Raw genomic sequence first — 57,671 nt, forward strand, 5'->3', positions numbered from 1 at the left:
TGTCGGTAATTTTGTTGCCACCAAGGTCTAACGACTGTAACTGAGGCAGCTCGGCCAACACCCCAATGTCGATAATCGTGTTAGACCTAAGGTTTAGCGACTGTAACTGAGACAGCTTGGCCAACACCCCAATGTCGGTAATAGTGTTAGACCTAAGGTTTAGCGACTGTAACTGAGGCAGCTTGGCTAACACCCCAATGTCGGTAATTTTGTTGCTGCTAAGGGTTAGCGACTGTAACTGAGGCAGCTCGGCCAACACCCCAATGTCGGTAATTTTGTTGCCACCAAGGTCTAACGACTGTAACTGAGGCAGCTCGGCCAACACCCCAATGTCGGTAACAGTGTTGGACCTAAGGTTTAGCGACTGTAATTGAGGCAACTGGGCCAACACCCTAATGTCTGTAATATCATTATTCCATAGATTTAACGACTGTAATTGAGGTAGTTTGGCTAGCGCCCCAATATCCGTGATTTTGTTGTCACTTAGAGTCAATGACTGTAATTGAGATAGTTTAACTAACAGCCCAATGTCATGGATTTTATTATTGCTAAATGTTAATGATCTTAAATAGGAGAGTTGGGTAATAAGAGTTAAGTTATCGGTTTCAAAGGTATTTTGACGACCGCTGTTTGACGATTTAATCCATTCTTCTTTGTCAAATGCATAATAATAATCACCAAAGCTCAATGCTTCCAGCCAAGGTAATTCAATGATCTCATTAGGTACACGAGTCAGGCCGCAGTTACCAAGGTCAAGGAAGGTTGCACGGCTTTCTTTTGCCTTCTGAATTTGTTGGAGAGCGAGGTATGACATCGTATGCAGGATTTTAGTAAGCTAACGATAAGCAAAAGTAAGACAGAGCGTTACTTTTCCATCTTCCTTACCACCCATTCGCCCACCTTCAGCCCCTGCGCCCGACCTTGCTCGATGGCGTCCATGAAGTGAATGCCGCCATAAAACCGCGACAAACCGGCTTCGAGGGCGGCTTCCCGGAAGGAACGGAACGAACGAGCTTTCAGACCGTAACGTTCCTCGACGGTATCGGTGTAGGCAAAATTATCGCCGAAGTAGTGCGTTAGAATCACCTCAGCCGCCGACGAGATGGTGGAGTGGCCGCTGAGGTATTCCGGAAACGGGGGCGTTTGCAGAAACGGTTTCCAGGCCGGATCGAGTAACTGGCGGATGGCCGTTTCGGGCCGGATGCGGTCGCTGCGGTATTTTTCGTCCCAGCACGCCAGAAAACCGTCCATGAGCCCAACGACCACCGCCGTGTGGATTTTCAGCGATTCGGCGAAGCTCTTTTTTGCTTTGGCGCAGGCCAGGCCGGTGATGCCCATCCAGTGCGCGCCCGGCGAGATTTTCTTCAGCCCGACCAGCATGTGGCCGTTGTTTTCGAGCGCAAATGGGTTGCAGTCCCAGAAAGCCGCAATCTGGCGATGTTCGTTGGTCAGGGCTGCACTGCTTTCGCGGTAATTCTGCTGCAACAACTGGTAGAACGGCGATTTCTTGTCCTTCGAAAACGCCACCGGCGGCTGAGGCTTGAACTGCGCGGCCGAGTCGAGCGTGAAGGGCCGGACGGTGTTGAAATACGGTTCGACGGGCGCAAAATAGCCCGGCGGGGTCGGGTACCAGGTGCCCGGCTTGCCAGAAGGCGTGTAGCGCGGGTAATTGCTGATCCGATTGTAACGGTCGGCTTTGGCATAGGCCAGGATCTGTTTGCTAATCTGCTGCGCGTACTGGGCGGAATGCTCAATCACCTCGTCGGAAAAGCCGATCGTGCGGCACGAATCGAGCAGTTGTTTCTCCAGCGACTCCAGCCGATTACCCGATGGCTGCATTTTCTGGGCGGTTTTCAGCATCGCCAGCACCGCGCTCAGGTCGGTGGAGTAGTCGCTGGCATCGGCCGGTTTTTCAAGGCCTGGGTACTCGTTTAGTACGCCGTGCATACTCCGGTACGTTTTGTCGTTCTGCGCAACCACCTCGTAACCCGCCAGGCAGGCATAGGCGAAAAACCGGGCGGCCAGGGGCGGATTGGTCACGTCGTGAATCATCACCTCGGTCATGCCGTCGATGACTTTGCTCACTTCCCGGCTGCTGAGTTCGGGCGTTTTCTCCGTTTTACAGCCGATGAAGAGGGTGAGAAAAAGTAGAAAAAGTCTTTTCATGGGTTTTGGGTTAAGTTGTTACACAGGCGGGGCCGCCCGGCGGTTTATCAGAGAACATCAGAGTTAATCGGAGAATTACCCTGATAACCTCTGATGTTCTCTGATTAACTCTGTATAACAACTCAACGATAACGATACGCTTTCACCCCCACCTGATTAATGCCAAACAACACGGTATTTCCAACCGGCAGCATACTCCGCACGTCGCCTTTGACCCGCAGGCCCGACACCCGCTGCGGAACGTACGTAAACTGCCCGTTACCGCTGCCTTTCAACAGAATTCCGTAGTTGGCGTCGGAGTTGCCGAACCGCAGCCGCGCCCGGTTGACGTTGCCGCCCAGGAGCAAATCCTTCCGGCCGTCGCGGTCGTAGTCCAACACCGTCAGCGCGTACACCGGCGACACCTGCACCTCCATTGGCAGCGGTTTTTCCCGGAACTGGCCTGTTGCCGTGCTTTCGAAATAGCTGGTTTGCAGGTGGTTGGCTTCCAGTCGTTTCGCGTCTTTTCGTTCTTCTTCCGTAAAAATTTCGTTCATCGTCGCGTCGGCATAGCTCTTGTAATCCGGGAAGCGGGTGCGCATGATGCTGAGCTGGTCGAGCAGTTCGTCGCGGGAAACGTACGGATGACTTTTGCCCTGGATATAAAAGCACAGCATCGGATCAACCGAGCCGTTGTCGTCGAAGTCCTTGTAAATCAGTTCGGCGGGCTCTTTGTCACTGGCTTTGCATTGGGTGTTCAGGCCCTGATTACCCACGACCAGGTCCGGTTTTCCGTCGCCGTTGAGGTCGTCGACCAGCAGTTTATTCCACCAGCCCCGGTACGGTTTTTCAAAATACGTCCCGGTCTGGTCGGTCCACTGGCTGTCGTTCTGGCCGAATACCGTGACGGGCATCCACTCGCCGACAACCACCAGTTCCGGTTTTTTATCCCCGTTCAAATCCGTCCAGGCCGCATCCGTCACCATGCCGAGTTGTTGCAGGGCCGGAGCCAGCGCAGCGGTTTGGTCGGTAAACTTCCCCTTGCCGTCGTTGATCAGCAGAAAACTCGGGGGCGTTTCGGGATACCGCCCCGGAATGACCCGTCCACCGACGAACAAATCCGGTTTTCCGTCGCCGTTGGCATCGGCCACCCGCACGCAGCTTTTACTGGTTCGCAGGGCAGGCAGTGCCGCCGGATTTTTGGTGAAATTGCCCTTGCCATCGTTCACATACAGCCGGTCCTGCAACTTCGGGTCGTCGGGCAGGAAATTGGCGTAGCCCCCGCTGCAAACGTACAAATCTTTGAACCCATCGCCGTTGGCATCGAAGAAAACCGCGTCGGCGTCGTCGCTGGCCCGGTCGGCTTCCAGCGCCGGTTGTGGTTTAGGCGAAAATTGCCCGTTGGCCTGCTGGAGATACAAGGCCCCGGCCTGGCCGCTGCCGCCCCCGACAAACACGTCGTCCAGCCCGTCGCCGTTGACATCGGCTTTCGTCAGACACGGCCCAACGAACGACTGTGGATTGACCAGCAACGGCTGCCGTTTGAAGTCGTTCAAGGTATTCCGAACGGCCTGGTAAGCGATGGGCGACGGCACTTCCGTGAATAGGCTAGGGGCAGAGGGCGTGGGGCGCGGGGCGGTTTTGGCGTTGGCTTCCGAAACCACCAGCGTCTGGCTGGACTTCACGTTCGTCAGCAACTGGCTTTTGCCACCGGGCCAGACCACCCGCAGCGAATCGACCACCGGTTCTTTGCCCAGCCCAAAATGCAACACCGGCGACACACTTGACTGAAAACCGCGTGCGGGCATCTGGTCCAGTACCTGCTGCTGGCCTTTCCGGTACACCGTCACGCGCGCGCCCAGGCCAAATCGATTGGCCCCCGATCCCTCCAGTTTGACGTTCAGATAGTGGTTTTTTAAATAACGGTCGGCATCGTTGCGGTAGATAAAAGCCGGTTTGCCGATGTTGTTGACCACTAAATCCAGATCGCCGTCGTTGTCGAGGTCGGCATAAGCCGCGCCGTTGCTGTTCGCGGGCGTGCTGACACCCCAGGCCTGGCTAACGTTGCTGAAGGTCAGATTGCCGTTGTTTCGGAAGATATAATTGCTCACATCCGAAGCCGGAATCTTAAACACCAGTTCCAGAATGTTCTGCCGACGAACGTTGCTCTGATTGTTTTGCAGGTAATCGTTCATGTACTTCATAAAGTCCATGTTCGTGTAGTCGCGCACGTAGCCGTTCGTAACGAACACGTCTTTCCAGCCATCGTTGTCGTAATCGGCCAGCAGGGGCGCCCAACTCCAGTCGGTATTCGAAAGCCCGGCGAGTTGCCCGACTTCACTGAAAAGCGGAGCGGTGGCAGAGGGCATAGGGCCAGGGGCAGAGGGCACGTTTGCATTTACCCCTCTGCCCTCTGCCCTTTGCTCTCTGCCCCAAGCCCACACACCCTGATTGAGTTGCAGCATGTTCCGCATGTACTGGTAGTGAAAACCGGTGCGGAGGTTCAGGTCAAATTTCTCGTAGTTGTCGGGTGCAAAAAGCAGTTTCTGACGGCGGTTGTCTTCCGGGAGCATGTCGAGCGTGAACACGTCCGTCCAGCCGTCGTTGTTGATGTCGGCGGCATCGTTGCCCATCGAGAAGTGGGAAATATGGCCCATGCTCGTTGGTAGCTGGTTCGTGAAGCGGGTGCCGTTGCCGGTATTGAGATAAAGGTAATCGGGAATGGTGTAGTCGTTGGAGATGTAAATGTCGGGCCAACCGTCGTTGTTGTAGTCGGCAATGCCAGCCCCGAGTCCGTAGGTCAGCGCCGAACTGCTCAGGCCCATTTGCGCCGTCACGTCGCGGAAAAACGGAGCGCCGTTCAGTTTGCGGTCGTTCCGAAACAGCCGGACGCCGACCGACGTATCGGGCTTTTTCAGGTAGTCGGCCGTGCTGGCTTCGTCCAGAACCGGCAGCGATTTGGGGTTGTGGTTGAGCAGGAACAGATCCAGGTCGCCATCGCGGTCGAAGTCGAAAAAGTAGCCCTGCGTGCCGTTGACCGGGTGGTCCAGTCCGTATTCGGCGGTTTTTTCGGTAAAGTGCGGAACCCCGCCGGTTTTAGCGCCTTCGTTAATGAATAGTTGGTTGATGCGTTTTTCGGGTGACAGATTGCCAGAATAGCAGACGTACAGATCGAGCCGCCCGTCGCCGTTGACATCGGCCATCGTGACGCCGGTTTTCCAGGGGCCTTCGCGCCCGGCTACCCCGGCGGAATCCGTCACGTCGGTAAATTTCAGGTTGCCCCGGTTCAGGTACAGCTTGTTGGGAATCATGTTCCCGGTAAAATACAGATCATCCAGTCCGTCGTTGTTGACATCACCGACGGCCACACCTCCGCCGTTGTAGAAATATTCGTACATCAACACGTTGGTATTCAGGCCTTCGGTGAGCGTGTTGGCAAAGCTGACGCCGGTTTCGCTATCCGACAGCAGGGTGAAAAGGGGTGGACCGGTGTTCTCAACGGCGGTTTTTTCCTCCCCCGAAGAAGAGTCCCGGCAACCTGCCAGGACGGTAAGCAAGGTAATCAGATTAAAAAAACGCAAGAGTAACTTCATGGAATGCGAGACGGTAATTCAATTTTTTACAGTAAAGTACTACAAAATTGGAGCAATTTCCGCAGATCGTCCTCCTTTTTGAAGTCGATGGATTCAGCTTTCAGGTACGCTTCGATGGCGGTTTTGTGTTTGGAAAACCGCTTCAGGATCGTGCTGCGGTTGATTTTATCAAAGCGGTTGTTCTGGTCGATCAGGCCGTACAGAACATCTTTTTCCAGCAGCAGATCACCTTCCTGTTCCAGGCGCGAGAGCTGGCCGCTGCTTCCAATAAACGATTTGTACTGGGCAATGGACGACGTGCCGGACGACTGGTTGTAGGCTCCGTTTTTCTCTGCCCGAACGGTTTTAAAAATCGGTTTAAACGCCAGCCGGATGGGATTATAGTCGGCCAGAATTTCGACAAAACCGATTTTAGGATCGTAATGAAACCGGCTTTCACCAACCTGGACCTGCCGGACGGTCTGTTCGTTGGCCAGCGAGAGCGTGTCGCCTTTTGGGTCGAGGAACTGCATTTCACCCAGCAGGACGTTGTAATTGAATCGCCCGCTGGCCGATTGCCCCGTGGTATAGGTGATGGTGCCGGTCTGAAACTGCGGAAACCGGTACCGATCCGACAGGGGGACGGAGCGTTGCCAGTTGGGGCCACCTTTGATCCGGATGATGGCGGTTTGCTGCGCCCACAGGCTGAGCGGCAGGAGCAAGGTTCCGAGGGTGCATAAAAGAGCTTTCATTCCGGAGCGTTTAAAATGAACCAAAAAATCGGTGCCAGCTCAAGCTGAGCCAGCACCGATTTTCGAAAACGCGATTGCGTTGGACACTGCTTAGTAACCGGGGTTCTGAACCAGCTTGTTGTTCCGGTTCATTTCATCGCGGTGAATCGGCAGGTAGTACATTTTATCGGCCCAGGTCCGGTTTTCCTTACCCGGATCGATCTCGGTTACTTTATACGTGTAATCGTAGTTCGTGGGGTCGTACTTGTAGAGCGAGACGGTTTTACCCGGTTTCAGCGTTCCCGTGATCGTGATGCCGTTGGCTTTGCGGCCCAGGGTCGTCGGAGCAATCATCCAGCGACGGGCATCGTGGTAGCGGTGTTCTTCAAACACCAGCTCGATCCGGCGCTCGTTGCGATACCGTTCGCGCAGGGCCGCGCCGGTTCCGGTGATCGCGGGCATCCCGGCCCGGAAGCGAATCCGGTTCAGCCAGAGTAAGGCTTCGGCATCCTGCCCCAGTTCGATACAGGCTTCGGCGTAATTCAAAGCAGCCTCCGTGTAGCGGAAGAACGGCCAGGGAATTTGTTGGTAGGTGTTCTGGTCGACGATAGCGGGGTTCGGGTCGATGAATTTCCGCATGTAGTAACCGGTGTAGCTACCGTTCCAGTCTTCTACTGAGCTTTTGCGGGTATCCAGACCGGGGATCACCGTCTTGGTTGATCCATTCATCACCTCGTAGCTTCCCGTCTGAATCTGGTTGGCCGGGTCTTTGGCGGCTACATCGGCGGTACGCGGTTTCCAGGGGGCACCATCGTACAGAATCGATGCGTAGAAACGCGGGTCGCGGTTGGCATACGGATTTGCTGCTTTGGCCGGATCGGTCCAGCTAAACTTGGTACCGTCCATCATTTCGTAGTCATCGACCAGCAACGATACCGGCGTATTCCCGGCCCAGTTGTGGTAACCATTCGGACCATTGTATAGGCCCTGCTGACCACCTGCTTCCTGTTTTTCGTTGATGAACGAGCGCGAGAAGATTACATCCCGTTCCCCACCATTGCGCGACATGGCAATGTTATTGTAGTTGGTGGATCCTTCTTCTTTTGAAACCGGTGCCGTCAGGTTAAGCATGTAGCCGTAGCTAGTCAGATCCAGAACCGCCTTGGCGGCATCGCGGGCTTTGGTCCAGCGTTCGGCCCGGGTGCCATTGACATAGCCGAGGAGTGCCGAGTTGGCATAGGCGGCATGGGTCGACGATTTGCTCTTTGCGGTTGCGGCATCGTACAGATCGCTGGCAGCGTAGAGCAGAATCCGGGATTTCAGGGCCAGCGCAGCGGCTTCGTTAGCCCGGCCTTTCGCCATTGATACGCCCTTCAGCGCGGCAGCGGCATCATCGCAGTCTTTCACGATAAAGTTAATGCACTCTTCCATCGTGTTGCGGGTTACCAGGTAATCGGCCTCGCCGAGTTCATACGGGCGGTCGATCAGGGGAACCCCGCCGTAATACCGCACCAACTGGTGGTAGTAATACGCCCGAAGAAACTTGGCTTCACCGATCAGCCGTTCCACGATTTTGTTGGTGTTCGGGAAGTTGGGCTTGGCCAGATTCGACAGGGCCAGGTTACAGGCCCGAATCCGCAGGTACATGTTGTTGAATTCGAGCGTTTCGTTGATCCAGCCCGGATCAGCCGGATTCGAGCGAGCTTCAGTGATCGTCGTGATGTTCCGGCCGGGGTGCGTGAAGATGGTTTCATCGGTCAACGAGGCCAGTTGTTGTTCGTTGAAACCGCCTTGTCCCAGACCCGCGTAGATACCGGTCACAAAGGCTTCGGCCAGAGCCGCATCCGACCAGACCGCCGTTCCGGAAACCTGATCCAGCGGCTGGGTATTCACAAAGTCATCGTTGCAACCCGTTACGGAAAAGGCCGCGATCCCGATGGCTAAACTTATGGTTTTAAATTTTCGTAACATAGTCAATAAAGAAAAGATTAGAAGCGAAGCGAAATCCCGGTGTTGATAATGCGTGCCTGCGGGTAATACTGGCCGGTTGCGTTATCCGCTTCCGGATCGAATGAACCCAGTTTGTTCAGCAGGGTGAACAGGTTCAACCCGTTGGCGTAAACGCGCAGGTTGCTCAGACCAACCTTCTTGCCAATGTTGTCGGGGAGGGTATAGCCGAGTTCAAAGTTTTTCAACCGGATGTAATCGGCTGAGCGCAACCAGTAGGTGTTGCCACCGGAATAGTACTGGTCGCTGCGGTTAGCGATCCGCGGGTGAACACTGCTCGGGTTTTCCACCGTCCAGCGATCCGTGTAGATCTCTTTCAGGTAGTTTCCGATGTTACCCGATTCACCCAGGCTGATGTACTGCTGCGCTCCGGCCGATCCCTGGAACAGAATCGTCAGGTCGAAGTTTTTGTAGGTCGCCGTGATGTTCATCCCACCCTGGAACAGCGGCAGGTTGGTACGTTTGTTCCGGACGCGGTCGTCGGGCGTAATTTTGCCGTCGCCGTTGTAGTCCTTGTACTTCATGTCGCCCGGCCGGATGTTTTTCACGATGGCCGAGTAGTCGAGTTTGTTGGCGTCGATGTCAGCCTGGTCTTTGAACACCCCATCGTACAGGTAGGCAAGGTAGCCGTTGATCGGCATACCGGTTGTCCGTTGCCACTCAGGCGCACCCGGTGCTTCGTCCCAGAAAATGATTTTGTTCTGGGCGTAACCACCGTTCACGCTGACCGTGAATTTCAGATCCCGTACCTGACCGTTGTAACCAATCTGGCCGTCGAAGCCCCGGTTGCGTACTTTTCCGATGTTTTCCGGAGGCAGTACCAGACCCGTCGTGCGCGGAATCGAAGCATTCCGTGGGTACAGAATGGAGGTCCGCAGGTTGTTGAAGTAGTCGAATTCGAAGTTGATCTTGCCGTTGAACAACTGGCCTTCCAGACCAATATCCATGTTGTTGGCAACTTCCCAGGTAATGGTCGGGTTCGGAATCCGGGCTTCGGTCAGCGTTTTCTGCTGGGTGTTATTGATGATGTATGTGTTGAAGCCGTAGGTGGCCAGGTACTGGTATGTCGCGAGGGTGCTGGTTCCGGGCAAGTAAATCTGATCGTTCCCCAACTGACCCCACGAACCCCGCAGTTTCAGGTAGTTGACCGCCGGCAGCGAATTTTTCAGGAAGTTTTCCTCCGAAATCACCCAGCCTGCCAGGAAGCCCGGGAAGAAACCATAGCGGGTTGCCTCCGGAAAAATGTCAGAACCATCGTACCGCCACAGGAACTCGGCCAGGTACTTCTCCTTGTAGTTATACGCTACCCGACCGAAGTAGTTGATCCGCGCCCGTTCGAAGGCACCTCCGTTGTTGTTTTTCTCCAGGTCACCCCCGGCGAAAAGCTGGTCGATGGAGGCCGAGATAAAATACCGCCGGAAGGCTTCAAAACCGTCCCCCGTAATCGTTTCGCGGTTTACCCCCGCCAGAACCGTCAAACCGTGATCGGTGCCGAACTTGCGTTCGTAGTTGACAATACCGCCCAGCAGAATGTTCAACTGGTTATCATTGTAAAGATTCAGTCGCGGTTCGGCCGGACCCCGGCGGCTCGGAATCAGATTCGGGTTGCCATTGGCGTCGACACCGGTGCCGCGCTCATACAGCGTCCAGGGCGTTTGCCACAGTTTCCGGTTCCGGATGTACTTATCGACAGCGGCCGTACCCGTGAATTTCAAGCCTTCGATTCCCGGAATTTTGATGTCCAACTGACCGTTGGTTTGGAAGTAATCCCGTTTTTCCTGGTCATAACCGGTGTCATTCGTCGTGATAACCACCGGGTTTTCGCCGTTCTCAATGTCCGGACCCGGCCGACCGTCGGGCCAGAAAGCGGGCTGGTTCGGTTTCCCGCGCATCTGCATCCGGAAAATGGCACCGGCTCCGCGCGTGGGGTAGAACCGGAATTCTTCCCGACCCAGCAAACCCACCGACAGGTGAACGTACTTGTTGATATTGGCATCCAGGTTCACGCGCAGGTCGTACTGCTTGTAGCCCGTGGCCGACCGTTTGTAATAAGCATCCTGGTTCTGATAACCCATCGAAGCCAGGTATTTGAAGTCTTCCGTACCACCCGTTACCTGGAGGTTGTGCTGTTGCTGCGGAGACCAGGTTTTCAGCGTCGATTTGTACCAGTCGGTGTTCGGGTGTGTCCAGGGGCTCGAACCGTCGTTGTATTTCTGGATGTCTTCCGGCGAATAGGGAGCCGTCCGAACCGTTCCGTCCGGGCGCGTGTAGCGACCCGTGGCCGTGTAGGCGGCTGTGGCGGCTGCCCATTCCGAAACCGGCAGTTCGTAGACGTTCAGGTCATTGAGCATTTTGGCATATTCGGCAGCATTGGCCAGTTCCGGCACGACCGTCGGCTGCGAGAAACCCTGGTTGAACGAGTACGACAACTGCGGTTTGCCGGATTTTCCGCGTTTGGTGGTAATCAGGATAACCCCGTTGGCCGCCCGCGAACCGTAAATAGCCGCCGAAGCATCTTTCAGAACCGAGATGTTTTCGATATCGGCCGGGTTGATCCGCTCCAGACCGCCCGAACGAGCCGGAACACCGTCGACAACGATCAGGGCGTTGTTGTTCCCCAGGGTGTTCGTTCCCCGAATCCGGATGGCCGAACCATCGTAGCCCGGTTCCCCACTGCGGTTGACCGCAACGACACCCGGAAGCCGACCCGCAATGGAGTTCGACAGGTTCGTGGTTGGCGACTTCACCAAGTCTGACCCTTTCACCGACACGACTGAACCCGTTACGGTTTCTTTCTTCTGAACACCGTACCCTACGACGACGACCTCGTTCAACTGGCTAACGTCATCGAGCAGTTTGACATCGATATTTGTCCGGCCATTTACGGCGATTTCCTGCGTCACGTAGCCGATGAAGGAGTACACCAGCGTAGCATTCCGATTCGGGACACTAAGCGAGTAAGTACCGTCCGCTGAGGTGGTAGTCCCCTGCGTGGTTCCTTTAACAACGATGCTGACACCGGGCAACACATCGCTCTGACCACCCGTTACTTTCCCTTTTACGGTCAAGCTCTGGGCCAGAACTCCGGTGGCCGAAATAAGCATCAGGTAGAGTACTAATAAGTACCTGTTTTTGGGAGGTACCCGATGAGTAGACTTTTTCATAGAGAAAAAAGGATTGGTTGAAATAAAAATTGAATTTGTACTATTTTAATAAATGTGTGATTGTTCGCTTCGCAGAAAAGTGATGAAGAAGTACAGATAGCCTTAACGAGCAGGCATCTCGTACTACCGATAATACAGCGTAAAAGAAGAATGAAGACTTACAAATGGGGGGGACACCAGAATTTGAGCGAAGTTGTTTGTCATTTCAGATAAAAAGGTTGGGTGTAAGAATAGTCAATATTGCAACTTTGGTGACATGGTTAACAACATAGGGTGACTGATTTTTCGTTATTAGCCTTCATCCAGATTTATTTATGCCTCTAATTCGAAAGTTACTAAATTGTACTTTTGTTAGAAAATTGCCATTAATTATTTGACCATTGCATCATTGCTATCTCTAAGTTAAATAGAGTCTATTAAATATTAAAATATTTAAACAATATTGGTCAAATCGGAGTCAAAACCGGTTAAAAAAAAGTCATGGCACGGTTAAAAAAAGATCGGCACCGCTGCACAATAAGCCGCTTGTAAATTAGGGTTCTCAAGCATCAGCTTTATGCATTGCTACAATTTGGACAGAACCAGCCTAGACTAACTTTACGGGATCCGGAGGTCTCTATCCGATTGCTGATAAGGTAGGACGTAATGACGTAGTGGCCCGGAAGCCACTACGCTAGTTCAAACAGTTAGTTGATAGATTTCCCGAAACTGTCGGGCGGAGAAGGACTTAGGAATCGACCGCATGGCCGCGAAGACGAGCGGTTTTAGCCAGCCCGGCGTGTTGACGGCAGTACCAATCTGGCGCGAGATCTGCACGACCCGGTCGGCTTTACGTTTTCGCAGAGCCTCGTACGTCGCAAAGGCCTGGGCTGGTTCATGGCGTGACAGACAATTGGCTACGACCCACGCATCTTCGATCGCCTGACAGGCTCCCTGACCGATGTTTGGAGTGGTGGCATGGGCTGCATCGCCGAGCAGCGTAATTTTTCCCTGCGACCAGCTAGTCAGTGTGGGAAGGTCGTACAGGTCAGCCCGGAAAATACGGGACTCATCGGCCTGAGCCAGAATCCGGTTGACGGCTGGCGTGAACTCCCGGCCAAGCACAAGCAAAGATGAAGCCCGGCCCGGCTGATCATGCTGCCCGGCGGCCGCCCTGGCCGTTACGTACGTGTAGATCTTGTCGGGGCCCAGCGGCACAAACCCAACCCGTAACCCGCTTGACTTTCCCCAGTACTCAACGGACGTTCTCTCGCTGTCGGTGGGCAAATGGCCGTCAATAATGGTGCGCCAGCAGGTTTGTCCGGAGTAACGAAGCGGTTTTTCACCCATCAACTGCCGCCTAACTACCGATCGGATGCCGTCGGCTCCGATTAGGAAATCGCCTTCTGCTGAGCTGCCGTCGGTGAACGTTGCCCGTACTTTTTGACCGGTATCCTGTAGATTACGGAGCTGTTTACCCGTTCTTACCCGACCGTCGGTCAGTGCTTCGAGCAGGGTTTTCTGAAGCGATCCCCGTTTGATGACCGTCATCCCGTAGCCGTACTGGCGGGTCATCGCATCGACATCGACCGTCTGCACTACGGTTCCATTCGGGTCGGCAATTATTCCTTTTTGCAACGACCACCCTTGCTGCCGGATGGTTTCGAGCAGGTTCAGGCGCTCCAACACTTGCAGTGCGTTGGGCGATAAAACCAGTCCCGCACCTACCTCACGGATTTCCGGTGTCTGTTCAAAAACCTGTACGTCAATTCCCTGTTGCCGAAGGGCAACGGCCGTGGCTAAACCGCCAATGCCCCCGCCAATGATGATGCCTTGCATAATTTTAAGTAGTTCATTAGTTTTAGAACAAATGTACTAGGTGATTTTTGGATTAGTACATTTGTTCTAAATATTTTATGACTACAAAGGAGCGAATTTTAGCGAGGGCTTTGCAGGTGTTCAATGAGCAGGGGGTGGATGCGGTTACTGTACGGACAATTGCCGCCGAACTGGGCATGAGTCACGGCAACCTCTGTTACCATTTTCCAAATACAGAAGTGATCATTGAACGGCTGTATGACGAACTGGTCGTCCGGCTGAACACGGGTATTGATGCCCTGGCGGTTTTGTCGACGGTTACGATGGAGTTGCTGGTGGCGCTGAGTCGGCAGAGTTTTGAGCTGTTGTACGACTACCGGTTTTTGCTGCGGGACTTTGCGGGCATCATGCGCCGGATACCGGTTTTGGCCGGTCGGCACCGGGAATTGATCGGTCGGCGGAAGACCGTCTTCCGGTTTTTCCTGGCCCAGATGCGGGCCAATGGCTGGTACCGGCCGGAACCATATCCCGGTTTTGACGAACACTTTCTGGAGCAGGTATTCATCATTGGCGATTTCTGGCTGTCGAGCGCCGACGTGTTGTACGAAGGGCCGGAAACCGGGAAGATCAATCATTATCTGGCCGTTTTTCAGGCTTCACTGGTCCCGATGTTTACTGAAAAAGGGCTGGAAGTATGGGCCGGAGCGAATGGTCTTGAACCTGGATTACGCGGATTCAGGGATTAACTGTCTTGAACTCGGATTACGCGGATTCAAGGATTAACTAGGATGGCTACCGCAATCATCTTTTTATATCCTAGTCAATCTTTTAATCCGTGTAATCCCGGTTCAGGACGGTTTAACATTTTTTAACGCCCTGCTTATCAGGCGGGGAGCGGTTCTGAAACCGAAGCGGAGTACCTTTGGCGAAACCAGTAGCCGACGGAAACCATGTTGCAGAACTACTTCAAAATAGCCTGGCGGAACTTAACCGCGCAACGAAGCTACACGCTGTTGAATATTCTGGGACTATCCGTCGGGATGGCGGGCGGGTTGTTGCTGTTTTTGTTCATCCGCTATCACCTCAGCACCGACCGGCACCACACCCAATTCGACCGGATTTTTCGGGTCGTGACGGACATGCACCTCGACGACGGTTCGGTCGAATATTATCCCGAAGCGCCGTTGCCGATGGCCCAGACGCTTCGGACGCAATATCCGCAGATCGAGCAGGCGGCTTTTCTGATCCTGAACCGGGAGTTGCTGGTCAGCTTTCAAAAACCGGGGCAACCGGTCCCCACTCGCTTTCAGGAACACACAGGAACCGGCCTGGCCGAGCCCGAATTGTTTGACATTCTGGATTATCAGTGGTTACGGGGTAATTCGAAAACCGCCCTTCGTGAGCCAAACAGCGCGGTGATTAGCGAATCCTGGGCCCGAAAATACTTTGGGGAAGCCGACCCGATCGGCCAGACGCTGAACCTGAATCATACAGTCAACATCAAAATCACCGGTCTGCTGGCCGATCCGCCCCGAACCACCGACGTGGATGTTCACCTGTTTATTTCCATGGCGACACTCAAGGAAATGGACCCGGAGTTCGACCTGACCTCCTGGTGGCAACTCAACAGCAACTACCGGCTTTTCTGCACGCTGAAAGATCCGGAACTGGTGACACAAATGGAAGCGGCTATGCCTGCTTTGTCGAAAAAACAGTTCGGGAAAGATGCCCGCTTCATTCAATTTCATTTTCAACCGCTTCAGAATGTCCACTTTGACGTTCGGCGGATTGCGACGGGGGCCACAGCCATCCGGCCTTCGCTGCTCTGGGCGCTGGGCTTGGTTGGGGTGTTTATGGTGCTGACGGCCTGCATCAATTTCATCAACCTGGCGACGGCCCAGGCATTACGGCGGAGCAAAGAAGTGGGTATTCGCAAAACACTCGGCAGCACCCGGGCACAACTGGTCCGGCAGTTTCTGCTCGAAACTGCGCTGATTGTGTTGACTGCCAGCGGTATGGCCCTTCTGATCGCCGGGTTGAGTCTGCCGGTTTTCAATCAATGGGTCAACATCAGCTTATCGCTGCGTCCGGACGGCCCGACGCTCGGCTTTATTACCTTGCTGATGGGGGTCGTCATTCTGTTGGCGGGTGGCTATCCGGCTGCGGTTTTATCCCGTTTCAGCCCCTGGGCGGCTTTGAAAGGAAAACTAACGACCCGATCAGGGAGTGGCTACACCGTTCGCCAGTCGTTGCTCATCATGCAGTTCGTGATTTGCCAGGCCCTGATTATCGGTTCGCTGGTCGTAGCGACGCAGGTTCGGTATATTCAAAACGCCGATGTGGGTTTCCGAAAAGACAATGTCGTGGTGGTGAATCTGCCCACTTCGCAAAAAGCGTCGCGGGAACTGTTAAAGAATGAACTGCTTCAGTATCCCGAAATCAAATCCGTCAGTGCCAGCCACCGTCCGCCCTCTGCCCTGATTATGAACGGAGGTTCATTCAAGCTGGGCGACAAAGCCGAGTGGGAGCCATTTCCGATCCGGGAGCGGCTGGCCGACGCCGATTATCTCAAGACCTATGGTTTACAGCTTGTTGCGGGACGGAATCTGTCCGAAAGCGACACCATTCGGGAATATTTAATTAACGAGGCTCTGATGCGGAAAATGAACATCCGTGATCCGCAGCAGGTACTGGGTCGCAAAATGCAGTATTATCTGTCACCGGTTGCGCTGCCGATTGTGGGGGTAGTCAAAGATTTTCATTTGCGGTCGTTGCGCGACGAAATAGCGCCTTGTTTCATTGCCAGTTATTTTACCATGTTTGAGCGAGTCGGTGTCCGGATTTCGGGTCCTAATCCCGTGCAGACCGTTCAGCGCATTCGGAAAGTCTGGGAGAAGATTTATCCCGATGCCGTATTTGAATATGAATTTCTGGACGATCAACTGGCGCAATTTTACGAAACCGAGAACCTGATTTTCCGGCTGGTCAATACATTTGCCGGCATTGCCATCCTGATTTGCGGACTCGGTTTATACGGGCTGGTGTCGTTGGTGGTGGTGCAGCGGACGAAAGAAATCGGCGTTCGGAAAGTGCTGGGCGCATCGGTCGCCAGCATCGTGGCGTTGCTTTCCAAAGACTTCCTGAAACTGGTTGTAATTGGGCTGGTCATTGCCTCGCCGATTGCCGGATACGCCATGAATCAGTGGTTGCAGGAGTTTGCCTACAAGATCAGTATCGAATGGTGGATGTTTGCGCTGGCGGGTGGTCTGGCGGTTTTGGTCGCGCTGGCGACGGTTTCGTACCAATCCATCCGGGCGGCTCTGGTCAATCCGGTGAAAAGCTTGCGGACGGAGTGAGGGAGCTTGGGGCAGAGGGGTAAGGGCAGAGGGTGGCTGACGCATTCTATTCCTGCGAAGTACCCCAAGCCCTCTGCCCTTACCCCTCTGCCCCATGCGCATGCTCCTCGAAAAGCTATTCCTTAAACAAGGCAGAGAGATGAAGTTGAATCCCGGTTTTTACATCATCGACGACACCGTCCGTGTAGACTTCCTGATGACCTGGTGTCAATACGGTTACCTGCCTGAACTGAGGAATGATGACCCAGACCGTCGGCACGCCCGACGGAAAGTAAACGTCCAGTGCATTATCCGTGAGGTCAGACAACGCCTGGCGGGGGGACAAAATTTCAATCGCGATCAACGGTGGCGTGGTAAGCCGGATGACATCTTTGAGCCAGTTGGCTTTGCCGGGCAGACAAACCGCCACATCCGGTTTGGCCCGACCGTGGGAAAGGTCAAACTCCAGCTCCGGCAAGATATCGAATTGTTCGTCGTACTGACTGAGACTTTTAGCAAGCCGATATGTAAGCTTGGCGTGGTTGTAAGACATCACATCTTCCGTCTGGAACTCGTCGAAGACATCCTGTTGGGTCGTTTCCATAGCGGATTGAGTTTTTGTCAAAAATACTGAAAAACCGTTCTTACCCCTCGAAAATCTCGGCCAGGCTGACCTGAATGCCGGTGACGGGGTCGGTAACGTTGCCTTCCGTGACATTGATGTGCTGGCGGTTAGGAAGAAAAATGGTAACGAGTTGCAGCGCGGGCGACACGATCCAGACGGTTTTAACCCCCGCCGGAAAATGTTTTTGATAAACACGCTCAATCAGGGAATCCAGGGGTTGGGAGGGCGATAGAATTTCGATGGTAGTCAACGGCACATCCTGAACCACGATCTCGTCGTTCAGCCAGTTGGTCGGACGTTTGGGTAAAATAGACAAATCGGGGCGGGTTTTGCCCGACGCAAATTCAAAATCCAGTTCGGTGAGGATGCTGTATTGCGAGCGGTAGGCCAGCAGCAGCAAAAAAGCCAGGCGGCTTTGCAGGACAGAATGATTGTAACTCGACATTTTTTCGTCTTCAAGTTCGGTGGACAGCGCAACAGTCGTTTCCATAGCGGATTGAGTTTTTATCAAATATAACCAAAAAACAACGCACATGCTGAGCAATTATCTCAAAATCGCCCTGCGGCAACTCCGGCGCAACGCCCTGTACACGAGCCTGAACGTCGGCGGGCTGGCCGTCGGGCTGGCGGCCTGTCTGTTGATGGCCCTGTACGTCGAACACGAATTTTCGTACGACGGTTTTCACGCCAACGCCGACCGGATCGTGCGGGTGACGACGGAGATGAAAACGCCCGAAGCGCCGTTGTCGATTGCCTCCAGCCCCATTTTGCTCGCAACGGTGTTGAAGCAGGATTATCCGGAGGTCGAAACCGCCGTGCGGTTGTTGCCCTTTGCCGCCGTGGTACGCCACCGGGACATGCTGCTGAACGAAACCGATCTGTATTACGCCGACCGGGATGTGTTCGCTGTTTTTTCGTATCCGCTGCTGGTGGGCGATCCGGCGCAGGCCCTGGCCCGACCGAACAGCCTGGTGCTGACAGAGCGGCTGGCGCAAAAGTATTTCGGAACGAACGAGGTGGTCGGGAAAACCATCGAACTGAACCGGCAGACTTACCAGATTACGGGCGTCATGGCCGACCTGCCGAGCAATACCGACCTGCCGATCAGCGGTCTGGTGGGCAAAGAGTATACGGGCGAGCGGTCGTGGGTGGAAGACGATTTTCCGTGCTACACGTATGTGCTGTTCCGGCAAACGACCAATCTGGCGGATTTTGGCCGGAAGCTGGCACAGATTGCCCAAAAATACGCCAACCCGGAACTGAAGAAAATGGGTGCTGAAGGCTACTCGATCAGCTTCCCGGCGGAATTGCTGAAAACCGTCCATTACACCCCGGGCAAAATGGCCGACACGCCGAAGGGCAACAAGCAATACGGTTATCTGTTTGGGTTTCTGGCGGTTTTTGTGCTGGCGATTGCCCTGCTCAACTACGTCAACCTGGTGACGGCCAAAGCCACGGAACGGGCGCGGGAGGTGGGCGTCCGGAAAGCCAACGGAGCACTGCGGAGCCAGCTCATAGGCCAGTTTCTGTTCGAATCGGTGCTGCTAAGCGGGCTGGCGCTGATGGGAGCGGGGCTGGGCATGCTGGTGGCGGTTCCGTTTTTCAACGAACTGCTGACGATTCAGTTGCACCCCGACTGGACGAAAACCGGGCCGCTGCTGGCCCTGACCTGGTTGATCGTCGGCTTGTTGGGCGGGCTTTATCCGGCATTGGTACTCGCCAATTACCGACCCGTCGAGGTGCTGAAAGGGCGTTTGGGGAGTTACGGAACAGGACTGTGGCTGCGCAAAACCGTCATTGTTTTTCAGTTTGTGCTGGCGGTGGGCATGCTGGCGGGTGTGCTGGTGGTGCGGCAACAAATGAATTTTCTGCAAAACCATGATCTTGGATTTACGAAAGACCATACGTTAACCGTCAATCTGCCCGACGATTCGACGGCCCGGGCGGGGGCGCAGGCGTTTGCCAACAGCTTGAGAAACCGCATTGAAATCGGGGGCGTAACGGTGGGCTCGGGTTTACCCATCAGCGGTTTGTTGCCGATGGCGTCGACCACGTTCCGGAACAACGGACAGAAACGGGAGCTGATGAGTAACTTTCTGTTTGTGGATGATCAGTTTCTGCCGCTGCTGGACATGAAGCTAAAAACCGGCCGGAACCTGTCGGCGCAATCCGAAGCCGATCGGAAGGGCAACTTTCTGGTCAATGAAGCCTTCGTGAAAATGGCCGGTTGGAAGAATCCGATCGGCCAGGCCATTGAAGGGTTCAATCACAAGGGAAAAGTCGTCGGCGTGGTGAAAAATTTTCATTACCGTTCGTTGCACAACCTGGTCGAACCGCTGATTTTGGTCTACAACACTATCCCGGTCAGCAGTGTGCTGATCCGGGTAAAACCGGAGCATTTGCCCGTGGTCAAAGCTATCTGGCAGCATCATTACCCAGCCTATCCGTTCGACTATTCGTTTCTGAACGAATCGGTTGAAAAACAATATGATAAAGACCGCGTAATGACGATTATTTTTAATAGCTTTGCCCTGCTGACCATCCTGGTGTCCTGCCTGGGTCTATTTGGCCTGGCGACCTTCTCGGCCGAACGGCGAACAAAAGAGATTGGAATACGCAAGATTTTAGGGGCGTCCGTCGTTAACGTGGTGGTATTGCTCTCCAAAGATTTTCTCAAGTTAGTTCTCATTGCCATTTTCATTGCTGCACCGGTCGCCTGGTTTGCGCTGGATCGCTGGCTGCAGGATTTCGCATATCGTGTGGGGTTGGAAGGATGGGTTTTTGCGTTGGCAGGCGGTTTGGCCGTTTTGACAGCGCTTTTGACCGTGTCGTTTCAATCCGTCAAAGCCGCGTTGGCGAACCCGGTGAAGAGTTTGAAAGAGTCTTGAACTGGGATTACGCCGATTAAAGGATTAACTAGGATGGCTACCGCAATCAGCATTTTTTATATCCTGTTAATCCTTTAATCCGTGTAATCCAAGTTCAGATGGTTCAGGACGTATAACAGTAAACACAACCCCATGAAAACAACACTTACGCTCGCACTTCTGGGAATCAGCCTCGCGGCCGTTGGGCAGGAACGCTCGTCGATCAGCCGCAGCATCAGTGATAATGGCAAGACGGTCCGGATCAAGATCGATGTCGAACAACCCAACCGGGAAATCCACTACGACGAGGAGTTCGACGCGACCGGCATGAGCAAGGAGGAAAAAGATTACCTCATCAGCCACATTCAGGATTCTCTGGGCGTACATGTGGTGGTCAGTCCACCCCGCCCGCCCAAAGCCCCCGGTGCGATGCGCAGCACCCGGCCTCCGCGTTTTGAGTCCGGGGAAGTGGCCGTTGTGAACAGCCGGGGAACCGCCAGCCGGCCGAAAAACGAAGATACCAGTTTGCCGAAAAACGTGATCGTTGCGCCGGACGGCACACCGTATACCAAAACCGTGATCGAAGACCGGGAAAATAACCGCGTGAAACTTAAATATGAATACAAGGTCGACGGCGAGGAACACATCTTCGAGCGAACCCTCAACCTGGCCGGGAAATCGGAAGCCGAAAAACAGCGGCTCATTGCCGATACCGAGCGCAGCCTGGGCCTGTCGAACGCCCGGAAGTAAGATCGGACTTAGCGCTTACGCTTCAAAAATTTCGGCCAGCGGGAGTTGGATACCCGTTTCAGGATCATTGACAATCCCTTCGGTAACGTTGACCTGTTTCTGGTCCTGGAACAGGATAGAGACGATTAAATCTCAACTTCGTTCGATGGTACTGAACCGCTCGATAAGCCAGTCGCGTTTGGGCTTCGTGACGGGGACCTGAGCCTGGTCGGACATGACCAGATAACCGCCTTCCTGCCGCACGATTTTCCGGACGTAGGCCGGGTTGATGAGGTGAGAGTGGTGTACCCGGACAAAACCGCTCGGTTCCAGCGCCTGTTCAACTTCCTTGAGCGTCCGGCAAATGAGCAATGTCTGGCCGTTGGTCAGAAAAAAATGGGTGTAACTCGCGTCGGCCATGCAGCGGATGATGTCGTTCACTTCCAGAATTTCGTAGCCTTCCTGCGTGGGCAGGGCCAGCCGGGTTTTCAGGGAAGGCGTCGGGTGCAACTGTTCCTGAAAGAGTGACATCTGCGTACGTTGCAATTGCTTGGTTTGCCGCTGCTGCCAGCCGGTCAGGGCCTGCTGAAGCTCCTCCTCCCGAATGGGTTTCAATAAGTAGTTCAGGGCGCTGAACCGGAACGCCCGGATGGCGTACTGGTCGTAGGCGGTCGTGAAAATGACATCGAAATGAAATTCGGCAAACTGTTCGAGCAGGTCAAAGCCGTTCATGCGGGGCATTTCGATGTCTAGAAACAGCAGGTCGAAGGCCGTGACGCGCATGAACTCCAGCGCGGCTTCGGGCTGATTGAACTTGGCCAGCACCTGAACGGCCGGATTGACCTGCCGAAGCTTCAGTTCCAGCAATTCGGTGGCGTGTTTTTCGTCGTCGACCAGAATGACTTTCATGGCTGTTCGGAAATGGGTTGCGGATAAACCGGCTGGTGGACGGCTTCGGGCTGGTACAGCATCCTGACCAGCGTGCCGGTCTGGGTGTCGGTTTGCAAATCAAGCACCTGAATGGCAATCTGCGACGGGTAATGCTGGTTGAACAATTCGACGCGCTGGCGCGTGATTTCCATGCCGTACGATTTGCGCCGAACCGCCGACCGGCTTTTCAACTCGGCGGCTTTCCGGCGGCCGATGCCGTTGTCTTCCACCTCAAACACAATCGACTGGCCGGGGCCGGGCAGAATCCGGACGTGTAGCCGCTTTTCGGGCTGTTGACTGGGCATGAGTCCGTGCCAGATTGCGTTTTCGGCAAAGGGCTGGAGCAGCAGGGGCGGTATTTCGATGCTGCGGGTGTCGATCTGGCTGTCAACTTCGAGGGTATGGCTAAACGCTCCGTCAAAGCGCGAGGCTTCAATGTCGAGGTACAGTTGGAGGGCTTCCAGTTCGTCGGCGAGCAAGATGGTTTCTTCCTTGGAATGATTCAGAATGAGCCGCAGTAGCCGAGAAAACCGCGACAGGTAGCGCTGGGCTTCCTTATCCTGCCCTTTCAATACAAAGTATTCGATGGAATTCAGGCTGTTGAACACAAAATGCGGGTTCATCTGGCTCCGCAAAGCCAGCATTTCGTACTCGGCCAGCCGTTTCTCGAACGTCATCCGCAACTGCTTTTCGCGCTGGGCTTCGAGCAGCAACCGGGCATCCAGAATCTCGGTCCTTTTTTGCTCTACTTTCGCTTCCAGTTCAGCATTGGCCTCCGTAGTCAGCCGCCGGTTTTCTTCCAACTGCGCAATATACGCCCGCTGGCTTTCGTCGCGTTCCTGCACCAGCAACTGAATCCGCCGGGCCAGCGCCAGCGCGAAAACCAGAATTTCGAGCAACACCCCGAACGAAATCGTCATCAGGTCATCGACCGAGCCGGGTAGTTTCGTCCCTTTCAGAATCACTTCGCCCGCCCGTAGCCAGGCCAGAATGCCCACCCCCGCCAATAGGGCGTTCCCCAGCAGCACATACCGCGTGAGTGGGGAGCGCACCGAACGGCTCATCCAGACAAGCAGCACCAGGTGCAGCGGTACCATCACCAATCGAATCGCCCAGAATGTAAGCTGCTGAAAAACCGGGTTCGGGTACACCACCATGACCGTCGCGTGCCAGATGCCGTAAGCGAGCAGTCCCCAGCTCAGACGACTCAGCCAGCGACTGGCCGACGGATGATGACGGGGCAGATCGAGCAGTTCGACCAGGAAAAAGAGGTAGGCGCTCATCCCGGCCCACAGAACCGCTTCCAGAAGTTGGTTGCCCGGCACCGACCAGGCATCGAGCCATTGCCCGACCGGCGTGTAGGAACGGGTTTTGAGCAAGCTGTAGAGAAAACCGGCCAGAACGTACAGGAAATACTGCCGGTAGATGGCTTGCCGGTACCGACTGTAGAGCAAGCCGACAAAAACCAGAAAGAAAAACAGCGCGCCCTGCAGCCAGGTGCGGTACTGAAATTCGATCAGGTCGGCAGGTGTCAGAACCACCGGCAGCCCACCTTGCCCGAGAATGTAAACCGTCTGCCCCATACCAGATTGATTTTCTTCAATGTTACGCAAATTGGCCCAATCGGGAAAGCGGCAGTCGGTCAATCCGGTTTTTGAGTAAATCAACAGGTTGTGCGGGTCAATAAGCCTGGGTCTTCCGTATCCTCAGGGATAGACTCAGACACGGTGTTGGTAAACTCAAACCGGGGGCTGGTTAACGCAGTCAGGCGGTTTTCGCCAAAAACGGAAATTTTGCCTTACGAATCGATCAACTGCTAATCAACGATGTCATGAAAACATATCTCCTGTGTAGCCTGAGTTTTTTGCTGATGAGAAGTCAGCTTGCCCTGGCTCAGATTCGCGTCGAGAACCCGCAGCGAACGGCCGAACGCAGTGTGGAAGGGCGCGTCAACAGCCGGGTTGACCAGGGCGTCAACCGGGGGCTGGACAAGGTCGAAGAAGGGATTGGAAACATTTTTAAAAAGAAACCGAAAAAGGAAAAACCGGCCGCAACCGGAACGGAAGAAGCGGCCGAATCCGGTGAACCGGTCGACACCGAAGCCAGGCCAGCGACCGAAGCGGTTGGCCGGGCCAATGGGCCGGTTTCGCTCAAATCGTACAGTAAATTTGATTTTGTTCCGGGCGAAAAAGTGATTGTGATGGAGGATTTTAGCCAGGATGCCGTTGGTGATTTTCCGGCCAAATGGAATACCAACGCATCGGGCGAAGTGATCACAATTGAGGGAACCGCTGACAAATGGCTCAACCTGACCAACAGCGGTTCTTTTTACCCCGAATTCCTGAAAGAACTGCCCGAAAACTTCACCATCGAAATGGATCTGGCCATTACCGGAGAGACCGGACCCAGCAACGAAAAGCTGGGCATCAGTTTTGTGCCGAGCCAGAAGAATTTGCTCGATCCCGAGCGGGCCAGTTCGGTGTTTGTCGGCCTGAACCCAACGGGGACCGGCAGCAGCAACTATGCCTGTCTGGATGCAGACGGCAACGAAAAATCGGCCAATTCGATCAGTGGAATTGCCCAGTGGTCGATGGACGTGAGCCGAAAAGCCCGGCTTTCGATCTGGCGGCAGAAAACCCGGCTGCGGGTGTATCTGAACGAAAAAAAACTCTGGGACATTCCCCGGGCATTTGAACCGTCTGTCCGGTACGTGTTTCTGCTCGAATCGCTGATCTACAACCCGGGCGCGATGGGCTATGCGCTGGCAAACCTCCGGGTGGCTGTGGGCGCGCCCGACACCCGGTCCAAACTCATCACGGAAGGCAAGCTGGTGACCCGGGGCATTTTGTTCGATGTCAATTCGGACAGAATCAAGCCCGAATCGTACGGAACCCTCAAAGAAATCGCATCGGTACTGGCCGACAATGCAGCCGTGCGGGTCCGAATCATCGGCCACACCGATTCCGACGGCGACGAAGCGAGCAACCTGGCTTTATCGAAAAAGCGGGCGGCTGCGGTCAAAACCGCCCTGAGCGCAGAATTTGGCATCGATGCGGCCCGGATGGAAACCGACGGCAGGGGCGAAGCGCAACCCTCCGAACCCAACACCACCGCCCAGGGCAAGGCCAACAACCGGCGTGTCGAGTTCGTGAAGTTGTAAACGCGGACCGGTTTATGTATTGAGTGAAAGAGCGAAAGAGCGAAAATCGAACCGCTCTTTCACTCTTTCGCTCTTTCACTCTTTCATTTAGTGCGTCAGCCCGTAAACGGCGAAATACGTTAGCGCACCGGCAATATATCCTATTAAAGCCAGGCCGCTAATGCGCCGGAGGTACCAGCCGAATTCGAGTTTTTCCATGCCCATGACGGCCACCCCGGCCGCCGACCCAATGACCAGCAAACTACCGCCCGTACCGGCACAATAGGCCAGAAACTCCCACAATTTGGCATCCGGCGGGTAGGTTGTCATGTCGTACATGCCCATGGCCGCGGCCACAATCGGTACGTTATCGACAATGGCCGAGGCCACGCCGATGATCAGTACGATGATGTCCAGATCGCCAACGGCTTCATCGAGTGAGCGGGCTACGGTACTCAGAACCTCCGTGGCTTCCAGTGTCCCGACGGCCAGCAGAATCCCGAGGAAAAACAGGATGCTTGGCACATCGATCTTGCTCAGGGCATAAGCCGCCGTGTATTTGTAGCGGTGCTCTTCGTCCTTATCGGAGTGAATGATTTCGGAAACCGCCCAAACCACGCCCAGTGCCAGCATCATCGCCATGTACGGCGGCAAATGCGTGATGGTTTTGAAAACCGGCACCATCAGAATGGCCGTCAGCCCGGCGGCAAACATCGTGCGCCGGTCCCGGCGTTGCAGTGGGTTGATGTACGGGCGGCTGATGCCCCGGTCGGCGGTCGAAACTTCGGTTTCCATTTCCGGTTTGATCGTAAACGTCAGCCAGACCAGCGGAATCAGGAGGCAAACCAGGCTGGGCAAAAACAGCATGGAAATAATGTTGGTCGTTGTCACTTGCCCGCCAATCCAGAGCATGGTGGTGGTCACGTCGCCGATGGGCGACCACGCCCCGCCCGCGTTGGCAGCAATGATGATCATCCCGGCCATCAGTTTCCGGTGTTCCGGGTTGCGCACGAGTTTACGCGTCACCGACACCATGACGATGGCCGACGCCAGGTTGTCGAGCATGGCCGACAGGAAAAACGTCAGGCCGCAGATCAGCCAGAGCAGCACCCGGGCGTTGCGGCTGGCAATGCGGTCGGTGATAATCGAAAAACCGTCGTGAATGTCGATCAACTCCACAATGGTCATGGCCCCCATCAGAAAGAACAGAATTTGGGCGGTATCGGTCAGGTGATGGCCCAGTTCTTCCAGGACGTGTTCGGTGTCTTCCACCGACACAATATAAATGGTCCAGCAGAGTACCCCTGTGATCAGGGCCGTAGCGGTTTTATTCAACCGAATCGGATGCTCCAGGGTGATGAGGGTATACCCCACCACAAAAACAATAATTATCAGTGTAGTCATAATTCAGGTCAACAAAATCAGCGTCAAAGGTACGCCAAACCCGACAAATGGGTCAAACGTCCTGATTAGATTCTGCTTAGAATGCAGGGGGCAGGGGGCAGAGGGTAACTGCATAACTACAATTTACCCTCTGCCCTTACCCCTCTGCCCCCTGCTCACTTCCCCGCTTCGGCCAGGAGTACGAGCAGGACGTTTTGGAGACCCAGGTAGCCTTTGTCATTCAGCCACCATTCGTTCAGGGAGTGAACATTGCCGCCGATGCCCCCGCTGCCGATGGTGACGGCCGGAACGCCCAGCGAAATGGGCGTGTTAGCGTTGGTCGACGAGACCTCCAGCCGGGGTCTGGCACCCAGAAAACCCGAAACCGCCATCGCCCGTTGCACCAGCGGAACCGTCGGCTCGATGTTGCCGGACGGCCGGTCGCCGATTTTTTTGATCTCCACGGTCAGGTCGGGGCCGCTGCGTTTCAGGCTATTTTCCTCCTGCAAGGCCCGCTGCAAGGCGGTTTTCAGCAACTGGTCGATGCCCTTCAGCCGTTCGGGACTTTCCGAACGCATGTCAATTTCCATCCACGACTCAAACGGAATGGCGTTGACCGACGTGCCTCCGCCAATGACGCTGACACTGTAGGTGGTTTTGATGCCTTGCCGGGTAAATTTGTCGGCTTCGGTCGAAAAATAGGTGATGGCTTTGCCCAGCGCATGGTGCGGGTTGACGATCCCGAACGCGCCGTACGAATGCCCGCCCGGCCCTTTGAACGTAATCCGGTAGCGGTACGACCCCAGCCCCCGGTGTACAATCTCGCTGATGCCGTCGCCGTCGACGGAAATGCAGGCGCTGATTTTGGAACCGTGCGTTTTGAACAGGTGCTTCATGCCGCGCAGATCGCCCAGGCCTTCTTCGCCCACAGTGCCGACAAACCAGACATCGGCCTCGGTTTCGATCCGGTTTTTTTCCAGCCCGCGCAAAACCGTCAGGATCGCGACCAGCCCCCGCGTGTCGTCGCCCACACCCGGCGCGTAGAGCGTGTCGCCCCGCTGCCGGACTTTCACATCGGTGCCTTCCGGGAAAACCGTGTCGAGGTGGCCTTCCACTACCACGGTTCGGCGGCCTGAGCGTCCTTTTCGTTTAGCAATGACGTTGCCGATGTCGTCAATCCAGACCGAATCCGCTCCGGCTTCTTTCAGCATGGCGGCATATTTCCGGGCTTTTTGTTCTTCCTTGAACGGTGGAGCGGGCGTTTCGGTGAGCGTAATCAGATCCTGTTTGGTCTGCGGTTCGAGGTCCAGAAAAGTTTGAAAAGCCGCCTTCACCGCCGGGCGGTTGGCCAGCGCTTTGATTTCATCGGTATACCGTTTGTCGACCGGAACCGCTTCCTGAGCGTGGAGAATAGAAAGGGAGAAAAACGTCGCTAAGACGATAAAAACCGCTGATCGGGAAAAATGCGTCATAGATTTTGATGAAGAGAGTTTGGGACGAAGGCTAAAAATAATGATTTTAACCCGGAAGATTGACGCTTTAATCGGATAGGATTTTCGTGGTTACCCCCAACCCCCTAAAGGCCGGGCGGCCGGTGCCGGGCTGCAACATCCGGATTTCAAAAGCCCTTTAGGGGGTTGGGGGTAAAAGCGAAAGGATTGAAAGTTCAGATAGCTTTTGCCTTGTCTATACGAGACAAAAATTAACCTCTATACGTCGCCGGGGAATTGTCCGAAAGCGGAGCAAAAAGACGTCCGATTGCGGACAGATGGCGTAGTTTTGTTTTGCAACTAATTGATAGACAGCAATCTGTTGATTTTGGTATATCATTTGGGCTCTAAAAAGTAACATCTCAAGATCGCAAAAACCGTATGTTCAAGAATTACTTCAAAATCGCCTTTCGAAATCTTAGAAAAAACAAGGTTTTTTCCGGGGTGAATATTGCTGGCCTGGCGCTGGGCATTACCGCTTTTGTGTTGATTCTGGAGTACATCGGTTTTGAAAAAAGCGTCAATGGCTTTCATAAAAACCTCCCGACGCTGTACCGAATGGTGTGGCAGAACAAAACCGGGAAGGTCTGGTCGGATATGCCGCCCGCCGTGGCGCCCCTGATGAAGCAGGCGTTTGCCGAAGTGGGCGATTTCTGCCGGATTGTGGATAGTTCGATTTCGGGCATCGTGTCCAGCAACGACGGCGAAAACCGCCGGTCTCCCAAAGCGTTCCGGGAAACCGCCATTGCCTACGCCGACGCGAGTTACTTCACGTTGTTTACATTCCCGCTGTTGCAGGGCGATGCTGCCACCGCGCTGACGCGGCCCAACACCGTGGCTATCTCCGAATCGTACGCCCGGAAATATTTCGGTGAAAGTAAGGCCCTCGGTCGGGTGCTGATCATGAATAACCAATTTGGTGCCACGCCCTACACGGTTTCGGCGGTGTATGCTGATATGCCCCAAAATTCGGACATGCGGTTTGGGATGGTGTTTGCACTGCAAACGCTGGCGAATCCGGCCAACCTGAACGGCAACGACTGGGCGCGGCTCGACAGCTTCGATGGCGCTTACCTGACGACCCTCGTACAGTTGAAGGAAGGCACGGATGTGGGCGCTTTGGAGCAGAAATTCGACCAACTGAAAAAGAAACTCCGGCCCGAAGACGAAAACCGGATGCTGCTGCAACCGGCCACGAACCTGCACCTGGCTGCGTCGCTGAGCGATCCGTATCCGACGGAGGGCAACCTGGGCTTTATCTACCTGCTGGGCGGCATTGCGGGCCTGATTCTGGTGATTGCCTGGTTCAATTACATCAATTTGTCGACGGCAGGCGCCTTGAAACGAGCCAAGGAAGTGGGTGTTCGAAAGGTCGTCGGTGCGGGGCAGGGGCAACTGATCGGGCAGTTTCTGGGTGAGTCGCTGCTGCTGAATGCGCTCGGCTTTGGATTGGCCCTGTTGCTGATCAACATGCTCCAGCCGGTTTTTAATACCCTCATCGGGAAAGACTTATCGTTGAATGCGCTGACCTCCGGAAACTTCTGGCTTCCGGGGCTTGGGCTGTTCCTGTTCGGGGCGCTGGCATCGGGCGGTTACACGGCTTTTGCCTTGACCTCATTTCAACTGCAATCCATTTTGAAAGGTAATTTCGGCACCAGCGCCCGGGGTGGTTCGCTGCGGAAAGCGCTGGTGGTATTTCAGTTCGGTGTGTCGGTGGTGCTGATTATCAGTACGTTTGTGTTGTATCGCCAATTGCAGTTTATGCAAAACCAGAATCTGGGCGTGCGGCTGGAACAGCGGCTGGTAATTCATGGGCCGGAAGTGGGCAAAGACGACTCGTACAGGGCGCGGACGGCGGTTTTTGAAAACCAGTTGGCGAATCTGCCGTACATCAAAAGCTTTTGCAGTTCGGGTACCGTGCCGGGCAACTACTACAATTTCACGACGAACGGCATCACCCGGCCGAACCCGCAAGTTGGCGACGATAAAAAAGTGTATGCAATGGGTTTCATCGACCACCGGTTTCTGACGACTTACGGCATTGCGCTGGCGGCTGGCCGAAATTTCACGAAAGGCGAAGCGGACGCCGGTTGGGATAAAAACAACAAACTGGTTCTGAATGAGAAAGCCGCCCGCGAACTGGGCTTTGCGTCGGCCACCGAAGCGATCGGAAAGATGGTCAACTGGGGCAAACCGTTCGAGGTGGTCGGCGTCGTGAAAGACTACCACCACCAGTCGTTGCGGGAAGCTATTTCGTCGATCATTTTTCTGCCCCAAACCGGCGGCAACTGGCTGACGGTGGAGCTGGGCACCGACCAGATTCAAAACCGGATGGCAGAACTGGAACGGCTGTACAAAGCCACCTATCCGGGTAATCCGTTCGAGTTCTTTTTTGTGGACGAAAACTACGACAAACAATACCAGGCCGAGCAACAATACGGCAAAATCTTTGTCACGGCCTCGCTGCTGGCGATTTTCATTGCCTGTCTGGGCCTATTCGGACTGGCTACTTACATGACCGAGCAGCGCACCAAAGAGATCGGCGTCCGGAAAGTGCTGGGCGCGTCGGTGGGCAGCATTGTGCAGTTGCTATCGAAAGACTTCATGGTGCTGGTGCTGGTGGCCTTTCTGGTGGCGGCCCCGGTGGCCTGGTATGCGACCCAGCGCTGGCTGGAAAACTTCCCGTACAAGATCAGTCTGGAGTGGTGGGTGTTTGCGCTGGCGGGGGGCCTGGCCGCGCTGGTGGCGCTGCTGACCATCTCGTTCCAAAGCATCAAAGCCGCCCTGACCAATCCGGTGACCTCGCTGCGGTCGGAATGAAGAGTTAAGAGTTGGCTGACGCGCCCGTACCCACGGACTTTAGTCCGTGTGAGCTAGAGTCACCCTGAAGTTGGTACTCACAAACAGATCATTCAGGCTCACACGGACTAAAGTCCGTGGGTACGATAAACTTAACTTTTTTTAACGGGCCGGTTTTTCGGGTTGTCTGTACCTTCGTTGCAAACAAGGACGGACAACCATGCTGCAAAATTACCTGAAAATCGCCTGGCGTAACCTGCGGAAAAACAAGGGGTTTAGCGTCATCAACATTCTGGGCCTGGCCGTCGGGATGGCCGTGGCTACGCTGATCGGCCTCTGGGTCTGGGATGAGCTCACGTTTGACCGGTTTTACGAAAACGAATCGAATCTGTACCGGATTATGCTGAACCGGACCGCCAATGGTGAAACCACCACCCAGGCGAATGGAGCCTTGCCGCTGGGCGATGTGCTCCGCACCGAGGTGCCGGAAATCAAACGCGTGGCCGAGACCATTCCCGCGATTATGCGGACAGGTAACGCGCTTCAGGTGGGTGAGAAAAAGCTGATCCTGAAGGGGCAGAACGTGGGCGAGGAGTTCCTGACGATGTTGCGGTTGCCGATGCGGACCGGAGCCTGGCCGTCGGCCCTGAAAGACCTCAACTCCATTGTACTGACCGAACAAACCGCCCGGGCGCTTTTCGGCGAAGCTGATCCGGTCGGTAAAGTGGTGCGGCTCGATGCGCAATTTGATCTGAAAGTCAGTGGGGTGTTGCAGAAATTGCCAACCAATACTGCCTGGGATTTTGATTTTCTGGTGCCGTTCCGGCATCTCGAAGCCAATGCGCCCTGGATGCAGAGCACTAAAACCGACTGGAACAACAACCTGATTGATTACCTGGTCGAACTGCATCCAAATGCCAGCCCGGCGGCCGTTGATCGTAAGTTAAAAGGCCTTATCAAACGGCACAATCCGGAGTCGATTTTTGAAGCTTTTCTGCATCCGGTGAGTCGGTGGCACTTGTACGGCGAGTTTCGGAACGGGCAGAATACGGGCGGTTTTATCCGGTACGTGCGACTATTTGCCATTGTCGGCCTGGCGGTTTTGCTGATTGCCTGCATCAACTTCATGAACCTGGCGACGGCGCGGTCGGAGAAGCGGGCCAAGGAAGTAGGCGTCCGGAAGGCGGTGGGCTCGGTGCGGTCGCAACTCATCGGCCAGTTTTTGAGTGAATCGCTGCTCATTGCCGGGCTGGCGTTCATCCTGTCGCTGGGGTTGGTGCTGCTTTTGCTGCCGGTTTTCAACAATCTAACTCAAAAACAATTAAGCTTTCCGGGGCAACTGCCCGGTTTCTGGTTGCTGGCCCTTGGGTTTACGCTCATCACCGGTTTACTGGCGGGGAGTTATCCGGCCTTTTACCTGTCGGGCTTTAATCCAGTGCGGGTGCTGAAAGGACGGATTCAGGTGGGGCGGAGGGCCAACTGGCCGCGCAAAGCGCTGGTGGTGACGCAGTTTACGGCCTGTATCGCCTTCATCATCAGTGCCTTGCTGGTTTATCAGCAAATTCAATACGTAAAAAACCGATCGATGGGCTACAACCCAAATCGGCTGGTGACGGTTTCGATGACCAGCGATCTGGCGCGAAATTACGAGGCCGTCCGGAATGAACTGCTGCGGTCGGGCCTGGTCGAGAAGGTAAGCACGGCTTCCAGTTCGGCGACCCGGATTACGAGCGATACGCGGGTGAACTGGTCGGGGAAAGCCCCCGACGAAATCATGCGACTCAACCTGATTGCCGCTACGCCTGATTACCTCGAAACGATGGGGATCAAGCTGAAAAGTGGTCGGAATTTTAACCCCAACGGCGCCGATTCGCTGTCGGTTATTCTGAACGAAGCGGCCGTTCGGGCCATGCGCCTGAAAGAACCGCTGAACGAGGAGCTGAGCCTGGTCTGGGACCCCGGCCGCAAACTGCGGGTGGTGGGGGTGGTCGGAAACTCGATCATCGAGTCGCCGTATGCACCGGTGAATCCCCTGATGCTGCTGGCGAGCCGGTCGGTCGAAAGCTTCGTGCTTTTCCGGCTGGCCTCGAACCGGACGACTGCCGAAGCCCTGGCCGGAATTCAGCCAATATTTCAAAAATTCAACCCGGCGTATCCGTTTGATTATCAGTTTGTCAATGATGAGTACAACCGCAAGTTCAAACAGGAGGAACTGGTCGGGAAACTGGCGGGGGTATTTGCGGTTTTAGCCATTTTTATTGCCTGTCTGGGCCTGTTTGGGCTGGCGGCCTCGCTGGCCGAGCAACGGACGAAGGAAATCGGGATTCGCAAGGTGTTGGGCGCGAGCGTGGCGAGCTTGTGGGGTTTGCTTTCCCGCGAGTTTGTCGGACTGGTGCTGATTGCCTGCCTGCTGGCGTCGCCCCTGGCGGCTTACTTCCTGAACGACTGGTTGCAACAATTCGATTACCGCATCAGCCTGACGGTCTGGGTGTTCGTTGCTTCCGGTTGCCTGGCCCTTCTGATCGCCCTGCTGACGGTTTCTTTCCAAAGCATCAAAGCCGCCCTGACCAACCCGGTGACCTCGCTGCGCTCGGAATAAAGAGTGATGAGTTAAGACGGGGCCGCCCGGCGGTTGGCTGACGCATTCACCAGCCGCAGCATAACTCATAACTCATAATTCATCATTCTTTAAAAGTATTTCTGAATCGCTTTGGGATAGTCGGCGAAGGCGAGTTCGGGTTCGGGGAGTTCGGGGTGCCACATTTTTTCCCATTCCAGGCTGTAATACCCGGAATAACCGCCTTTTTTGAGCGCGTCGATGGCTTCCCGGAGGGGCGCTTCCCCCTGGCCGACGAAGGTGTACTGTGGTTTTCCGTTCACCATCCGGCCGTCTTTGATATGGGCATGGCGGATGTATTTTTTCAGGGTCTGGTACACCTCGGTGGGCGGTTCTTTCGTGACGGACCACATGTTGAAAATGTCCCAGATCAGGCCCACATTGGGATGTTCAGCCTGTTTCATGATTCGCAGCAGCACGTCTTTCCAGATCACTTCCCCGTGCGATTCGAGCAAGACCGTTACGTTAGCGTCCTTCGCGTGTCGGGCCAGTTCCAGCAAGCCGTCGCTGATGAGGTTGATGGTTTGCTCGCGGTCCTGATCTTTGGGTAAATCGTTGGGAAACACCCGAACGTAGGGGCACGCAAGCTGCTGGGCCAGGTCGATGAACTGCCGGGCTTCGTCCAGGTTTTTCCGGCGTTTGGTCGAATCCATGAAGTGCAGCGCCGTCGACGCGCCCAGGTTGCAAACTTTCAGCTTATTGTCTTCGAATTGGGCACGGGTTTCGGCAATCCGGGTTGGCGTACTCAATGCCGGGCATTTCGGCAGGAACAATTCACCTTCGATGCCCCGGATTTCGATGGCTTCGTAGCCTTCCGTTCGGGCGGTTTTGATGATCTGCGGCAACGGCCATTTCGGGCAACCCAGCGTCGAAAAAGCAAGTCGTGGATTGGCCTTCGGAACCGAAAAACCGAGTACGGAAGCGCTGGCCAGGCTGAGGGTGGTTTGAAGAAAAGTTCTGCGGGAGGTCATGGGTTCAAGGCGTGCCAAGTGGGTTGATACTTGATTCTGGAAGTAATGAGATACTGGATTTCTACTATAAAATCAGGTTAATGACTCATTTTTCTTGTCCGGTTGGCGGCTGTAACCCTTTTGAAAACCGCTGACGGGACTGATTGCGGGTGCCAGCTTGTAGGAAACACGCCATTTTTTGTATCTTTCACATACTACACACGAAACCGTTGATGAGCCATGAGCGTGAGAGGTATACTGGGGTGTACAGTGGGGTTGTTGCTGGCGCAAACGGCTGTCGGTCAGCAGAAAAACGGCGTCGTTCAGAAGCCCGCCGGACGAGGATTGAAAGGTGAGTATTACGACGGGACCAATTTTCAGCGCAAAGTTTTTACGCGAACTGACGCGCAGATCGATTTCGACTGGGAATGGGGCGGAAGCCCCGGTCCGGGCATCGGGCATTCGTATTATTCGATCCGCTGGACGGGCAAGTTGTACGCACCCACCACCGGCGTCTACAAGTTTGGAGCGATGGTCGACGATGGGATTCGCCTTTGGGTAAACGGTAAAAAAGTCATCGACGTCTGGAGCCTCAACGATTCAAAGACGTTTCAGGGCGAGATTAGCCTAAAAGCCGGGCAGTATTATGACTTGCGGGTTGATTATTTCAACGACCGGCACGGCGGCAGCATCCGGCTGGTCTGGATGCCGCCCAAACAGACTGCCTATACCGTTCCTGACGCGGGTTCTTATTTTCCGCCCACTTATCAGCCTCCGAAACCGGTCGTGGCCAAAGTGGTCGCCAAACCGGTCAAGCCAAAACCGCGTCCGGTCGTTGCGCAGGAACCGCCGGTTTCACCCAGGAAAGAACCTACGGTTGCGAGTGTGGTAGCCCCGACAAGAGCGCCCGAACCTTTCGAGAACCTGAAAACCGGCGACAAACTGGTGCTGAATCATGTTTTTTTCGAGCAGAGCGAATACAGGCTATTGCCCGAATCGTATGCCGAACTCGACCGGCTGGCGCGGGCGCTGGTGCAGCATCCGACCCTGCGCATCGAGATCGGCGGGCATACCGACAACGTGGGCGATCCGCGCCTGAACCTGGCTTTGTCCGAAAACCGGGCTAAAGTCATCGAGACGTATCTGATCCGGAAAGGAATCCAGAGCGAGCGGATCGAAACCAAGGGCTACGGCGGCACCCGACCTCTGACCGACAATACCACCGAAGTAAACCGGGCAAAAAACCGTCGGGTGGAGTTTTTCGTCAAATAGATCGATTCTTTATCGACTTATCTGTCCGCAAATGGCCGAAGAAACGTCCGTTTGCGGACAAATTATTTGATGCGTCTTTAGTTAAACTATTTAAAATGAATTGATTAGGTTTTCTGGTATATCATTTGGAAGAAGATGTAACATCGCTTTTTAACTTCTGAATGTATGCTGCGGAATTACCTCAAAATTGCCTGGCGGAGTTTGCAGAAAAACAAACTTTTTTCGTTCATCAACATTTTTGGGTTAGCCCTGGGCATGTCGTGTAGTCTGCTGATTGGCCTGTGGGTAAAAGACGAACTCAGTTATAACCGGTTTTTGCCGAACCTCGACGAAGTGTTTTTTGTCCGGACGAGTACGGTACACGACGGCAAAATCCAGACCGGCACGCTGACGCCCGGCCCGATGGCAGAAGTGCTGAAACGGGATATCCCGGAGGTGCGCTACGCCACCAAGGTGCAGTTTCCGGAGGAAAAACTGGTGAAAGTAGGCGATAAATCGACGAAGGAAACCGGTTTTTATGCGACAAAAGACTTTTTTCTGGTTTTCGATTTCCCGGTTCTGGCGGGCAGTCCGCTGATGGCAACTACCCAGCTGGATCAGATCATCATCACCCGGAAAGTTGCCGAGAAATTTTTTGGTACCGTCAACGCCGTTGGGAAGCGGCTTCAATTCAACAACACGACTTATTATACTGTTGGCGCGGTGCTCGAAGATATTCCCCGTACCTCCAGCCTGCGGTTCGACTGGCTCATCAATTACGACGTGCAGGAAGAGGACTGGAAGAAACAGTGGGGAAATTTCTCCTTCATGACATTCATTCGGCTGGATGCGAAGGCCGATCCGGCCAAAGCGGAGGCCAATATGAAAGACGTGTACCGGCGCAATACCGACTGGAAAGAAGTGCCGACGCTGACGCTCCAGCCGATGAAGGACGTGTACCTCTACGGCAAGTACGAAGACGGGAAAGCCGTGGGCGGACGGATTGAATACGTCCGGATTTTTGCCCTGGTGGCCCTGTTTATGCTGCTCATTGCCTGCGTCAACTTCATGAATCTGGCCACGGCCCGCTCGGCAATGCGGGCAAAAGAGGTGGGCGTTCGGAAGGTCGTTGGGGCACTGCGGTCGTCGCTGATCGGGCAGTTCATGAGCGAGTCGGTGCTGACGAGTGGGCTGGCGGTTTTGCTGGCGCTCGTGCTGGTCAGCCTGGTGTTGCCCGGTTTTAACACCACCTTCGGGAAGCAACTCGAACTGGACCTGGCGGACCCGGGTTTGTGGGCCGGGACGCTGGGACTTGTCCTACTCACCGGCCTGATTTCGGGGAGCTATCCGGCCCTGTTTCTGTCGGCCCTGCAACCTATCCGTATTTTGAAAGGAACCCTCAAATTTGGCCCCGGCGCGACTCTGTTCCGCCGGACGCTGGTGATCTTTCAGTTTACACTGTCGATTTTCCTGATCATCGGTATGCTCACCGTCGCGCGTCAGATGGACTACATCCGGACCAAAAACCTGGGCCTCGACCGCGAAAACGTGCTCTACGTGCCGCTCGAAGGCGATACCTACAACCGCATGGAAGCCTTCCGGCAGGAACTGATCCGGACGCCGTCGGTGGCGTCGGCCACGGTAACGATGAAATTGCCGATGAACATCGAATCGACCTCCGGCGACCTGACCTGGCCCGGCCAGAAACCGCACCACGATTCCAACGTCTCAACGATGTCGGTGGGTTACGATTTCATCAAAACGATGAATATCAAGCTGGTCGCTGGGCGGGATTTTTCCCCAGACCGCAAAGCCGATTCGGCTTCCTACATCGTCAACGAAGCGGCTGTCCGGATGATGGGGATGAAAAATCCGGTCGGTCAACAGGTCGGGTTCTGGATGGGCAAAGGCCCGATCATCGGCGTGATGAAAGACTTCCACCTGCAATCGTTGCACAGCCCCATCACGCCCCTCGTGCTGACGCTGATTCCGACCAACTCCAGCTACTTGCTGGTCCGGACCGAACCGGGCAAAACCGCCGAAGCCATCGACGAATTGCAACAGCTATCCAGGCAGTTTAATCCCGACTATCCGTTTGAGTACCATTTTCTGGATGAAGCTTACGAGCGGTTGTATCGCATTGAACAACAGGTCTTTACGTTGATCAATTCCTTTGGAGCCTTAGCGATTCTGATCTCATGTCTGGGGTTGTTTGCGCTAGCGGCTTTCACGGCCGAACAACGGCGGAAGGAGATCGGCGTCCGGAAAGTGCTGGGCGCATCGGTCGGTAGCCTGGTGTCGCTGATTTCGAAAGATTTCCTGAAGCTGGTGCTGGTGGCGCTGGTGCTGGCGTCTCCGCTGGCGCAGTGGGCGCTGACGAAATGGCTCGGCACGTTCCGGTACAGCGTGGATTTGTCGTGGTGGCTGTTTGCCACGGCGGGCGGTTTGGCGGTCCTGATCGCCTTCCTGACGGTAAGTTATCAATCCATCAAAGCGGCTTTAACCAATCCGGTGACCTCGCTGCGCTCGGAATAATTCTTGAACTGGGATTACGCGGATTAAAAGATTAAGAGGATATAAAAGATTGCGGTAGCCATCCTCTTAATCCTTTAATCCGCGTAATCCCAGTTCAAGACAATTAACTCAAACAACAATGCTAAAAAACTATCTCATCACCGCTTTTCGCGCGTTTCGGCGCAACTGGAATTACTCGGTTATCAACGTGGTTGGGCTGACGCTCAGTCTGGCGTGTTGCCTGCTGCTGTTTGTCGTGATCCGGTACGAACTGAGCTTCGACCGGCATCACGCGAAGGCGGATCACACGTACCGGCTGATCCGGCATTTTACGAAACCGGAAGATGGCTACAACGTGGGCATTCCGTTGCCGGTGCTGGCCGCTTTGCGAACCGATTTCCCGGCTTTGAAACAACAGTTGACGTATATTCACGATGTCAGAAGGCCGGTGGTTGCCGTTGAAGAGGGCCGGTCGAAAGGGAATATGCGCCGGTTTCAGGAAGAAAATGGGGTGGTAGCTTTCACCGAACCGGAGTTTTTTCGGCTGTTTGATTACGAATGGGTCAGCGGAGATCCGGCTACGGCGCTGAACCGTCCGGGCACGGTGGTGCTTTCGGAAGACCTAGCGCACAAGTATTTCGGCAATGCCGACCCGATGGGTCGCACCCTAAAGGTGGAAAATAAGATGGATTTTCTGGTGACCGGGATTGTGAAAAATCCGCCGGTGACGAGCAGCATCCCGTTCCATGTCTTGCTGTCGTTTTCGTCGCTGAAACAGTACGGCGCGAATACCAACTGGGACGACTGGGGCTCGTCGTACACCGGGGCGCAACTCTACCTGACGTTGCCGGAAACGATGGCTGAGACGACGATGGAGCAGCAACTCGTGCCTTTTCTGCGGAAACACATCAGTGAAGAGGAGGCACGTGATCAGTTCTACGAGCTGCAACCGCTGACCGACATTCATTACACGGTCGGAATGACTGCGTTCAACGAACGGACCATTGGCAAGGAGATGATCTGGGCGATGGCGCTGATCGGTTTATTTCTGCTCGTCACGGCCTGCGTCAATTTTGTCAACCTGGCGACGGCCCAGGCGATCCGGCGGTCGAAGGAAGTGGGTGTGCGGAAGGTGCTGGGCAGTTCGCGTTTTCAACTGGTGCGGCAGTTTCTGGGCGAAACCGGTTTTCTGACCGGATTGGCGGTTTTGCTGGCCTTGCTGATTGCTCATTTTTCGCTATCGTCAGTGGCCGAGTTGCTCAATATCAAGCTAGTTGTTTCTTTGTTCGGTGATCCGGTCGTCCTGGGCTTTCTGATTTTGTTAGCGGTGTTTACGACGGTTTTGGCCGGTTTTTATCCGGCGCTGGTGTTGTCGGGCTACCAGCCGGTCTTGGCCCTCAAAGGCAAAATCCGGGCCTCGAAAAGTGGCCAGTTGACGCTCCGACGGAGCCTGATCGTGCTGCAATTTACCATTTCGCAAACACTCATCATCGGCACCGTGATTGTGTATAACCAGATGGACTATTTCCGGAATGCTGACCTTGGTTTTCGGAAAGAATCCATCGTCATGATTCCGATTCCGGAGAAAAAACCGGGACAACTGGAGTCGCTGAAGGCTAAACTAACCGGTTTGCCGGGCCTGGGTGCGATGAGCTTCGGGATTTCCTCTCCCTCGGCGCGGGGTAACTGGTGGACCGGTTTTCGGTATGAAAACCGGGAAAAAGAAGAAGATTACGGCGTCGTGATGCGCCCCGCCGACACCTCGTACGTTCGTACCTACGGCCTGAAACTGATTGCCGGCCGGATCAATCTGCCCGCTGATACGATGCGGGAAGTGCTGGTCAACGAGCGGTTTGTGGCGAAGTTGGGCCTGCGAAATCCGGAGGAGATTCTGAACAAAACGATTCAACTGAACGGTCGGCGGTTACCGATTGTGGGCGTCGTGAAAGACTTCAATACGTTCTCGCTGCACCAGACCACCGAACCCTGCGTGCTGACCACTCACCGGGATGCCTACGGGAACCTGGGCGTTCAGGTTTCGGGAAATGCCACGCGGGTAAAAGAGACACTGGCAAGTGTGGAAGCGGCCTGGTCGGAAACCTTCCCGGACTTTCTGTTCAAGTATGAATTCCTGGACGACACCATTGCTAATTTTTACGCGGCTGAAGAGCGGCTTTATGCGCTATTCCGGTTGCTGGCCGGGATTGCGATTTTCATCGGATGTCTCGGTTTATACGGTGTAGTGGCGTTTATGGCCGAGTCGCGGACGAAGGAAGTGGGGATTCGGAAAGCGCTGGGTGCATCGACTTCCCACATCTTCGGGCTGTTCTCGTTCCAGTTTCTGAAGCTGGTTTTTATCGCCCTACTGCTGGCTGCGCCCATTGCCTGGTATTTTACGGACAAATGGTTGCAGGATTTTGCCTACAAGATCGAGATTAAATGGTGGATGTTTGCGTTGGCCGGGCTGCTGGCCGGTGTCATCGCGCTCGTAACCGTCAGTTTTCAGAGCATCCGGGCAGCTCTGATGAACCCGGTGACCTCGCTGCGCTCGGAATGAGGAGTTAAGAATTAAGAGTTATGAGTTGGCGCTGCCACATTTCCAGGAAACGGCGGAGCCAACTCATAACTCATAACTCAAAAAGCTGTTCAGGTCGAGTTGGAGGATTTCGGAGAAGGAGGAGGGTTCGGTCAGGCCACCGTCGCCTTTGCGGTAGCGGAACCACTCGTGGGTTCGGTAATCGTAGAGGAAACCTTCGAGGATGCCGTAAAAGTCCTGATCGATCAGTTGAATAATTTTGTGCAGGTCCCCTTTTCGTCCGTTGGTGTGGCATACTTCAATAATGATCGGCGTTTGTGCGGTTTTTGCATCACGCAGGGAGATATCGGGCACTAGGCTGGCTTTCCCTTCATCGAGCATCGTCTCAGGCAAGGGTTCCAGGTCGATGGTTTTTTCCCGGTAAAAAAGAACACCCAGGCCAACGGTGAGTCGGGCAATGATGCGCTGGTGTTCGACGGGTGCCCAAACGCCCTGATCTTCCTGAACAAGGGGTAAAGGATTGGTGGATGGAAAGTACATGGGGGTGCGGTTTTTGGACTATTGCAGAAAAGCGTTCAGGTCGAGTTGGAGGATTTCGGAGAAGGAGGAGGGTTCGGTCAGGCCACCGTCGCCTTTCCGGTAGCGGAACCAGTCGCCGGTTTTGTAATTGTAGACGAAGCCTTCGAGGATTCCGTAGATGTCTTCATCGATCAACGTGACAACTTTAGACAGATCATGTTTTTGGCCTCGGGTATGGCAGATTTCAATAATGATTTTCGTCTGATCGGTTTGGTACTCAAACAACATGAGATCAGGAACCGGCGTTGCATACCCTTCGCTGAGCATCATTTCAGGAAGCGGTTCGTACGGAATCTGACCTGATTTATACAAGGGATACAAACCGGCCGTCAGTTGGGCGATAATCCGCTGATGAATGAAGGGGGCATAAACGCCCATTTCATCTTCCTGGGCCATCGATGGCAATGGATAAATTGGTTTATACATAGCCTGAAAGAAAAATGACTTGATTAAACAAACATACCGTATTTTTTCATGCTTCGCAATTACGTAACAACCACCCTCCGGAGCCTGATTCGGAACCGGACTTACGCGCTGATCAACCTCGCTGGGCTGACGCTGGGGCTGGGCATTGCCATTGTCCTGTTCTGGATTGTGCGGTTTGAATACAGCTTCGACCGTTACCATTCAACGGCCGACCGGCTGTATCGGATCATTGTCGAAAACCGGTACGGCGAGCAGGGAACATCGGTTCCGCAGGGGGCGGTCAAGGCGCTCAACCGGCAGATTTCCGGGGTTGAAAAGGCCGTGAACGTATACGGAATGGCTCCGAAAGGGTTACGGATTGGCGAGTCGGTCTTCAAGGTGAAAAATATCTTTTTCGCGCCCCCGCAATTTCTGGAGATGATCGACGTGGAATGGGTGCAGGGCTCGGCGCAGCAATCGCTCAGCCAGCCGTACCAGGTGGTGCTAGACGAACCCACGGCCGCCCGGTTTTTCCCGAATGAAAACGCGATGGGCAAAACCATCCGCTTCAACAACCAGGCTGATCTGGTGGTGTCGGGAATCATTCAAAAAATGCCGGTCAATACGGAATTTCAGTTTCAGGTGCTGGCGTCCCGCGAGACTTTGAAACGAATCGCGCATGAATATACCAACGAAGAATACTGGGGTGGGGGCGATTCGATGCACCACGGCTATGTGCTCCTGAAGCCTGGCGCATCGGCTCCGGCGATCGAAGCGGCCTTGAGCAACCTGGCCCGGCAACACGCCAACGAAACGGCCAACAACAGCTATCATCTCTTGCCCATTACGGAGATTCACCGCAATACCGAAACCGATCCGGATCCGTTCAACTACGTCATTCCGCAGTGGATGTTGAATACACTGACGGTCGTCGGACTGTTTTTGATTGTGATCGCCTGCATCAATTTTGTCAACCTGGCCACGGTGCAGGCCGTTCGCCGGAGCCGCGAAATCGGCGTCCGCAAGGTGCTGGGCAGCAGCCGGAGCCAACTCATGGTACAGTTTTTTGGCGAAACTGCCTTGCTGGTTTTTGCGGCCATTAGTCTGGGCAGTTTGCTGGCTACGCAATTAATCCGCTATGCTGATCAGTTGCTGAACACACAGGTTGCCCAATCGCACATCTGGGATGCCGGAACGGTCGGATTTCTAGTGATGCTGGGCGTTGGCGTAACACTGCTGGCCGGTTTTTATCCGGCGCTCGTGCTGTCCGGTTTTCAGCCCGTGAAAGCGTTGCGCGGGCGGTTTTTACCAGTACCGGCCAACGGGCTTTCGCTGCGGGCGTCACTGGTGGTGGCTCAGTTTGTCCTAGCGCAGGTGCTGGTCATCTGCACGCTGATTGGCACGAAGCAAATCCGGTATTTCTACGAAACCGAGTTGGGATTTGACAAGAAAGCCATTGTTACCGTTGAGATGCCGGACAAAGGCAATGCTGTGTTGCGGGAGCGTTTTCGGCAACGACTGCTGACGCATCCGGAAATTAAAGACGTCGCTTTTGCCCTGACCTCGCCCTCAAGCAACCACAACTGGTGGTGGCGCACCATTCACCACCGCAATTTGCCCACCGGAGCCGCTGAGTTTCGGATGCAGTATGTCGATACAAACTACTTCCGGTTTTATAAAATACCGCTGGTGGCCGGGCGGTCGTGGACGCGCGCGGATACCGGAACGGTCGTGATCATCAACGAAAAAGCCGCCCGCGACTTTGGCTATCAAAATCCGGAAAAAGCTCTGGGTGAACAGATTATGCTGGACGGGAACCAGCCGTTTACAGTGATGGGGGTGGTGAAAGATTACCATTCTCAAAGCCTGCGGTCGAGCATTGTGCCGCATGCGTTCCTGTATGCCGACTGGAATTTCCAGCAAGCCAGCATCCGGATCGATCTTCGGCAGCAGCCAAGTGCCCTGCGTCATATTGAGGAGGACTGGAAGGCGGTTTTTCCGGGCTATTATTTCGAAACTCAGTTTCTGGATCAGGATATCCGGGCTTTTTACGACGACGAGCGCAAGCTGAGCAACTTTCTGAGCCTTTTTGCTATCCTTGGTATACTGATCGGATGCCTGGGGTTGTTCGGGTTGGTGTCGTTTGTCGTTACGCAGCGGACCAAGGAGATCGGTGTCCGGAAAGTGTTGGGAGCCAGCGTCGCCAGCATCGTGTCGTTGCTGTCGAAAGATTTTTTAAAACGGATTCTGGTGGCTTTCGCGATTGCCACGCCGATGGGCTGGTACATTATGAGCCGGTTTTTAGAGGCATATACTTACAAAATCACAATCGACTGGTGGACATTTGCGCTGGCGGGGGGGCTGTCCGGGCTGGTGGCTCTGCTGACGGTTTCGTTCCAAAGCGTCAAAGCTGCCCTCGTGAATCCGGCGACCTCACTGCGGAGTGAGTAATCTGAACCTGGATTACACGGATTAAATGATAAATTAGGATGGCTACCGCAATTTGTTTATATCCCGTTTAATCCCGCTACGGCGGACCGTTTTAATCCGTGTAATCCAGGTTCAAGACCCTTTTACAACTATGCTAACGAACTATCTCAAAATTGCCTGGCGGAACCTGTGGAAAAACAAGGTTTTTTCGACCATTAACATCATTGGCCTGGCAGTCGGCATGGCGGCCTGTATCCTGATCATGCTTTTCGTAACATTCGAAAACAGCTTCGATGGGATGCACCGGAAAAACATCTACCGGCTCGACGAAGTGCAGAAATTTCCGGGCATGGTAGCTCCCCAAAACGTGGCTTTGTCCATGTTTCCGATGGGGCCGACGCTGGTGAAGGAATACCCGGAAATCCGCAGTTTTGTCCGGGTTCGGCCCTACAAGAAAGTGCCGCTGACATACGGGGATAAAAAAATCATTATGCCCCAGATGTTGTGGGCTGATTCCTCCTTTTTGCACCTGTTCGATTTCAACTTAATCAAGGGTGATAAGGAGCATATTTTAAAGAATCCGGGCAGTATCGTGCTGACCGAAGAGAAAGCCACTGCCTTTTTTGGAAAAGAAGATCCCATCGGCAAAACTCTAATCGTATATAGTTCGGATACGACCACGTTTAAAGTAACCGGTGTTCTGGAAAATACGCCCAAAAACTCCCATTTGCAATTTGATGGATTAGTTTCCTTTAATACGTTCGTCGGGCCTGACGCCATGAACAATTGGGGTGGAAACTGGCTGGTCACTTACCTCGAATTAACAGACAATACGAATGTCGCTTCTCTGGAGAAAAAATTTCCGGCATTTCTGAAGAAACACATGAATGGTGACGGCTGGAAATTCTACGAATTATTTCTCCAGCCGCTGCGTGAAGTGCACGATAACTCCACGAATATTACCCACGATTACCTCAATTTTCAGAAGTTCGATCAAAATTACACCTACGTCTTTTCGGTCATCGCCCTTATCGTCCTGCTGATTGCCTGCATCAACTTCATGAACCTGAGCACGGCTAAATCCGCTGGTCGGGCCAAGGAAGTCGGGATTCGAAAATCGGTCGGAGCCGAGCGGGCGCAGTTGTCGGTTCAGTTTATCGGCGAGTCTATTTTGCTATCGTTCATCGCGTTGGTTTTTGCGTTGTTGCTGGTGAAATTAGTCTTACCTTACGTAAATAACCTGAGTCAGCGGGAACTGGATTTTTCGTTGTTTACCAATCCCGGTTTGCTACTTTTATTGATCGGGTTTGCGGTGGTTATCGGAATTGTTTCGGGGAGTTATCCCGCATTTTTCCTCTCCGCTTTTCAGCCTACCAAAGTACTGAAAGGCACCCTTGAAACCGGTCGGAACAAAGGTTCGTTCCGGAATATACTGGTGGTTGGCCAATTTACCGGGGCGGTTTTTCTGATTATTGCCACGGCTTTTGTCGTCAAACAATTACGGTTTATGCAGGATCGGGACCCCGGATTTTCCCGCGACCAAGTGATGATACTTCCGCTGAATTCACTGACGAATCCGAAGTTTGATGCAATCAAGCAGGAATTGCTGACGAGCCCTTTGGTCACAGCGGTAACGGGTTCGCAACAACGGTTAGGAAACAACCTCCATCAGACGGGTGTCCGGTTTCACGGTGACGGGCCGGTGCGCGAATTAACGTCGTCGCAGATTATTGTCGATCCCGATTATTTGACGCTGTATAAGATCCCAATTATTGCCGGGCGAAATTTTTTAAAAGACAGCAAAACCGACAACGGGCGGGCGTATATCATCAACGAATCGCTGGCAAAAGAACTGCTGAAAGAGCAGCCAAAAGCGACGATGCAATCGCTGATCGGCCGGAATTTTGGCTTTGGGGGCCTGGATTCGCTGGGCCGGATTGTCGGCATTGCGAAAGATTTTAATTTCAACTCGCTTCATCATAAAATCGAGACACTTTGCATTTTCGATCAGAAGGATTGGGGCTATAGTGAAATGTCGGTTCGGATCAACGGCAAAAATACCAAAGCGGCCATTGCCTACGTGCAGGGCGTCTGGAACAAACTGGCTCCCGGACAGACGTTCGAATACACGTTCCTGGACGAGCATTTTGGGGAACTCTACCGGGCCGACGGCCAGGTGAGCGAAATTGTGGGCATTCTGGCTTCGCTGGCGATTCTGATTTCCTGCCTGGGGCTGTTCGGGCTGGCTTCGTTCTCAGCCGAACGCCGGGTCAAAGAGATTGGGATTCGGAAGGTCTTGGGCGCGTCGGTTACCGGGATCATTGCCCTGCTGTCCCGGGATTTCCTGAAACTGGTACTGTTCGCTATTCTCATCGCGTCGCCGGTGGCCTGGTACGCAATCCATCGGTGGTTACAGGACTTTGCGTACCGGATCGACATCGACTGGTGGGTGTTTGTGCTGGCGGGTTTGCTGGCCATTCTGATCGCGCTCCTGACGGTTTCGTTTCAATCCATCAAAGCCGCCTTCATGAACCCGGTAAAAAGCTTACGAAGTGAATAATTCTGAACTCGGATTACACAGATGAAACCGAGCCGCCGACGCGGGATTATCAGACTACCGACGCGGCCAAGATGAGCTATCTCAATCTTTTTATATCCTACTGAATCCTTTCATCTGCGTAATCCGAGTTCAAGACATTAACCTGACAACTATGCTAACGAACTACCTCAAAATTGCCTGGCGGAATCTGCTCCGCAACAAAACGTTTTCGCTGATCAATGTCCTCGGTCTGGCGCTGGGTATGGCGTGTAGCCTGCTCATTTTACTCTGGGTGCAGGACGAGCTGGCTATGGACCGGTTTCATGCCAACGACAACCGGCTTTACCGGGTGCTGGAAAATCAAAATTGGGCCGGGCAGGACCTGAGCACCACGCCTGCAACGCCCGGTGTTCTAGCCGAACACCTGAAGAAAGATTTTCCGGAGGTGGAGCAGGCGGCCATGCTTTCGTGGGAAAATAACCTCCTGCTGGCCGTGGGCAATACCTTTGCCAAGGAAGAGGGACGGTACGCGAGCACGGATTTTTTGACTATGTTTTCGTTTCCATTGCGCGAAGGTGACCCCCGAACGGCGCTGACCCGGTCAGGCAACATCGTGATCAGCGAAAAACTGGCCCGTAAGTATTTTCCCAACCAGAGTGCCTTGGGCAAATCGATCCGGATTGATAACACCGAAGACCTGATGGTGACGGGTGTGCTGGCAGAACTGCCTGAGCACAGCTCGCTGAAATTTGATTTTCTGATTTCCTGGGAATTATTTCTCAAATTGAATCCCTGGGCGAAAGAGTGGGACAACAACGGCCCCCGGACGTATGTCCTGCTAAAGCCCAATACTGACCCGGACAAGTTTTCGGCGAAAATCAAGGACTATATTTCCCTGAAAACCAACAAGCAGGTTACTAATATTGCCCTGCTTTTGCAGAAATACAGCGATGCGTACCTGCACTCCAATTTTAAGAACGGCAAGCTAAATGGCGGGCGGATCGAATACGTGCAGTTGTTCATCATCGTAGCAGTTTTTATTTTAATCATTGCCTGCATCAACTTCATGAACCTGGCCACGGCCCGCTCGGTCAAACGGGCGAAGGAGGTGGGCGTCCGGAAAGTGGTCGGAGCGATGCGGCAGTCGCTGATGGGCCAGTTTGTGGGCGAGTCGCTGCTGATCTCCTTCCTGGCGCTGCTGGTGGCGTTGTTGCTGGTGCTGATGCTGTTACCGGTTTTCAACGAATTGACCGAAAAGCACCTGGCTTTTATGCTTTCGAGTCCGAATTTCTGGCTCATTCTGCTGGGGCTGACGCTCATTACCGGTTTGCTGGCGGGCAGTTACCCGGCCTTGTTCCTGTCGTCCCTGCAACCGGTGGTTGTGCTGAAAGGCGTTCTGAAATTCAAACCCAGTGCAACGCTTTTCCGCAAAGGACTGGTCGTTTTTCAGTTTTCACTGTCGATTATTCTGATTGTAGGCATGGTTGTGATTTACCGCCAGATTCAGTACATCCAGAATAAAAACCTGGGTTTCGACAAAGAAAATCTGGTGTACATGCCGCTGGAAGGGGATTTGAAAAAGAATTTCCCGACGTTCCGGAACGAACTCGTAAATCAACCCGGCATCAAGGCGGCTTCGGCTTCCTGGTCGGACCCATTGGTGGTGGGTAGTTCTACCGTCGGCGTGACCTGGCCGGGCAAGGACACAACGCAACGGATTTTGTTTCACCAAACCGCCGTCCACTACGGTTATCTGCAGTCGATGAACATTCGATTGAAAGAAGGTCGGGATTTTTCGCCCGCGTACAGTACGGATACTTCCAATTACATCATCAATGAGGCTGCCGCCCGCAAAATCGGCTACAAAGATCCGGTCGGAAAAGAGCTGACCTTCTGGGGGCGCAAAGGTACCATTGTCGGCATCGTGAACGATTATCACATCAATTCGCTGCACGTTGCCATTGATCCGCTGATTCTGCACATGCAGCGGAACGAATTCGACGGGGTCGTGCTGGTCAGGGGCGAGAAAGGCCGGACCCAGGAGGCCCTGGCGAATCTGGAAAAAACGTTCCGGAAGTTCAACCCGAAATACCCGTTTGAATACAAGTTTACCGATCAGGAGTTCGGGACGTACTACAAGGGTGAAAAAGTCATCAGCAAGCTGGCCAATTACTTTGCTTTTCTGGCCATTTTTATTTCCTGTCTGGGCCTGTTCGGATTGGCGGCTTTCACGGCCGAGCAGCGAACGAAGGAAATCGGCATCCGCAAGGTGCTGGGGGCCAGCATTTCCAACATTGTGCTGATGTTATCGAAAGATTTCCTGTGGCTGGTGCTCATCGCTTCGCTGGTAGCCCTGCCGATTGCCTGGTGGGCCATGACCGATTGGCTGAAGAAGTACGAAAACCGCATCGACATCGAGTGGTGGATGTTTGCTGTGGCCGTGGTGGCCTCGCTGTTCGTCGCCCTGTTTACGATCAGCTTTCAGAGCATCAAAGCTGCGTTGATGAATCCAGTGAAGAGTTTGAAAACGGAGTAGAAAATGTCTTGAACTTGGATTACACGGATTAAAGGATTAACTAGGATGCAAAAAACGCGTTGCGGAAGCAATCCTAATTAATCCTTTAATCCGCGTAATCCAGGTTCAGACAATGACAACTTCGCGCAGACGCTTTCTCAAACAGGCCACTTCACTGACCGCCCTCACGAGGTCTGACGGAAGCGGTGAGCAAGGGGAGTTAAGAGTTAAGAGTGATGAGTTAAGAGTTAGCTACCGCAGCGCAACTCTTAACTCATCACTCTTAACTCTTAATTCTGAAAGCAATGAGTGTGGCCAGGCTGGTGAGGAGGAGGCTGAAGTGGGTGGAGGAGAGGCCGGGTAGTTCGTAGGCCAGGAAAAATTCGTCGGCGACGATAAAAGCCGCCCACAACCCGATCAAAACCGTCAGCGCGCGCTCGGTGGCGGCCTGGCGGTTGGGCGTCTGCCGAAGGGTAGCCGCGAAGGCCCGCCAGAGCAGGATGGAACCCACACTTTGCCAGATCAGAACGCCCCCATAAAAGAGACCGGATAGCCAGACCGACGTGCTGTAAATGCTGATGACCTGGCGGACGAGCGCATAATTGCCCGAAACAAAAATCCAGTTGGCCGGGAGCCAGTTGAGTGCCCTCAGCGCGTCGGCGGTGTTGCTCAGAAAAACAAGCGATACATACAGCGACCAGAACAGGAGCAGGATGGCCAGAATGCGCTGGCCGGGGCGGTGGGAGGTGGTTGGCATAGGATCGTTTACCGGTTTTAACAAGAGACGGATCAGGAAAAACACATGGCTTATGGCAGAGCGCCACAAACCAAGCGGAATCTATTGCGTTTACTATACTAAGCAGTAAAAAGACTGCGACTAAATAAGCGTTTTTGTTTTCTTTGCCTTCTGATGCTAGTGACCCTGACTGATAGCGAACGCCAACTAATGCGTCAACTCCAACGTACCGAGTCGGCCAAGCGCGACTATGTCAAAATCACCACCATCCTCATGCTTGATCAGGGATTTGATCCCAATCAGGTAGAAGAGGTTTTGGGTATCGACAACACGACGGTTTACCGCTATGCCCAAAGCTTTCGCAGTTTGGCCCCCAAAGACTATCTGGGCGATGCTTACCAGGGCTGGTGGGGGCGACTAGACTCGGTCCAATTGGCTCACTTGCAAACCCAACTCCGCCAGCGTTTCTTTCGTTCAGCCGCTGAGATTGCCGCCTGGATTCAAACTACCTTCTCGGTCAGCTACCCCCCGAAAGGGCTCGTTAAGCTCCTGCACCGGCTAGGCTTTCGCTACAAGAAGACCACGCTGGTCGCCCCGCAGGCCGATGCCGACAAGCAACGCGCCTTCGTGGCGGAACTGCAACAACAGATCACGCAACTGCCTGCTGACGAGGTAGTTTACTTTGCCGATGCCGTTCATTTCCAGCATAATACACGCCCGGCCTACGGCTGGATCGAACGGGGTCAGCCGCGGCCCATCGCCTGTAACTCGGCTCGCTACCGGGTCAACATCAACGCGGTCGTTAACGCCCTGAACCCCTGTGAGGTCATCGCCCGCCAGGATCTGACCATCAACTTTGACTCGACGATTGCCCTGCTCGAGCAGGTGTTGGCGGCTAATCCAAACAAGCGGCTGATTCACGTTTACTGCGATTCGGCCCGTTACTATGTGAGCCGACAGGTCCAGACCTGGTTGGCCGATAAACCGCTCAGATTACACTTTTTACCCCCTTACTCACCCAATCTGAATCCCATCGAGCGGCTGTGGAACGGGGTCGCCCGGCGATTCATGCAGCAGAAAGCCATTGACTCGGTCTACTACCCAACGGCCTCCCAATTTCGGCAAGCTGTGCTCGGTTTCTTAAGCCAGCTTGAGCCTTATCGTGCCCAGTTGGAACGACTACTGGTGCTCAAGTTTGCGATTGTCCAAAATCGCCAGTTAGTCGCAATCTAAACAAGCCTGAGTATAGAAAACCGCAAATTGATTGTATGGCAGAGACAACGCAACAGCCTCCTCAAATATACAGTGTCGTACCGGCCATTTTGCCCCCCGACCAACTATTTGGCCCTTTGTTTCACGATGTACAGATGCTGCCGGTATTTGACGATTCCATCACCTTCGCCGACTGCTATCCCCGGCGCGCACCGGAAGAAATTCTGAGCCAGTATGAAATTGAGAAACACCGGGATGGGTTCCGGTTAGCGGATTTTGTTCATACTTATTTTCACCTGCCGAAAAACCTCGAAACCGACCACGTCAGCGACCAGACGCTGCCGACGGCCGTGCATCTGAACCAGATGTGGCCGCTTTTTGAGCGACGATCCGAAACGATGTGTTCGATGCTGCCTGTTCCGAAACCCTACATCGTCCCCGGTGGGCGGTTTCGCGGGCTTTATTACTGGGATAGTTACTTCACCATGCTGGGGCTGCGGGTGTCGGGCGAATACGAGATGATCCGGCACATGGTCGATAATTTCGCGCACCTGATCGACACCTACGGCCACATTCCGAATGCCAACCGGAGCTATTACCTGACGCGCTCGCAACCGCCGTTTTTTGCCTTGATGGTGCGGCTACTGGCCGACATCGACGGCCCGGCCACCCTGGTTCGCTACCTGCCTCACATGCAGAAAGAATACAATTACTGGATGGACGGTTACTTTCGGCTCAGTGATCACGAGGGCGATTTCCGGCGCGTGGTGTTGTTGCCCGATGGGGGCATTTTAAACCGCTACTGGGACGACCTCGCGGCACCCCGCCCCGAGTCGTATCGGGAGGATGTTGAACTCGCCCATGAAGCGGCTCCGTACGGGGTCGCGCCCGGAACGCTCTACCGGCACATCCGGGCGGCCTGTGAGTCCGGCTGGGATTTCAGTTGCCGCTGGTTTGGCGATCCGGACCGGCTGGCCACCATCCATACCACGGATATCATTCCGGTGGATCTGAACTGCCTGCTGTATGACCTGGAAATAACCCTGTCGGATGCGTACCGCCAAAGCTCTTTTCAGGAACCGTATGAGCATTTCAGGCAAAAAGCCGAAACCAGGCGGAAAGCCATTATGACGTACCTCTGGGATGAACAGCGGCAGTTTTTCATGGATTACAACGTCGTTTTGCACAAGCCGACGCCGGTTTGGTCACTGGCGGCCCTGTTTCCGCTGTTCTTTGGGCTGGCAACCGACGAGCAGGCGACTCATGTGCACGAGCACGTCAAAAAAAGCTTTCTCAAAGAAGGCGGAGTGGTGTCGACGCTTCAGACCAGCGGACAGCAGTGGGACTGCCCGAACGGCTGGGCACCCCTGCAATGGATCACGCACCAGGGCCTGTTGAAGTACGGTTTTGCAGAGACAGCCGCCGAAATCAGGCAACGCTGGATGGCGCTCAATGACAAGGTATTCCGGAATACGGGGAAAATGATGGAAAAATACAACGTGGTGGATACCAATTTGCCCGCCGGTGGGGGAGAGTACCCCAACCAGGACGGTTTTGGCTGGACCAACGGGATTTATCTGGCTCTCCAGGCTCACGACGGACTGGTAGCGACCCACGGCAAGCGGTAGGATCATCGCACCAGGAATTCGCCGGAAGCCAACAGGATCCGGTGGTCTTTCAGGTGGAAAAAACCGTCGTTGAAATCCTCTTTCCAAATCGGGCAGGTGGCGATTTTCTCCAGCCTGAATAATGGTCCGTTCACAATCGGACAAAAACTGTCCGATTTCGTACATCCGTTTTGTTGAACACCCCTTTCTGAGCGCTCCAAGGACGGTTTTCAGCGTTGGCAAGACATTTGATCAGCAAAAATAGAACTAATTGATAGCGATGAAGCGCAGTTATTTAGGTGAGTTTGAAGAGATCGTACTGCTGACGGTGGCCGTGCTGGAAGGCGGTGCATACGGCGTCGCGATCACCCACGAAATCATCGAACAAACCGGCCGGTCGGTGCGGCTGAACCAGATTCACTCGGCCCTGGAGCGGCTGGAAGACAAAGGCATGGTGAAGTCGGAAATGGGCGAGCCCACGGCCGAGCGCGGGGGTCGTCGGAAGCGGTTGTTTACGGTTACTGCCTACGGTCGGCGGACGCTGGAAGAAATTCAGGACGTGCGCGTCAGTTTCTGGAGCCGTTTGCTGAACCCGCTGAAACCGGCCACAAGTCTTTGAAAAGCAATTTATTGAGAATGAACAATTAATAATGAAAGGTGAATATCGAATACTGAATATCGAACGCTGAATAACGAAGAAAGGAAACCCGCCCGCAGAACCATTTCGCTATTCGCCATTCAATATTCGATATTGAAAACTGCATGAAACCGCCCCGTCTGGCCGACCGTCTTCTCGCCCTCTTCTGCTCCTCCGACCGGCTGGAGGAGGTGCTGGGCGATCTGCACGAGGAGTTTGCGTATCAGGTCAGTAGGGTGGGCGAACGGCGGGCGCGGCTGCGCTACTGGCGCGATGTGCTGGGGTTCTTTCGACCCTTTGCGGTGAAGCGAAAAAAGAACGTGGTGTCAACAACCGATTCAATCAACCCAATTATGATCCAGAATTATTTCAAAATTGCCCGGCGGAACCTGGTTAAAAACCGTGCCTATGCCTTGATCAATATCACCGGGCTGGCCTTGGGCATCGGCGCGGCACTGTTGATTTTTGCCCTCGTTCGCTACCATTACACCATTGATACTCATCATCAGAAATACAATAGCATTTACCGGGTAACGACCCAGTTTGTTACACCGGAAGGCAATTTCACGATACCGGGCGTGCCTGATCAACTGGGAAAAGCCCTGCTGAACGACCATCCCGATATCGAACACCTGGCGATGATCGATCTGTACCGCGACCCCCTGGTGGCCATTCCTGTGGCCAACGGACCCGACCGTAAATTCAAGGATGCCCACCGGGTGGGCGCTTTCGTACAGCCAGCGTATTTCAACATTTTCGATTATGCGTGGCTGGCGGGCGGCCCGACGGAATTACGCCAACCCAATACGGTGGTTATCAGTGCAGAAAATGCGATGAAGTATTTCGGCACGACGCAGGTTATCGGGAAAATCATCAAAATCAATGCGACGTTGAACACCCGTATTGTGGGTGTTTTCCGGGATTACCGGGATAACACCGACTTTGCCTACTCCATCATGGTATCCTGGGCCAGTCTGCCAGAATTTATTGGGCGGCCGCTGAACGAAGATTTTGACAACATCAGCGGGGATAGGCAGTGCTTTGTGAGCCTCGATAGCCGCTTTACCAAAGCCGACTGGGACCGGCAGATGCCGGCTTTTGTCAAGAAATACAAGCCGCACGGGGTGAAGGACACCCGGTTTCCGATGCAGCCGCTGCGGGAGATTCATTTCTCGGCCGATACCGGCGGAGTCAGCCGGGGGTTGATTTGGTCGTTGTTCGCCATTGGCATTTTTCTGCTCATCACGGCCAGCATCAACTTTGTCAATCTGGCCACGGCGCAGGCCCTCAATCGGTCGCGGGAAGTGGGCGTTCGGAAAGTGCTGGGCAGTACGCGGGGGCAGTTGTTCTGGCAGTTCATCGGCGAAACGGCTATGCTGACCTTTGCGGCTACGGGCCTGGCCCTCTTGCTGTTCCAACTGGGCCACCAATTGGCTCAGGAGCAGTTGCACGGGGCCTTTCGGTTTACGTTCTATTACGACCCATCCGTGATTGGCTGGTTGCTCCTGACCGTCGTCGGGGTCATTGCCCTGTCCGGTTTTTATCCGGCGCTGGTGCTGGCGGGCTTCAAACCGGCCCTGGCCCTGGCCGGGCGGATGACCAACCAACAGCTGGGCGGTTTTTCAATACGCCGGAGTTTGGTCGTTACTCAGTTTGCCATTTCACAGGCGCTGATTATTGGTATGATGGTGGTGGCCAATCAGTTGCAGTACATCCAGACGAAAGACCTCGGTTTCCGGCAAACGGCTATTCTAACGGTTCGGTTGCCTTATTTACCCAAGCAGGATGTCGGCAAAATGGAGGATTTCCGCCACCGCGTGATGGCCATTCCCGAGGTGGAAAAACTGAGTTATTCCATGAGCGGACCGCCCCAAACGGGCTGGGTCAGCCAAACCATCATCAAATTTGACACCCGGCCCGAACCCGAAAAATTTGCCCCCCAGCAGAAGCACATCGATGCCGCGTACATTGGGGTGTATGGGTTGAAACTGGTGGCCGGGCGTAATCTCCAGCCTGCCGACACCTCCCGCGAAGCGCTGGTCAATGAAAGCTTCGTCAAGCAGTTGGGTCTTCGTGACCCGGCCCAGGTGTTAGGGAAATTCCTGCACACATCCGGGAAACTGGAAATTGTGGGCGTGGTGAAGGACTTCAACCAGAGCGATCTGAAAAACGGCATCGCCCCGCTCTTCATGACAACCCGGGCTACCGATTATTTTTTCGCCAACCTGCAATTGCACAACGGCAATTTTGCGCGGGTGCTCCGGCAGTTGGAAAAAGAGTATAATCAAGTCTATCCCAATAGTTACTTCACCGCGCAATTCGTCGACGAGCAATTGCAGGAAAACTACACTCAGGAACAAACGATGGCAAAGCTAGTCAATTTCTTCGCCGGAATTGCGGTGGTAATCGGGTGTTTCGGGCTGTATGGACTGGTGCTGTTTATGATCAATCAGAAAACAAAAGAAATTGGCGTCCGGAAGGTGCTGGGCGCCAGCATCGGCAGTATTCTGTGGCTGTTCGGCAAGGAGTTCGCCCGGCTGATTGTCGTGGCGTTCGGGGTGGCTACGCCGGTGGCGTGGTGGGTGATGACGCACTGGTTACAGGATTTTACCTATAAAATCGATATCGGCCCCGGTATTTTTGGTGTCGCCCTGCTGGCGACTCTAGTGGTCGCTGCCTTAACCGTCAGTTTCCAGAGCATCAAAGCGGCTTTGATGAACCCGGTGACCTCGCTGCGCTCGGAATGAAAGGAGTGAAGAGTTATGAATTAAGAATTATGAGTTAAGAATGATGAATTATGCTGTAACGTATTGGTTATGAGGGTAAAAATGGCAGGCTTCGGTGATTTTTTTAATTCATTACTCATAACTCTTAATTCATATCTCCCCTATGAAACCACCCCGCCTGGCCGACCAACTGCTTGAATTCTTCTGTTCTACCCACCGGCTGGAAGAAGTCCAGGGCGACTTGCACGAGGAGTTTGCTCATCAGGTTCGGCGGGTGGGCGAACGGCGGGCCCGCTGGCGGTATTGGCGGGATGTGCTGGGATTTTTAAAACCCCCGGCTGGATGGCCGTTCGCGAGTAAACGAAAGTCAACGGAGTATTCGACAACGCATGTAATGAAACCAATCATGATCGGAAATTATTTCAAAATCGCCCTTCGAAACTTGCTTCGGTACAAACTCAACAGTTCGCTGAACCTGGTCGGACTGGCCATCGGCCTCGCCTGCGGGCTGCTCATCGTTCTTCATGTGAAGGAAGAACTGCGCTACGACCAGGGTTTTTCCAAGTCCGACCGCATCTTCCGGCTTACGATGGAATACCGGGATGAGAAAACCCGGCGCTGGGCGGCTACTTCCCCAATCCTGGCCGTTGAGATGAAACAACAGGTGCCGGGCGTTCAGCAGATCACCCGCTTTTACCGGCCCGGTACGTCCAGCCGGGTGTTCAGCCATACGCCACCTGCGGGGGCGGTTGCCCCCGATGTCAAACGGTTTGAAGAAAAGAACGGCTTCTTTGCCGACTCCACCGTTACGGAGGTATTCGATCTTTCCTTTGTGAAAGGTGATCCGCAAACGGCCCTCAACCAGCCGAATACCATTGTGCTGACCGAAGCAACGGCCAAACGCTACTTCGGCGATCAGGAACCGCTGGGCAAGCAACTGCACGATGATCGGGATAAAAATTACCTGACCGTTACCGGTGTCGTCCGGGACTTCGGCTTTCCTACGCACCTCAAATTCGACTACCTCATGTCTATGGCGACGCTCTACCAGTCCCAGGGTATGAGGAGTTCGCTGAACGACCGCGACTGGTCGGGCTTTTATAATTATGTGTTGCTGGCTGACCAGGCCCAGCCGACTGTGGAAGCTGCCCTGCGAGAGTTTATGGTGCATTTCTACGAAGTAACCGGCGAGAAGAGGGAGCAGATTTTGAAAGGCCGGAATCTTTCCCTTCAACCGATCACCGACATTCACCTGCATTCCCGGCTGGAAAAGGAAATGGGCCCCAACAGCGACATCACCTACGTCTACATCTTTTCGGCGGCTGCCCTCTTCATCCTGCTTGTAGCCTCGGTCAACTTCATTAACATGGCTACCGCCCAGGCCTTCAACCGGATGAAAGAAGTCGGCGTTCGCAAGGCATTAGGGGCCCGAAAAACCGAGTTGATCAATCAATTTCTCGGCGAATCCTTCCTGCTGACGGTTACCGCTACGGTTCTGGCGCTGCTCTTATTCGGGCTGGCCATTCCGTTTTACAACCAGTTGGCCGGTAAAAATCTACAGCTTACGGAGTTGCTCACACCGCCAAATGTTCTCATTATGCTGGCGCTGACGGTGTTGATTAGTTTACTGGCCGGTCTATATCCCGCCTGGTTCATCGCAAATTTCGATCCGGTCTATTCCCTGAAAGGCCGAAAAAATGCGTC

At 54.2% G+C, this 57,671-nt stretch carries 36 protein-coding genes and 1 pseudogene (1 of these 37 running past the window's edge); 19 read left to right on the forward strand and 18 right to left on the reverse strand.

The window, feature by feature from the left end:
• The 7 genes from ACO2Q8_RS26840 to ACO2Q8_RS26870 all read right to left on the reverse strand — a co-directional run.
• A partial coding sequence (locus ACO2Q8_RS26840) for a leucine-rich repeat domain-containing protein (protein ID WP_423347982.1) occupies window positions 1–814 on the reverse strand: 814 nt, incomplete at its 3' end.
• A 50-nt stretch (window positions 815–864) separates the two neighbouring features.
• Window positions 865–2,166: a vanadium-dependent haloperoxidase gene (locus ACO2Q8_RS26845; protein ID WP_423347983.1), complete on the reverse strand. Its 1,302-nt coding sequence runs from the start codon at window positions 2,164–2,166 to the stop codon at window positions 865–867.
• 122 nt (window positions 2,167–2,288) lie between these two features.
• Window positions 2,289–5,738, reverse strand: coding sequence for a VCBS repeat-containing protein (locus ACO2Q8_RS26850; RefSeq protein ID WP_423347984.1), 3,450 nt, complete (start codon window positions 5,736–5,738; stop codon window positions 2,289–2,291).
• 26 nt (window positions 5,739–5,764) lie between these two features.
• Window positions 5,765–6,469: a hypothetical protein gene (locus tag ACO2Q8_RS26855; RefSeq protein WP_423347985.1), complete on the reverse strand. Its 705-nt coding sequence runs from the start codon at window positions 6,467–6,469 to the stop codon at window positions 5,765–5,767.
• Window positions 6,470–6,559: 90 nt separating this feature from the next.
• The gene (locus ACO2Q8_RS26860; RefSeq protein ID WP_423347986.1) at window positions 6,560–8,419 is read right to left on the reverse strand and encodes a RagB/SusD family nutrient uptake outer membrane protein; all 1,860 of its coding nucleotides are present in this window, start codon (window positions 8,417–8,419) and stop codon (window positions 6,560–6,562) included.
• A gap of 17 nt (window positions 8,420–8,436) precedes the next feature.
• Window positions 8,437–11,559, reverse strand: a complete 3,123-nt coding sequence (locus ACO2Q8_RS26865; protein WP_423347987.1) for a SusC/RagA family TonB-linked outer membrane protein — start codon at window positions 11,557–11,559, stop codon at window positions 8,437–8,439.
• A 738-nt stretch (window positions 11,560–12,297) separates the two neighbouring features.
• Window positions 12,298–13,437, reverse strand: coding sequence for an FAD-dependent monooxygenase (locus ACO2Q8_RS26870; RefSeq protein ID WP_423347988.1), 1,140 nt, complete (start codon window positions 13,435–13,437; stop codon window positions 12,298–12,300).
• Between the two features lie 77 nt (window positions 13,438–13,514).
• On the opposite strand from ACO2Q8_RS26870, the gene ACO2Q8_RS26875 reads away from it, so the two are divergent.
• Together ACO2Q8_RS26875 and ACO2Q8_RS26880 are read left to right on the forward strand one after the other, a co-directional pair.
• On the forward strand, window positions 13,515–14,162 hold the full coding sequence (locus ACO2Q8_RS26875; RefSeq protein ID WP_423347989.1) for a TetR/AcrR family transcriptional regulator: 648 nt from the start codon (window positions 13,515–13,517) through the stop codon (window positions 14,160–14,162).
• Between the two features lie 204 nt (window positions 14,163–14,366).
• Window positions 14,367–16,772, forward strand: a complete 2,406-nt coding sequence (locus ACO2Q8_RS26880; RefSeq protein WP_423347990.1) for an ABC transporter permease — start codon at window positions 14,367–14,369, stop codon at window positions 16,770–16,772.
• Window positions 16,773–16,887: 115 nt separating this feature from the next.
• On the opposite strand, the gene ACO2Q8_RS26885 is transcribed toward ACO2Q8_RS26880, so the two are convergent.
• Both ACO2Q8_RS26885 and ACO2Q8_RS26890 read right to left on the reverse strand, forming a co-directional pair.
• Entirely contained in the window at window positions 16,888–17,355 is a 468-nt protein-coding gene (locus ACO2Q8_RS26885) for a Uma2 family endonuclease (RefSeq protein ID WP_423347991.1), read from the reverse strand.
• Between the two features lie 40 nt (window positions 17,356–17,395).
• A complete protein-coding gene (locus tag ACO2Q8_RS26890; RefSeq protein WP_423347992.1) occupies window positions 17,396–17,866 on the reverse strand; it encodes a Uma2 family endonuclease in 471 nt (156 codons plus the stop codon).
• Window positions 17,867–17,909: 43 nt separating this feature from the next.
• On the opposite strand from ACO2Q8_RS26890, the gene ACO2Q8_RS26895 reads away from it, so the two are divergent.
• The gene (locus ACO2Q8_RS26895; RefSeq protein WP_423347993.1) at window positions 17,910–20,264 is read left to right on the forward strand and encodes an ABC transporter permease; all 2,355 of its coding nucleotides are present in this window, start codon (window positions 17,910–17,912) and stop codon (window positions 20,262–20,264) included.
• Window positions 20,265–20,396: 132 nt separating this feature from the next.
• Window positions 20,397–20,993 (forward strand): hypothetical protein, encoded by a 597-nt coding sequence (locus tag ACO2Q8_RS26900; RefSeq protein WP_423347994.1) that lies wholly within the window; start codon window positions 20,397–20,399, stop codon window positions 20,991–20,993.
• Window positions 20,994–21,125: 132 nt separating this feature from the next.
• Here the strand turns inward: ACO2Q8_RS26900 and ACO2Q8_RS26905 are convergent, their stop codons facing one another.
• Together ACO2Q8_RS26905 and ACO2Q8_RS26910 are read right to left on the reverse strand one after the other, a co-directional pair.
• The gene (locus ACO2Q8_RS26905) at window positions 21,126–21,881 is read right to left on the reverse strand and encodes a LytR/AlgR family response regulator transcription factor (RefSeq protein WP_423347995.1); all 756 of its coding nucleotides are present in this window, start codon (window positions 21,879–21,881) and stop codon (window positions 21,126–21,128) included.
• Window positions 21,878–23,485: a histidine kinase gene (locus tag ACO2Q8_RS26910; protein ID WP_423347996.1), complete on the reverse strand. Its 1,608-nt coding sequence runs from the start codon at window positions 23,483–23,485 to the stop codon at window positions 21,878–21,880. Before ACO2Q8_RS26910 ends, ACO2Q8_RS26905 begins: the two co-directional genes overlap by 4 nt.
• A gap of 248 nt (window positions 23,486–23,733) precedes the next feature.
• On the opposite strand from ACO2Q8_RS26910, the gene ACO2Q8_RS26915 reads away from it, so the two are divergent.
• The gene (locus tag ACO2Q8_RS26915; RefSeq protein WP_423347997.1) at window positions 23,734–25,062 is read left to right on the forward strand and encodes an OmpA family protein; all 1,329 of its coding nucleotides are present in this window, start codon (window positions 23,734–23,736) and stop codon (window positions 25,060–25,062) included.
• An 87-nt stretch (window positions 25,063–25,149) separates the two neighbouring features.
• On the opposite strand, the gene nhaD is transcribed toward ACO2Q8_RS26915, so the two are convergent.
• Both nhaD and ACO2Q8_RS26925 read right to left on the reverse strand, forming a co-directional pair.
• Window positions 25,150–26,445, reverse strand: coding sequence for a sodium:proton antiporter NhaD (gene nhaD / locus ACO2Q8_RS26920; protein WP_423347998.1), 1,296 nt, complete (start codon window positions 26,443–26,445; stop codon window positions 25,150–25,152).
• Window positions 26,446–26,600: 155 nt separating this feature from the next.
• Complete coding sequence (locus tag ACO2Q8_RS26925) at window positions 26,601–27,896, reverse strand: M20/M25/M40 family metallo-hydrolase (RefSeq protein ID WP_423347999.1); 1,296 nt, start codon at window positions 27,894–27,896, stop codon at window positions 26,601–26,603.
• Window positions 27,897–28,358: 462 nt separating this feature from the next.
• On the opposite strand from ACO2Q8_RS26925, the gene ACO2Q8_RS26930 reads away from it, so the two are divergent.
• From ACO2Q8_RS26930 to ACO2Q8_RS26940, 3 genes and pseudogenes are all read left to right on the forward strand, one after another.
• A complete protein-coding gene (locus tag ACO2Q8_RS26930) occupies window positions 28,359–30,734 on the forward strand; it encodes an ABC transporter permease (protein ID WP_423348000.1) in 2,376 nt (791 codons plus the stop codon).
• A 199-nt stretch (window positions 30,735–30,933) separates the two neighbouring features.
• Window positions 30,934–31,650 (forward strand): annotated as a pseudogene (locus ACO2Q8_RS26935) (ABC transporter permease); the annotation flags it as partial.
• A gap of 132 nt (window positions 31,651–31,782) precedes the next feature.
• The gene (locus tag ACO2Q8_RS26940) at window positions 31,783–33,312 is read left to right on the forward strand and encodes an FtsX-like permease family protein (RefSeq protein ID WP_423348049.1); all 1,530 of its coding nucleotides are present in this window, start codon (window positions 31,783–31,785) and stop codon (window positions 33,310–33,312) included.
• An 89-nt stretch (window positions 33,313–33,401) separates the two neighbouring features.
• On the opposite strand, the gene ACO2Q8_RS26945 is transcribed toward ACO2Q8_RS26940, so the two are convergent.
• Window positions 33,402–34,301 (reverse strand): sugar phosphate isomerase/epimerase family protein, encoded by a 900-nt coding sequence (locus ACO2Q8_RS26945; protein ID WP_423348001.1) that lies wholly within the window; start codon window positions 34,299–34,301, stop codon window positions 33,402–33,404.
• A 219-nt stretch (window positions 34,302–34,520) separates the two neighbouring features.
• Between ACO2Q8_RS26945 and ACO2Q8_RS26950 the strand changes: the two genes are divergently transcribed.
• The 3 genes from ACO2Q8_RS26950 to ACO2Q8_RS26960 all read left to right on the forward strand — a co-directional run bounded on the left by ACO2Q8_RS26950 (window position 34,521) and on the right by ACO2Q8_RS26960 (window position 40,602).
• Entirely contained in the window at window positions 34,521–35,552 is a 1,032-nt protein-coding gene (locus ACO2Q8_RS26950) for an OmpA family protein (RefSeq protein ID WP_423348002.1), read from the forward strand.
• Between the two features lie 165 nt (window positions 35,553–35,717).
• Entirely contained in the window at window positions 35,718–38,066 is a 2,349-nt protein-coding gene (locus ACO2Q8_RS26955) for an ABC transporter permease (protein WP_423348003.1), read from the forward strand.
• Between the two features lie 118 nt (window positions 38,067–38,184).
• Window positions 38,185–40,602 (forward strand): ABC transporter permease, encoded by a 2,418-nt coding sequence (locus ACO2Q8_RS26960; RefSeq protein ID WP_423348004.1) that lies wholly within the window; start codon window positions 38,185–38,187, stop codon window positions 40,600–40,602.
• A 63-nt stretch (window positions 40,603–40,665) separates the two neighbouring features.
• On the opposite strand, the gene ACO2Q8_RS26965 is transcribed toward ACO2Q8_RS26960, so the two are convergent.
• Window positions 40,666–41,121: a hypothetical protein gene (locus ACO2Q8_RS26965; protein ID WP_423348005.1), complete on the reverse strand. Its 456-nt coding sequence runs from the start codon at window positions 41,119–41,121 to the stop codon at window positions 40,666–40,668.
• A gap of 18 nt (window positions 41,122–41,139) precedes the next feature.
• Window positions 41,140–41,586, reverse strand: coding sequence for a hypothetical protein (locus tag ACO2Q8_RS26970; RefSeq protein ID WP_423348006.1), 447 nt, complete (start codon window positions 41,584–41,586; stop codon window positions 41,140–41,142).
• Window positions 41,587–41,634: 48 nt separating this feature from the next.
• On the opposite strand from ACO2Q8_RS26970, the gene ACO2Q8_RS26975 reads away from it, so the two are divergent.
• From ACO2Q8_RS26975 to ACO2Q8_RS26985, 3 genes are all read left to right on the forward strand, one after another.
• A complete protein-coding gene (locus tag ACO2Q8_RS26975) occupies window positions 41,635–44,016 on the forward strand; it encodes an ABC transporter permease (protein WP_423348007.1) in 2,382 nt (793 codons plus the stop codon).
• A 130-nt stretch (window positions 44,017–44,146) separates the two neighbouring features.
• Window positions 44,147–46,555, forward strand: coding sequence for an FtsX-like permease family protein (locus ACO2Q8_RS26980; protein WP_423348008.1), 2,409 nt, complete (start codon window positions 44,147–44,149; stop codon window positions 46,553–46,555).
• Window positions 46,556–46,706: 151 nt separating this feature from the next.
• On the forward strand, window positions 46,707–49,070 hold the full coding sequence (locus tag ACO2Q8_RS26985; RefSeq protein WP_423348009.1) for an ABC transporter permease: 2,364 nt from the start codon (window positions 46,707–46,709) through the stop codon (window positions 49,068–49,070).
• 262 nt (window positions 49,071–49,332) lie between these two features.
• Here ACO2Q8_RS26985 and ACO2Q8_RS26990 read toward each other — a convergent pair whose 3' ends face one another.
• Entirely contained in the window at window positions 49,333–49,806 is a 474-nt protein-coding gene (locus ACO2Q8_RS26990; protein ID WP_423348010.1) for a hypothetical protein, read from the reverse strand.
• A 189-nt stretch (window positions 49,807–49,995) separates the two neighbouring features.
• Here ACO2Q8_RS26990 and ACO2Q8_RS26995 point away from each other — a divergent pair, with 189 nt between their 5' ends.
• Window positions 49,996–51,018: an IS630 family transposase gene (locus tag ACO2Q8_RS26995; protein ID WP_423348011.1), complete on the forward strand. Its 1,023-nt coding sequence runs from the start codon at window positions 49,996–49,998 to the stop codon at window positions 51,016–51,018.
• Between the two features lie 26 nt (window positions 51,019–51,044).
• Window positions 51,045–52,625, forward strand: a complete 1,581-nt coding sequence (gene treF, locus ACO2Q8_RS27000; RefSeq protein ID WP_423348050.1) for an alpha,alpha-trehalase TreF — start codon at window positions 51,045–51,047, stop codon at window positions 52,623–52,625.
• Between the two features lie 2 nt (window positions 52,626–52,627).
• Here the strand turns inward: treF and ACO2Q8_RS27005 are convergent, their stop codons facing one another.
• On the reverse strand, window positions 52,628–52,759 hold the full coding sequence (locus ACO2Q8_RS27005; RefSeq protein WP_423348012.1) for a hypothetical protein: 132 nt from the start codon (window positions 52,757–52,759) through the stop codon (window positions 52,628–52,630).
• A gap of 125 nt (window positions 52,760–52,884) precedes the next feature.
• Between ACO2Q8_RS27005 and ACO2Q8_RS27010 the strand changes: the two genes are divergently transcribed.
• The 3 genes from ACO2Q8_RS27010 to ACO2Q8_RS27020 form a co-directional block, all read left to right on the forward strand.
• Window positions 52,885–53,223, forward strand: a complete 339-nt coding sequence (locus tag ACO2Q8_RS27010) for a PadR family transcriptional regulator (protein WP_423348013.1) — start codon at window positions 52,885–52,887, stop codon at window positions 53,221–53,223.
• Window positions 53,224–53,366: 143 nt separating this feature from the next.
• Window positions 53,367–55,988: an FtsX-like permease family protein gene (locus ACO2Q8_RS27015; RefSeq protein ID WP_423348014.1), complete on the forward strand. Its 2,622-nt coding sequence runs from the start codon at window positions 53,367–53,369 to the stop codon at window positions 55,986–55,988.
• Window positions 55,989–56,130: 142 nt separating this feature from the next.
• On the forward strand, window positions 56,131–57,671 hold the 5' portion of the coding sequence (locus ACO2Q8_RS27020; RefSeq protein ID WP_423348015.1) for an ABC transporter permease. It continues 1,123 nt past the right edge of the window; only the first 1,541 of its 2,664 coding nucleotides appear in the window; its start codon is at window positions 56,131–56,133; its stop codon lies off the right edge, out of view.

The sequence above is a fragment of the Larkinella sp. VNQ87 genome, assembly GCF_049445795.1.
In the GTDB taxonomy this organism is placed as follows: domain Bacteria; phylum Bacteroidota; class Bacteroidia; order Cytophagales; family Spirosomataceae; genus Larkinella.

Coding starts and splice junctions, on each gene's coding strand:
- ACO2Q8_RS26910 (WP_423347996.1), bottom strand. CDS start 23,485: ATGGGGCAGACGGTTTACATTCTCGGGCAAGGTGGGCTGCCGGTGGTT.
- ACO2Q8_RS26900 (WP_423347994.1), top strand. CDS start 20,397: ATGAAAACAACACTTACGCTCGCACTTCTGGGAATCAGCCTCGCGGCC.
- ACO2Q8_RS26980 (WP_423348008.1), top strand. CDS start 44,147: ATGCTAACGAACTATCTCAAAATTGCCTGGCGGAACCTGTGGAAAAAC.
- ACO2Q8_RS26915 (WP_423347997.1), top strand. CDS start 23,734: ATGAAAACATATCTCCTGTGTAGCCTGAGTTTTTTGCTGATGAGAAGT.
- ACO2Q8_RS27010 (WP_423348013.1), top strand. CDS start 52,885: ATGAAGCGCAGTTATTTAGGTGAGTTTGAAGAGATCGTACTGCTGACG.
- ACO2Q8_RS26950 (WP_423348002.1), top strand. CDS start 34,521: ATGAGCGTGAGAGGTATACTGGGGTGTACAGTGGGGTTGTTGCTGGCG.
- ACO2Q8_RS26960 (WP_423348004.1), top strand. CDS start 38,185: ATGCTAAAAAACTATCTCATCACCGCTTTTCGCGCGTTTCGGCGCAAC.
- ACO2Q8_RS26875 (WP_423347989.1), top strand. CDS start 13,515: ATGACTACAAAGGAGCGAATTTTAGCGAGGGCTTTGCAGGTGTTCAAT.
- ACO2Q8_RS26860 (WP_423347986.1), bottom strand. CDS start 8,419: ATGTTACGAAAATTTAAAACCATAAGTTTAGCCATCGGGATCGCGGCC.
- ACO2Q8_RS26985 (WP_423348009.1), top strand. CDS start 46,707: ATGCTAACGAACTACCTCAAAATTGCCTGGCGGAATCTGCTCCGCAAC.
- nhaD (WP_423347998.1), bottom strand. CDS start 26,445: ATGACTACACTGATAATTATTGTTTTTGTGGTGGGGTATACCCTCATC.
- ACO2Q8_RS26905 (WP_423347995.1), bottom strand. CDS start 21,881: ATGAAAGTCATTCTGGTCGACGACGAAAAACACGCCACCGAATTGCTG.
- ACO2Q8_RS26880 (WP_423347990.1), top strand. CDS start 14,367: ATGTTGCAGAACTACTTCAAAATAGCCTGGCGGAACTTAACCGCGCAA.
- ACO2Q8_RS26850 (WP_423347984.1), bottom strand. CDS start 5,738: ATGAAGTTACTCTTGCGTTTTTTTAATCTGATTACCTTGCTTACCGTC.
- ACO2Q8_RS26945 (WP_423348001.1), bottom strand. CDS start 34,301: ATGACCTCCCGCAGAACTTTTCTTCAAACCACCCTCAGCCTGGCCAGC.
- ACO2Q8_RS26965 (WP_423348005.1), bottom strand. CDS start 41,121: ATGTACTTTCCATCCACCAATCCTTTACCCCTTGTTCAGGAAGATCAG.
- ACO2Q8_RS26845 (WP_423347983.1), bottom strand. CDS start 2,166: ATGAAAAGACTTTTTCTACTTTTTCTCACCCTCTTCATCGGCTGTAAA.
- ACO2Q8_RS26870 (WP_423347988.1), bottom strand. CDS start 13,437: ATGCAAGGCATCATCATTGGCGGGGGCATTGGCGGTTTAGCCACGGCC.
- ACO2Q8_RS26890 (WP_423347992.1), bottom strand. CDS start 17,866: ATGGAAACGACTGTTGCGCTGTCCACCGAACTTGAAGACGAAAAAATG.
- ACO2Q8_RS27015 (WP_423348014.1), top strand. CDS start 53,367: ATGAAACCGCCCCGTCTGGCCGACCGTCTTCTCGCCCTCTTCTGCTCC.
- ACO2Q8_RS26855 (WP_423347985.1), bottom strand. CDS start 6,469: ATGAAAGCTCTTTTATGCACCCTCGGAACCTTGCTCCTGCCGCTCAGC.
- ACO2Q8_RS26970 (WP_423348006.1), bottom strand. CDS start 41,586: ATGTATAAACCAATTTATCCATTGCCATCGATGGCCCAGGAAGATGAA.
- ACO2Q8_RS26885 (WP_423347991.1), bottom strand. CDS start 17,355: ATGGAAACGACCCAACAGGATGTCTTCGACGAGTTCCAGACGGAAGAT.
- ACO2Q8_RS26990 (WP_423348010.1), bottom strand. CDS start 49,806: ATGCCAACCACCTCCCACCGCCCCGGCCAGCGCATTCTGGCCATCCTG.
- ACO2Q8_RS26895 (WP_423347993.1), top strand. CDS start 17,910: ATGCTGAGCAATTATCTCAAAATCGCCCTGCGGCAACTCCGGCGCAAC.
- ACO2Q8_RS26995 (WP_423348011.1), top strand. CDS start 49,996: ATGCGTCAACTCCAACGTACCGAGTCGGCCAAGCGCGACTATGTCAAA.
- ACO2Q8_RS26925 (WP_423347999.1), bottom strand. CDS start 27,896: ATGACGCATTTTTCCCGATCAGCGGTTTTTATCGTCTTAGCGACGTTT.
- ACO2Q8_RS26975 (WP_423348007.1), top strand. CDS start 41,635: ATGCTTCGCAATTACGTAACAACCACCCTCCGGAGCCTGATTCGGAAC.
- ACO2Q8_RS26865 (WP_423347987.1), bottom strand. CDS start 11,559: ATGCTTATTTCGGCCACCGGAGTTCTGGCCCAGAGCTTGACCGTAAAA.
- ACO2Q8_RS26955 (WP_423348003.1), top strand. CDS start 35,718: ATGCTGCGGAATTACCTCAAAATTGCCTGGCGGAGTTTGCAGAAAAAC.